Annotated in this window: 46 protein-coding genes; 27 read left to right on the top strand and 19 right to left on the bottom strand. The window is 60.4% G+C overall.

Annotated elements, in window-relative coordinates; genetic code table 11:
• Window positions 1–95: 95 nt before the first annotated feature.
• The 3 genes from grxD to AC1MDC_RS11775 form a co-directional block, all read right to left on the bottom strand.
• Window positions 96–437, bottom strand: a complete 342-nt coding sequence (gene grxD / locus AC1MDC_RS11785; RefSeq protein ID WP_085701711.1) for a Grx4 family monothiol glutaredoxin — start codon at window positions 435–437, stop codon at window positions 96–98.
• A gap of 97 nt (window positions 438–534) precedes the next feature.
• Window positions 535–2,640, bottom strand: coding sequence for a molybdopterin oxidoreductase family protein (locus tag AC1MDC_RS11780; protein WP_085699682.1), 2,106 nt, complete (start codon window positions 2,638–2,640; stop codon window positions 535–537).
• 129 nt (window positions 2,641–2,769) lie between these two features.
• Window positions 2,770–3,060: a hypothetical protein gene (locus AC1MDC_RS11775; RefSeq protein ID WP_007953190.1), complete on the bottom strand. Its 291-nt coding sequence runs from the start codon at window positions 3,058–3,060 to the stop codon at window positions 2,770–2,772.
• Between the two features lie 406 nt (window positions 3,061–3,466).
• On the opposite strand from AC1MDC_RS11775, the gene argF reads away from it, so the two are divergent.
• Both argF and AC1MDC_RS11765 read left to right on the top strand, forming a co-directional pair.
• A complete protein-coding gene (argF, locus tag AC1MDC_RS11770) occupies window positions 3,467–4,387 on the top strand; it encodes an ornithine carbamoyltransferase (RefSeq protein WP_085699684.1) in 921 nt (306 codons plus the stop codon).
• Window positions 4,384–5,493 (top strand): ABC transporter ATP-binding protein, encoded by a 1,110-nt coding sequence (locus tag AC1MDC_RS11765; RefSeq protein WP_085699686.1) that lies wholly within the window; start codon window positions 4,384–4,386, stop codon window positions 5,491–5,493. Before argF ends, AC1MDC_RS11765 begins: the two co-directional genes overlap by 4 nt.
• Window positions 5,494–5,542: 49 nt before the next feature.
• On the opposite strand, the gene AC1MDC_RS11760 is transcribed toward AC1MDC_RS11765, so the two are convergent.
• Complete coding sequence (locus AC1MDC_RS11760) at window positions 5,543–6,325, bottom strand: PhzF family phenazine biosynthesis protein (protein WP_085699688.1); 783 nt, start codon at window positions 6,323–6,325, stop codon at window positions 5,543–5,545.
• 89 nt (window positions 6,326–6,414) lie between these two features.
• Entirely contained in the window at window positions 6,415–6,885 is a 471-nt protein-coding gene (gene ybaK, locus AC1MDC_RS11755; protein WP_227233407.1) for a Cys-tRNA(Pro) deacylase, read from the bottom strand.
• A gap of 360 nt (window positions 6,886–7,245) precedes the next feature.
• Here ybaK and AC1MDC_RS11750 point away from each other — a divergent pair, with 360 nt between their 5' ends.
• The 4 genes from AC1MDC_RS11750 to glpD all read left to right on the top strand — a co-directional run bounded on the left by AC1MDC_RS11750 (window position 7,246) and on the right by glpD (window position 12,387).
• The gene (locus tag AC1MDC_RS11750) at window positions 7,246–8,097 is read left to right on the top strand and encodes an MIP/aquaporin family protein (protein WP_007953183.1); all 852 of its coding nucleotides are present in this window, start codon (window positions 7,246–7,248) and stop codon (window positions 8,095–8,097) included.
• Window positions 8,098–8,175: 78 nt separating this feature from the next.
• Entirely contained in the window at window positions 8,176–9,678 is a 1,503-nt protein-coding gene (glpK, locus tag AC1MDC_RS11745; protein WP_085699692.1) for a glycerol kinase GlpK, read from the top strand.
• Between the two features lie 95 nt (window positions 9,679–9,773).
• Window positions 9,774–10,529, top strand: coding sequence for a DeoR/GlpR family transcriptional regulator (locus tag AC1MDC_RS11740; protein WP_007953179.1), 756 nt, complete (start codon window positions 9,774–9,776; stop codon window positions 10,527–10,529).
• A 319-nt stretch (window positions 10,530–10,848) separates the two neighbouring features.
• Entirely contained in the window at window positions 10,849–12,387 is a 1,539-nt protein-coding gene (glpD, locus tag AC1MDC_RS11735) for a glycerol-3-phosphate dehydrogenase (protein ID WP_480393038.1), read from the top strand.
• 55 nt (window positions 12,388–12,442) lie between these two features.
• Here glpD and AC1MDC_RS11730 read toward each other — a convergent pair whose 3' ends face one another.
• The gene (locus AC1MDC_RS11730; protein ID WP_085699898.1) at window positions 12,443–13,330 is read right to left on the bottom strand and encodes a LysR family transcriptional regulator; all 888 of its coding nucleotides are present in this window, start codon (window positions 13,328–13,330) and stop codon (window positions 12,443–12,445) included.
• 106 nt (window positions 13,331–13,436) lie between these two features.
• On the opposite strand from AC1MDC_RS11730, the gene AC1MDC_RS11725 reads away from it, so the two are divergent.
• The 15 genes from AC1MDC_RS11725 (at window position 13,437) to AC1MDC_RS11655 (ending at window position 29,529) form a co-directional block, all read left to right on the top strand.
• Window positions 13,437–14,804 (top strand): MFS transporter, encoded by a 1,368-nt coding sequence (locus tag AC1MDC_RS11725; RefSeq protein ID WP_085701714.1) that lies wholly within the window; start codon window positions 13,437–13,439, stop codon window positions 14,802–14,804.
• Window positions 14,785–15,201, top strand: coding sequence for a DUF4440 domain-containing protein (locus tag AC1MDC_RS11720; RefSeq protein WP_085701715.1), 417 nt, complete (start codon window positions 14,785–14,787; stop codon window positions 15,199–15,201). Before AC1MDC_RS11725 ends, AC1MDC_RS11720 begins: the two co-directional genes overlap by 20 nt.
• Window positions 15,198–16,130, top strand: a complete 933-nt coding sequence (locus tag AC1MDC_RS11715; protein ID WP_480393037.1) for a PDR/VanB family oxidoreductase — start codon at window positions 15,198–15,200, stop codon at window positions 16,128–16,130. Before AC1MDC_RS11720 ends, AC1MDC_RS11715 begins: the two co-directional genes overlap by 4 nt.
• A gap of 41 nt (window positions 16,131–16,171) precedes the next feature.
• Window positions 16,172–17,446, top strand: coding sequence for an aromatic ring-hydroxylating dioxygenase subunit alpha (locus tag AC1MDC_RS11710; protein ID WP_234205900.1), 1,275 nt, complete (start codon window positions 16,172–16,174; stop codon window positions 17,444–17,446).
• Window positions 17,427–17,909: an aromatic-ring-hydroxylating dioxygenase subunit beta gene (locus AC1MDC_RS11705; protein WP_085699704.1), complete on the top strand. Its 483-nt coding sequence runs from the start codon at window positions 17,427–17,429 to the stop codon at window positions 17,907–17,909. Before AC1MDC_RS11710 ends, AC1MDC_RS11705 begins: the two co-directional genes overlap by 20 nt.
• Window positions 17,910–17,937: 28 nt before the next feature.
• The gene (locus tag AC1MDC_RS11700; RefSeq protein ID WP_480393036.1) at window positions 17,938–19,638 is read left to right on the top strand and encodes an NAD(P)/FAD-dependent oxidoreductase; all 1,701 of its coding nucleotides are present in this window, start codon (window positions 17,938–17,940) and stop codon (window positions 19,636–19,638) included.
• A gap of 31 nt (window positions 19,639–19,669) precedes the next feature.
• Window positions 19,670–21,007 (top strand): amidase family protein, encoded by a 1,338-nt coding sequence (locus AC1MDC_RS11695; protein WP_266201016.1) that lies wholly within the window; start codon window positions 19,670–19,672, stop codon window positions 21,005–21,007.
• 68 nt (window positions 21,008–21,075) lie between these two features.
• A complete protein-coding gene (gene mtr / locus AC1MDC_RS11690; RefSeq protein WP_480393035.1) occupies window positions 21,076–22,344 on the top strand; it encodes a tryptophan permease in 1,269 nt (422 codons plus the stop codon).
• A 263-nt stretch (window positions 22,345–22,607) separates the two neighbouring features.
• Window positions 22,608–23,534: a glutamate/aspartate ABC transporter substrate-binding protein gene (locus AC1MDC_RS11685; protein ID WP_085699710.1), complete on the top strand. Its 927-nt coding sequence runs from the start codon at window positions 22,608–22,610 to the stop codon at window positions 23,532–23,534.
• A gap of 192 nt (window positions 23,535–23,726) precedes the next feature.
• A complete protein-coding gene (locus AC1MDC_RS11680; RefSeq protein ID WP_085684522.1) occupies window positions 23,727–24,473 on the top strand; it encodes an amino acid ABC transporter permease in 747 nt (248 codons plus the stop codon).
• Window positions 24,473–25,144 carry an amino acid ABC transporter permease gene (locus AC1MDC_RS11675; RefSeq protein WP_085699712.1) on the top strand — a complete coding sequence of 224 codons (672 nt, stop codon included), beginning with the start codon at window positions 24,473–24,475 and terminating at the stop codon, window positions 25,142–25,144. Before AC1MDC_RS11680 ends, AC1MDC_RS11675 begins: the two co-directional genes overlap by 1 nt.
• Entirely contained in the window at window positions 25,141–25,875 is a 735-nt protein-coding gene (locus tag AC1MDC_RS11670) for an amino acid ABC transporter ATP-binding protein (RefSeq protein ID WP_007927141.1), read from the top strand. The genes AC1MDC_RS11675 and AC1MDC_RS11670 overlap by 4 nt, the downstream gene beginning before the upstream one ends.
• A 65-nt stretch (window positions 25,876–25,940) precedes the next feature.
• Window positions 25,941–27,854, top strand: coding sequence for a two-component sensor histidine kinase AauS (gene aauS, locus AC1MDC_RS11665; protein WP_085699716.1), 1,914 nt, complete (start codon window positions 25,941–25,943; stop codon window positions 27,852–27,854).
• Window positions 27,851–29,179: a two-component response regulator AauR gene (aauR, locus tag AC1MDC_RS11660; RefSeq protein WP_085699718.1), complete on the top strand. Its 1,329-nt coding sequence runs from the start codon at window positions 27,851–27,853 to the stop codon at window positions 29,177–29,179. Before aauS ends, aauR begins: the two co-directional genes overlap by 4 nt.
• 20 nt (window positions 29,180–29,199) lie before the next feature.
• Window positions 29,200–29,529, top strand: a complete 330-nt coding sequence (locus tag AC1MDC_RS11655; RefSeq protein ID WP_480393047.1) for a GlpM family protein — start codon at window positions 29,200–29,202, stop codon at window positions 29,527–29,529.
• A 1-nt stretch (window position 29,530) separates the two neighbouring features.
• Here AC1MDC_RS11655 and AC1MDC_RS11650 read toward each other — a convergent pair whose 3' ends face one another.
• Together AC1MDC_RS11650 and metE are read right to left on the bottom strand one after the other, a co-directional pair.
• Complete coding sequence (locus AC1MDC_RS11650; RefSeq protein WP_085699721.1) at window positions 29,531–30,565, bottom strand: alpha/beta fold hydrolase; 1,035 nt, start codon at window positions 30,563–30,565, stop codon at window positions 29,531–29,533.
• A gap of 129 nt (window positions 30,566–30,694) precedes the next feature.
• Entirely contained in the window at window positions 30,695–33,007 is a 2,313-nt protein-coding gene (metE, locus tag AC1MDC_RS11645; protein WP_480393034.1) for a 5-methyltetrahydropteroyltriglutamate--homocysteine S-methyltransferase, read from the bottom strand.
• 111 nt (window positions 33,008–33,118) lie between these two features.
• On the opposite strand from metE, the gene metR reads away from it, so the two are divergent.
• Both metR and AC1MDC_RS11635 read left to right on the top strand, forming a co-directional pair.
• Window positions 33,119–34,036 (top strand): transcriptional regulator MetR, encoded by a 918-nt coding sequence (gene metR, locus AC1MDC_RS11640; protein ID WP_085699725.1) that lies wholly within the window; start codon window positions 33,119–33,121, stop codon window positions 34,034–34,036.
• Between the two features lie 229 nt (window positions 34,037–34,265).
• Window positions 34,266–34,748: a hypothetical protein gene (locus tag AC1MDC_RS11635; protein ID WP_139832616.1), complete on the top strand. Its 483-nt coding sequence runs from the start codon at window positions 34,266–34,268 to the stop codon at window positions 34,746–34,748.
• 361 nt (window positions 34,749–35,109) lie between these two features.
• Here AC1MDC_RS11635 and AC1MDC_RS11630 read toward each other — a convergent pair whose 3' ends face one another.
• The 5 genes from AC1MDC_RS11630 to AC1MDC_RS11610 all read right to left on the bottom strand — a co-directional run bounded on the left by AC1MDC_RS11630 (window position 35,110) and on the right by AC1MDC_RS11610 (window position 39,106).
• Complete coding sequence (locus AC1MDC_RS11630) at window positions 35,110–35,610, bottom strand: GNAT family N-acetyltransferase (protein WP_085699727.1); 501 nt, start codon at window positions 35,608–35,610, stop codon at window positions 35,110–35,112.
• A 2-nt stretch (window positions 35,611–35,612) separates the two neighbouring features.
• On the bottom strand, window positions 35,613–36,251 hold the full coding sequence (locus AC1MDC_RS11625) for a LysE family translocator (RefSeq protein WP_085699729.1): 639 nt from the start codon (window positions 36,249–36,251) through the stop codon (window positions 35,613–35,615).
• 23 nt (window positions 36,252–36,274) lie between these two features.
• Window positions 36,275–36,700 (bottom strand): NUDIX hydrolase, encoded by a 426-nt coding sequence (locus AC1MDC_RS11620; RefSeq protein ID WP_085699731.1) that lies wholly within the window; start codon window positions 36,698–36,700, stop codon window positions 36,275–36,277.
• Window positions 36,701–36,775: 75 nt separating this feature from the next.
• The gene (locus tag AC1MDC_RS11615) at window positions 36,776–38,101 is read right to left on the bottom strand and encodes an APC family permease (RefSeq protein ID WP_480393033.1); all 1,326 of its coding nucleotides are present in this window, start codon (window positions 38,099–38,101) and stop codon (window positions 36,776–36,778) included.
• A gap of 189 nt (window positions 38,102–38,290) precedes the next feature.
• Window positions 38,291–39,106 (bottom strand): carbon-nitrogen hydrolase family protein, encoded by an 816-nt coding sequence (locus AC1MDC_RS11610; protein WP_085699737.1) that lies wholly within the window; start codon window positions 39,104–39,106, stop codon window positions 38,291–38,293.
• Window positions 39,107–39,231: 125 nt separating this feature from the next.
• On the opposite strand from AC1MDC_RS11610, the gene AC1MDC_RS11605 reads away from it, so the two are divergent.
• Both AC1MDC_RS11605 and AC1MDC_RS11600 read left to right on the top strand, forming a co-directional pair.
• Window positions 39,232–40,032 (top strand): helix-turn-helix transcriptional regulator, encoded by an 801-nt coding sequence (locus AC1MDC_RS11605; RefSeq protein WP_085701729.1) that lies wholly within the window; start codon window positions 39,232–39,234, stop codon window positions 40,030–40,032.
• A gap of 156 nt (window positions 40,033–40,188) precedes the next feature.
• A complete protein-coding gene (locus tag AC1MDC_RS11600) occupies window positions 40,189–41,808 on the top strand; it encodes an FMN-binding glutamate synthase family protein (RefSeq protein WP_085699741.1) in 1,620 nt (539 codons plus the stop codon).
• Between the two features lie 32 nt (window positions 41,809–41,840).
• On the opposite strand, the gene AC1MDC_RS11595 is transcribed toward AC1MDC_RS11600, so the two are convergent.
• From AC1MDC_RS11595 to AC1MDC_RS11580, 4 genes are all read right to left on the bottom strand, one after another.
• Entirely contained in the window at window positions 41,841–43,355 is a 1,515-nt protein-coding gene (locus AC1MDC_RS11595; protein ID WP_480393032.1) for a glycosyltransferase family 39 protein, read from the bottom strand.
• A complete protein-coding gene (locus tag AC1MDC_RS11590; protein WP_326491537.1) occupies window positions 43,352–43,750 on the bottom strand; it encodes a GtrA family protein in 399 nt (132 codons plus the stop codon). The genes AC1MDC_RS11595 and AC1MDC_RS11590 overlap by 4 nt, the downstream gene beginning before the upstream one ends.
• Window positions 43,751–43,834: 84 nt before the next feature.
• Complete coding sequence (locus tag AC1MDC_RS11585) at window positions 43,835–45,340, bottom strand: glucosyltransferase domain-containing protein (RefSeq protein ID WP_480393031.1); 1,506 nt, start codon at window positions 45,338–45,340, stop codon at window positions 43,835–43,837.
• 169 nt (window positions 45,341–45,509) lie between these two features.
• Window positions 45,510–46,931 carry an amino acid permease gene (locus AC1MDC_RS11580; RefSeq protein WP_234205909.1) on the bottom strand — a complete coding sequence of 474 codons (1,422 nt, stop codon included), beginning with the start codon at window positions 46,929–46,931 and terminating at the stop codon, window positions 45,510–45,512.
• Window positions 46,932–47,430: 499 nt separating this feature from the next.
• On the opposite strand from AC1MDC_RS11580, the gene AC1MDC_RS11575 reads away from it, so the two are divergent.
• Both AC1MDC_RS11575 and AC1MDC_RS11570 read left to right on the top strand, forming a co-directional pair.
• Window positions 47,431–50,574: a transglycosylase domain-containing protein gene (locus AC1MDC_RS11575; RefSeq protein ID WP_227233429.1), complete on the top strand. Its 3,144-nt coding sequence runs from the start codon at window positions 47,431–47,433 to the stop codon at window positions 50,572–50,574.
• Window positions 50,575–50,724: 150 nt separating this feature from the next.
• The gene (locus tag AC1MDC_RS11570) at window positions 50,725–55,749 is read left to right on the top strand and encodes an NEL-type E3 ubiquitin ligase domain-containing protein (protein WP_480393030.1); all 5,025 of its coding nucleotides are present in this window, start codon (window positions 50,725–50,727) and stop codon (window positions 55,747–55,749) included.
• 51 nt (window positions 55,750–55,800) lie between these two features.
• On the opposite strand, the gene AC1MDC_RS11565 is transcribed toward AC1MDC_RS11570, so the two are convergent.
• Window positions 55,801–57,054 carry a hypothetical protein gene (locus AC1MDC_RS11565; RefSeq protein WP_480393029.1) on the bottom strand — a complete coding sequence of 418 codons (1,254 nt, stop codon included), beginning with the start codon at window positions 57,052–57,054 and terminating at the stop codon, window positions 55,801–55,803.
• Window positions 57,055–57,098: 44 nt separating this feature from the next.
• Window positions 57,099–57,602 (bottom strand): CS1 type fimbrial major subunit, encoded by a 504-nt coding sequence (locus AC1MDC_RS11560; RefSeq protein WP_480393028.1) that lies wholly within the window; start codon window positions 57,600–57,602, stop codon window positions 57,099–57,101.
• Window positions 57,603–57,671: the final 69 nt, after the last annotated feature.

Below are 57,671 nucleotides of genomic sequence, written 5' to 3'. Positions count from 1 at the left end.
CAAACTCGAGACACTAAAAAGCCCCGCTCTCTTTCCAGAGGCGGGGCTTTTTATCGCCCGGATTTCAGACTCGCTGAAATCCGGGCAGAAACCAATCAGGCTTCGGACTTGGCCGCAGCAGCCTTGGCGGATGCTTCCTTGATCAGGGTCTGCAGCTCACCATTGGCGAACATTTCAGCCATGATGTCGCTGCCGCCCACCAGTTCACCGCCGACCCACAGTTGCGGGAAAGTCGGCCAGTTGGCGTACTTCGGCAGGTTGGCGCGGATTTCCGGGTTCTGCAGGATGTCGACGTAGGCGAACTTCTCGCCACAGCCCATTACAGCCTGCGCAGCTTTCGCGGAGAAGCCACACTGCGGGGCATTCGGCGAGCCTTTCATGTAAAGCAGAATGGTGTTGTTGGCAATCTGCTCTTTAATCGTTTCGATGATATCCATGGAGCACCTCGGCTGAACTTTCCGACTCATGGGTCGGCACGGTGGCGCATTGTAACGGAATCCCGAGCGCGCTGCTCGGTCTCCCCGACAGACATGCTCAAGCCGCTGCCACCGTCACCGGCACGCCATTGAGCGCTGCGTTGCCCGACAGCTCGTCGAGCTGACACTCATCGGTCAGGTCATTGGCGCTGGAGCCCGGCTGACCGCTGGCAATCGCCATCTGTACACCCGGCCGGGCATGGCCCCATCCATGCGGCAGGCTGACCACGCCCTTCATCATGTCGGCACTGCCCAGCACTTCGACTTCGATCTGGCCGACCCGTGAACTCACGCGCACGAGCTGACCGTCACTTAGCCCGCGACTGGCGAGATCGTCCGGGTTCATCAGCAGCTGATGACGCGGCTTGCCCTTCACCAGTCGATGATAATTGTGCATCCACGAATTGTTGCTGCGCACATGACGGCGGCCGATCATCAACAGCTCATCGGCGGCGGGTGCCTGCAACGCGGCGAAGCGCGCCAAGTCGGCGAGGATTTCCGGTGGAGCCGCCTGAATCCGTTGATTGGCAGTCTTCAACCGCGCAGTCAGGTTGGGTTTGAGCGCTCCCAGGTCGACACCGTGCGGATGATCGAACAGCGTCGCAAGCGACAATTTTTGCTCGGATGCATCGCCATACAAGCCCATGCGTAACCCCATGTCGATCATCTTCGCCGGCGGCATCGTCGGTTTCAGCTCCTTGCCGGTCTTCGCGGCAAAGGCCTTGGCCAGGCCGACGAAGATCTCCCAGTCATGCAGCGCACCTTCGGGTTTGGCGAGGATCGCCCGGTTGAACCGGGTAACGTTGCGCACCGCGAACAGGTTGAAAGTGGTGTCGTAGTGATCGTTCTCCAGCGCCGAGGTGGACGGCAGGATCAGGTCGGCATAGCGCGTGGTTTCGTTGATGTACAGATCGACGCTGACCATGAACTCCAGCCCGTCCAGCGCCTGCTCCAGTTGCCGGCCGTTGGGCGTCGACAGGACCGGATTGCCGGCCACGGTGATCAGCGCGCGGATCTGCCCCTCGCCTTCGGTGAGCATTTCTTCGGCCAGTGCCGAGACTGGCAGCTCGCCGCCATATTCAGGGCGCCCGGACACGCGGCTCTGCCATTTATTGAAGTGCCCGCCCGAGGTCGAGGCCACCAGATCCACCGCCGGCTCCGTGCACAGTGCACCGCCAACGCGGTCGAGATTGCCGGTGACCAGATTGATCAACTGCACGACCCAATGGCACAGCGTGCCGAAGGCCTGAGTGGAAACACCCATCCGGCCGTAGCAAACGGCGCTTGGCGCAGCGGCGAAGTCCCGGGCCAATTGGCGGATCTGTTCGGCGGGCACCGCGCACAACGGGCTCATGGCTTCGGCGGTGAAACCCGCCACCGCCGCGCGAAGCTCATCCAGACCGTCCACCGGCAAATGACTTTCAGACGTCAGGCCTTCACTGAACAGCGTATTGAGCACACCAAACAACAACGCCGCATCGCCCCCCGGACGCACGAACAAATGCTGATCGGCCATCGCCGCCGTCTCGCTGCGTCGTGGATCGACCACTACCACTTTGCCGCCCCGGGCCTGAATCGCCTTCAGACGCTTCTCGACATCCGGCACGGTCATGATGCTGCCGTTGGACGCCAACGGGTTGCCGCCCAGGATCAGCATGAAGTCCGTGTGATCGATATCCGGGATCGGCAACAGCAAGCCGTGGCCATACATCAGGTAGCTGGTCAGGTGATGGGGCAGTTGATCGACCGACGTCGCCGAATAGCGGTTGCGGGTTTTCAACAGGCCGAGGAAGTAATTGCTGTGGGTCATCAACCCATAGTTGTGGACGCTGGGGTTGCCCTGATACACGGCGACTGCGTTCTGCCCATGACGCTCCTGAATCGCCGAGAGTTTTTCGGCGACCAGCTCGAATGCTTCGTCCCACGCGATGGGCAGCCATTCGCTGCCGACCCGGCGCATGGGCTGACGCAGGCGATCCGGATCATTCTGGATATCTTGCAGCGCGACGGCCTTGGGGCAGATGTGCCCGCGACTGAACGTGTCCTGAGCATCGCCCTTGATCGAGGTGATCTGCACCTGGCCGTCGGTTTCGGTGGTCTCGATGGTCAAGCCGCAGATGGCTTCGCACAAGTGGCAGGCACGGTGATGGAGAGTCTTGGTCATGGCCAGTCTCTGTCTTGTTCTGGGCAGGCAATCACGCCCGCGGGAACAAAACTATGGCCCGCGACCCGGTGCAGCGCCAGCGACGTTTGTCTTGTGAATCGGCGGCCATCAGGGCCGCCGATGGACACGTCAGTTCGCCGGAAGCTGAGGCGGCGCGGCCAGCTGGATTTCCTGGATGGTCTCGATCTGCTCGTGGGCGACGTGGACGCCGGTGAGCTCGCCGATCAGTCGCCAATGCTCGTCGAGCCCGGCGCTGATGGTCGCCATGCGGTCGATCATCTGTCGGCTGGCGGCCTTGACCACGTCGTCATCGCTGCGCAGCAGTTCGAAGGACATCGAGGTCATCGACGCGGTGAGGTGGGTCAATGAGCGTGCCGTGTGGCCCAGCAGTTCCATTAACAGTTTTTCTTTCGATTCCATGCGGAGGCTTCCTGCGTCGCTCGTGATTTATTTATAACCCAGCACTTTGCTTTAGCAAATGTTTCAACCTGCGCATCCGACCAAGCGAACCGCCGGCTCACCGGTCGCAAACCGACCAGAGCTGTGCCATCCCCGCCGCGCCTGATTGCCAAGCCCGGTGGGGCCAGTGTACAAATGCCTCGTTGCCCTCTCGAAAACTGACCGGAAATCACAGTGTTCGCACTGTTTGCACCCCGACGCGTTTCTGCAAAAACCGTAGCCTATTGGAAAAACGCGACATTTAGTGTCAATATCGCGCCTTCCCCTATTTCGTCGCCCCCGTGCGGCTTACGCCGCAGGTCTCGCCCGTTGTTCCGATAAACAAGGCTTTGAGCATCTGCGGTTTGTAGCAAAAAGGTAGTCAATGATGAGCGCAAGGCACTTTCTCTCCCTGATGGATTGCACGCCCGAAGAGCTGGTCAGCGTGATCCGTCGAGGCGTTGAGCTCAAGGACCTGCGTAACCGCGGCGTACTGTTCGAGCCTCTGAAAAACCGCGTCCTGGGGATGATCTTCGAGAAATCTTCGACCCGCACCCGGATCTCTTTCGAGGCCGGCATGATCCAGCTCGGCGGCCAGGCGATCTTTCTGTCGCCGCGCGACACCCAGCTGGGCCGTGGCGAGCCGATTGGCGATTGCGCCATCGTCATGTCGAGCATGCTCGACGCGGTGATGATCCGGACCTTTGCCCACAGCACCCTGACCGAATTCGCTGCCAACTCCCGCGTGCCGGTGATCAACGGCCTGTCCGATGACCTGCACCCGTGCCAGTTGCTGGCCGACATGCAAACCTTTCTCGAGCACCGCGGCTCGATCCAGGGCAAGACCGTGGCCTGGATCGGCGACGGCAACAACATGTGCAACAGCTATATAGAAGCGGCCATCCAGTTCGACTTCCAGCTGCGCGTGGCCTGCCCGGAAGGCTACGAGCCGAATCCTGAATTCGTGGCCAAGGCCGGTGACCGCGTGACCATCGTCCGCGACCCGCAAGAGGCCGTGCGCGGCGCGCATCTGGTGAGTACCGACGTCTGGACCTCCATGGGTCAGGAAGAGGAAACCGCCCAGCGCCTCAAACTGTTCGCGCCATACCAGGTCACCCGTGCCCTGCTCGACCTGGCGGCCGAGGACGTGTTATTCCTGCACTGCCTTCCCGCTCACCGCGGTGAAGAAATCAGTCTCGACCTGCTTGATGACCCGCGCTCCGTCGCCTGGGATCAGGCAGAAAACCGTCTCCACGCACAGAAGGCCCTGCTCGAGTTCCTCGTCGAACCGGCATATCACCACGCATGAGTCATGAATTACTGCTGAACCTGCGCAACCTCGCTTGCGGCTATCAAGATCAACGTGTGGTGCAGAACCTCAATCTGCACCTCAACGCCGGCGACATCGGCTGCCTGCTCGGCTCGTCCGGTTGCGGCAAGACCACCACCCTGCGCGCGATTGCCGGTTTCGAACCGGTGCACGAAGGGGAAATCTCTCTCGGCGGTGAAGTGATCTCCAGCGCCGGTTTCACCCTCGCCCCGGAAAAACGCCGGATCGGCATGGTGTTCCAGGACTACGCGCTGTTCCCGCACCTGAGTGTCGCGGACAACATCGCCTTCGGCATCCGCAAGCACCCGAACAAGGAGCGTGTCACCGAAGAGCTGCTGGAACTGGTCAATCTGAAGAACCTCGGCAAACGCTTCCCTCACGAGTTGTCCGGCGGCCAGCAACAACGTGTCGCCCTCGCCCGCGCTTTGGCGCCGGAGCCACAACTGCTGTTGCTCGACGAGCCATTCTCCAACCTCGATGGCGAGTTGCGTCGCAAGCTGAGCCATGAAGTGCGCGACATCCTCAAGGCCCGTGGCACCAGCGCGATTCTGGTGACGCACGACCAGGAAGAAGCCTTCGCCGTCAGCGATCACGTCGGCGTGTTCAAGGAAGGCCGGCTGGAGCAGTGGGACACGCCCTACAACCTCTATCACGAACCGGCGACGCCGTTTGTGGCCAGCTTCATCGGTCAGGGCTACTTCATTCGCGGCCAGCTCGGCAGCCCGGAATCGGTGCAGACCGAACTCGGCGAACTGCGCGGCAATCGCGCCTACACCTGGCCGGTCGGTGGGGCGGTGGATGTGCTGCTGCGTCCGGATGACATCGTTTACGCGCCGGACAGTGGCTTGAAAGCGCGGATCGTCGGCAAGACGTTCCTCGGCGCTTCGACCCTGTATCGCCTGCAACTGCCGACCGGCGCACAGCTGGAATCGATCTTCCCGAGCCATGCCGACCATCAGGTTGGTGCGGATGTCGGGATTCGGGTGGCAGCGGAACATCTGGTGCTGTTCCAGGCGTCGGGCAGCACGGCCGCTCAAATTCCGGCGACAGAGAACGGCGTCCGCCGTTACAGCGCCGCACGCTGATCTGCACGCAAACAATGAGGGAGCCTGATGGCTCCCTGGTTTTTTGGCTTCAGCCCAGCATCAATGTGCCGCTGGCCACCAGCGTCGCATTCCCGCCGATCTTCACTCGCTCGCCTTCCAGCCGACAAAACAACTCGCCGCCCCGCGCCGAACGCTGGCACGCGGTCAGGCTGGATTTGCCCAGACGTTTCGACCAGTAGGGGATCAGGCTGCAATGGGTCGAACCGGTCACCGGGTCTTCATTGATGCCTATGGCCGGGGCGAAATAGCGTGAGACGAAGTCATGCTGATTGCCCGGGGCGGTGACGATGGCACCCAACCACGGCAATTTGGCGAGGGCGACCATGTCCGGCTGGCAATCAAGCACCGCCTGCTCGGACTCCAACACTACAAACAGCTCGTTGGAACTCAGAACATCCACTGCCTGGACATTCAGCGCCCGCTCGATCTCCACGGTGACGCCTTTCTCCACCGCTTCGATGGCCGGAAAATCCAGCCATAGCGTGCCGCCTTCGCGACTGACGCTCAATGGCCCTGACTTGCAGGTGAAGTCCAGACGCTCGGCCGTTTCCTTATAAATCTCGAACAGCACATAGGCGCTGGCCAGGGTCGCATGACCACACAACGGCACCTCGGTGGTCGGTGTGAACCAGCGGATATGCCACGCCTGTGCTTCGCGCACCAGAAACGCGGTCTCCGCCAGATTGTGCTCGGCGGCGATCTTTTGCATCAGTTCGTCCGCGAGCCACGCGTCGAGGCGATAGACCATTGCCGGATTGCCGCTGAACGGCCGGTCACTGAACGCATCGACCTGATGAAACTCGAGCTGCATAACCTTCTCCCTGTGTCAGTCGAACGAGCATGCAGCGCCGGCCGGATCAGCGCCAGTGACAGTGCCGGCCAATTTTCTTCATACAGACGTCAAGGGCGACCGATGTCGGCAAATTTCGCCTGGGTGTGTTCTGCCAAGACTGCCGGCGCCAGCTCTACTTCCAGCCCGCGCCGACCGGCGCTGACGTAGATGGTCGCAAAAGGCTGGGCCGAGTTATCGATGAAAGTACGCAGGCGTTTTTTCTGCCCCAGCGGACTGATGCCGCCCAACAAGTAACCGGTTGAACGTTGCGCGGCAGCCGGCTCGGCCATCTCGACTTTTTTCACTCCGGCGGCGTGGGCAAGCCCCTTGAGGTCGAGACTTCCGACGACCGGTACCACGGCCACCAGCAACTCACCCTTCTCACTGGCCGCCAACAGCGTCTTGAACACCTGCGCCGGATCGAGCCCCAGCTTTTCCGCGGCCTCCAGGCCATACGACGCGGCCTTCGGGTCATGTTCGTAACTGTGCACGCGATGTTCGGCACGAACTTTTTTCAACAAGTCCAACGCAGGGGTCATGGCAGCTCCGGGCTCGGCAGTGGCAAAAAATCCTGCGGCGAATTTTAGGCCATCGTTGTGCAAAAGGCTCTACCACACGCCACGTTTCCCGGAGTTTGCAGGCTGATAACAGCCGCGCAGACCGGGTGACCTGCAGGATCATTCACATGACTGATAGTTTATTTGTGACTGATGGTTCACTTTCGACCTTTGACAGGTTTGTTTCTTGTCTATATTTTTTCGAATCTGAATAATGCAAGAATTATCGTCATCGCAGCACCCAGCAGTAAACCGGGAACAGGATGGGGATCCTGCCTCGGCGAAAATCGCGCCTTGCCCTTTCGGCAACGCGCCAGACAACAACAAAAACCGAGGTTTTCAATGACAACTGCGTTACAGCAACCTTCGCTCTCGAGCCAGTGTCTGGCCGAGTTTCTGGGCACTGCACTCCTGATCTTTTTCGGTACGGGTTGTGTCGCCGCGCTCAAGGTCGCAGGCGCCAGCTTCGGTCTGTGGGAAATCAGCATCATCTGGGGCGTCGGCGTCAGCATGGCGATTTACCTCACCGCCGGCGTTTCCGGCGCGCACCTGAACCCTGCCGTCAGTATTGCCCTGAGCATTTTTGCCGACTTCGAAAAGCGCAAACTGCCGTTCTACATTCTGGCCCAGGTCGCCGGCGCCTTTTGCGGTGCGCTGCTGGTTTATACGCTGTACAGCAACCTGTTCTTCGATTTCGAACAAACTCACCATATGGTTCGCGGCACTGAAGCCAGCCTCGAACTGGCGTCGGTGTTCTCCACCTTCCCGAACCCGGCGCTGTCGACTGCCCAGGCGTTTCTGGTCGAGGTGATCATCACCGCGATCCTGATGGGCGTGATCATGTCCCTGACCGACGACAACAACGGCCTGCCGAAAGGCCCGCTGGCGCCGCTGCTGATCGGTCTGCTGATTGCCGTGATCGGCAGCTCGATGGGCCCGCTGACCGGTTTCGCGATGAATCCGGCCCGGGACTTCGGTCCTAAACTGATGACTTTCTTCGCCGGCTGGGGTGAAATTTCCTTCACTGGCGCACGTGAAATCCCGTACTTCCTGATTCCGATTTTTGCACCGATTGTCGGTGCCTGCCTCGGCGCTGCCGGGTATCGCGGGCTGATTGCCCGTCACCTGACCGGCGCCACACCTGCTACAAAGGATGCAGAACCGGCCATTGACGGCAAACCAAGAACTTCTTGAAACAGTCGGCGCGGGCTCCTGCCCTTATAGAGCCCGCGCCACGGCCCACTCTCCCTTATTTCGTCCAAGGCAATCGACATGACCGACATTCAGAACAAGAACTACATCATTGCCCTCGATCAGGGTACGACCAGCTCCCGCGCGATCATTTTCGACCGCGACGCGAACGTGGTCTGCACCGCACAACGCGAATTCGCCCAGCATTACCCGCAAGCCGGCTGGGTCGAACACGACCCGATGGAAATCTTCGCCACCCAGAGCGCGGTGATGGTCGAAGCCCTGGCCCAGGCCGGTCTGCACCATGACCAGGTCGCCGCCATCGGCATCACCAACCAGCGTGAAACCACCGTGGTCTGGGACAAGACCACCGGCCGCCCGGTGTACAACGCGATCGTCTGGCAATGCCGCCGCAGCACCGAGATCTGCCAGCAGCTCAAGCGCGACGGTCATGAAGATTACATCCGCGACACCACTGGCCTGGTCACCGATCCGTACTTCTCCGGCACCAAGCTGAAGTGGATCCTCGACAACGTCGAAGGCAGCCGCGAGCGCGCGCGCAACGGCGAATTGCTGTTCGGCACTGTCGACAGCTGGCTGATCTGGAAATTTACCGGCGGCAAGGTCCACGTCACCGACTACACCAACGCCTCGCGCACCATGCTCTTCAACATCCACACGCTGGAGTGGGACGCGAAGATGCTGGAAATCCTCGACATCCCGCGCGAGATGCTGCCGGAAGTCAAAGCGTCGTCGGAAATCTACGGCCGCACCAAAAGCGGCATCGCCATCGGCGGTATCGCCGGCGACCAGCAGGCTGCGCTGTTCGGCCAGATGTGCGTCGAGCCGGGCCAGGCGAAAAACACCTACGGCACCGGTTGCTTCCTGCTGATGAACACCGGCGACAAAGCCGTGAAATCCCGGCACGGCATGCTCACCACCATCGCTTGCGGCCCGCGCGGCGAAGTGGCTTACGCCCTGGAAGGCGCGGTGTTCAACGGCGGTTCGACCGTACAGTGGCTGCGCGATGAACTGAAAATCGTCAACGACGCCCTCGACACCGAATACTTCGCCAATAAAGTGAAGGACAGCAACGGCGTCTATCTGGTGCCGGCCTTCACCGGCCTCGGCGCTCCCTATTGGGACCCGTATGCCCGTGGCGCCCTGTTCGGCCTGACCCGTGGCGTACGTGTGGATCACATCATCCGCGCCGCACTGGAGTCGATCGCCTACCAGACCCGCGACGTTCTCGACGCCATGCAACAGGACTCCGGCGAACGCCTCAAGGCCCTGCGCGTGGATGGCGGTGCAGTGGCGAACAACTTCCTCATGCAGTTCCAGGCCGACATCCTCGGCACTCAGGTCGAGCGTCCGAAAATGCGCGAAACCACGGCGCTGGGCGCAGCTTATCTGGCCGGTCTGGCGTGCGGTTTCTGGGGCAGCCTGGAAGAACTGCGCGGCAAGGCAGTGATCGAGCGCGAGTTCGAACCAAGCCTGGACGAAGCGGCAAAAGAGAAGCTCTACAAAGGCTGGAAAAAAGCCGTCAGCCGTACCCGCGACTGGGAACGTGAGGACGCTGAATAAGCCAGTCTGAGGACTGGTAACGGCATGTAACTGGTCGGGAGCGGATTCCTGCGGCATCATGGGCAAATTTTGCACGGCAGCCCAAAGGAAGCCCCATGAATCTGCCTCCCCGTCAGCAGCAAATCCTCGAACTGGTCCGCGAACGCGGCTATGTGAGCATCGAGGAAATGGCCACGCTGTTCGTTGTTACCCCGCAAACCATCCGCCGCGATATCAATCAACTGGCGGAAGCCAATCTGCTGCGCCGCTACCATGGCGGCGCCGCCTATGATTCCAGCGTCGAAAACACCGCCTATGCGATGCGCGCCGATCAGATGCGCGATGAAAAGCAACGCATCGGTGAAGCCATCGCCGCGCAAATTCCCGATCACGCCTCGCTGTTCATCAACATCGGCACCACCACCGAATCCATCGCCCGCGCCCTGCTCAATCACAGTCATCTGAAAATCATCACCAACAACCTGCACGTCGCTTCGATGCTCAGCGCCAAGGATGATTTCGATGTGCTGCTGACTGGCGGCAATGTCCGTCGCGATGGCGGCGTGGTCGGTCAGGCGAGTGTGGATTTCATCAATCAGTTCAAGGTCGACTTCGCGCTGGTGGGCATCAGCGGTATCGATGAGGACGGCAGCCTGCTCGACTTCGATTACCAGGAAGTGCGGGTGTCCCAGGCGATCATCGCCAATGCCCGACAGGTGATCCTGGCGGCGGACTCCAGCAAGTTCGGCCGTAACGCGATGATCCGCCTCGGCCCGATCAGCCTGATCGATTGCCTGGTCACCGACCAGCAACCGGTGCCGGCCCTGGCGCAACTGCTGAGTCAGCACAAGATTCGTCTGGAAGTCGTTTAACCCCCCTTTGTTTCTCGTTCCCACGCTCTGCGTGGGAATGCAGCCCGGGACGCTCCGCGTCCCATTCAGAAGATGACGCAGAGCGTCAATGTATGCGTTCCCACGCGGACGGTTCGACGCCTCGACATGGGAACGATCACTCCTGCTCCGGCGCCTCATGCGCATCTAATGTTCGAAAATTTTCTTTTAACCGTCCTTCGATGAGTTTTTTCAATCGAAGTCGACTGGCTGCGCGCGTCCTTATGGGCTACCATTTTCGCAAATGAACATTTATGTTCGATTTCCAAGACAGAAAATCAAAAGAGCCCGAGGCCAGCCGATGTCCACCTCTACCTTGCGTACGCCCCCCATCTCCGAGATCTACGACCTCGCCGTCATCGGCGGCGGGATCAATGGCGTGGGGATCGCAGCGGATGCCGCCGGTCGCGGTCTTTCGGTGTTCCTTTGCGAAAAGGACGATCTGGCCAGCCACACCTCGTCGGCCAGCAGCAAGCTGATCCACGGTGGACTGCGCTATCTCGAACATTATGAATTCCGTCTGGTGCGCGAAGCCCTGGCCGAACGCGAAGTGCTGCTGGCCAAGGCCCCGCACATCGTCAAGCCAATGCGTTTCGTCCTGCCGCACCGCCCGCATCTGCGTCCGGCGTGGATGATCCGCGCAGGTCTGTTCCTGTATGACCACCTCGGCAAGCGCGAAAAACTCGCAGGCTCCAAAAGCCTGAAGTTCGGTGCCGACAGCGCGCTGAAAAGCGAAATCAGCAAAGGCTTCGAATACTCCGACTGCTGGGTCGACGACGCCCGCCTCGTGGTTCTGAACGCGATGGCCGCCCGTGAAAAAGGTGCGCACATTCACACCCAGACCCGTTGCGTCAGCGCTCGTCGCGCCAAGGGCCTGTGGCACCTGAACCTGGAACGCGCCGACGGCAGCCTGTTTTCGATCACTGCCAGAGCGCTGGTGAACGCCGCCGGCCCATGGGTCGCCAAGTTCATCCGTGACGACCTGAAGATGGAATCGCCGTACGGCATCCGTCTGATCCAGGGCAGCCACATCATCGTGCCGAAGCTGTACGAAGGCGATCACGCGCACATCCTGCAAAACGAAGATCAGCGCATCGTTTTCACCATTCCGTACCTGAACAACCTGACCCTGATCGGCACCACCGACCGCGAGTACACCGGGGATCCGGCAAAAGTGGCAATCACCGACGGCGAAACCGATTACCTGCTCAAAGTGGTCAACGCCCACTTCAAGAAGCAGATCAGCCGTGACGACATCCTGCACACCTACTCGGGCGTGCGTCCGTTGTGCAACGACGAATCCGACAACCCGTCCGCCGTGACCCGCGACTACACCCTCGCGCTGTCCGGCAGCACCGAAGAAGCGCCGCTGCTGTCGGTGTTTGGCGGCAAGCTGACCACCTATCGCAAACTCGCCGAGTCGGCGATGGCGCAGTTGATGCCGTACTTCACCCAGATGCGCCCGAGCTGGACGGCCACCGCCACCCTGCCGGGTGGTGAAGACATGACCACGCCACAGGCCCTGAGCGCGCTGATCCGCGACAGGTTCGACTGGGTTCCGACCGAAATCGCCCGCCGCTGGGCCACCACCTACGGCAGCCGTACCTGGCGCATGCTCGAAGGCGTGGACAATCTGGCCGACATGGGAGAACACATCGGCGGCGGTCTCTACACCCGTGAAGTCGATTACCTGTGCGCCGAAGAGTGGGCCACCACCGCTCACGACATTCTGTGGCGCCGCAGCAAGCTGGGCCTGTTCACCACCCCGGCCGAACAGGAAAAACTGGCGGCCTACCTGAACCAGGTCGAGCAGAACCGCAACAAGATCGAAGCAGCCTGATCTTCAAGCCGCTCAAACGAAAGCCCCTGAATCGCGAGATTCAGGGGCTTTCGCGTTACTGCGCCAGATGCAGCAGGAGGAAATCGATGAACGCCCGGGATTTGTGCGGCAGATGCGCGGTGTTGGGGAAGACGACGTTGATCGACTGCGATGGCAACGCATAGGCCGGCAACAGGCGAATCAGTCGTCCGCTGGCGATATCATCCTCGACCACCCAGCCCGGCAGCACCGAGACGCCGAGCGACGACAAGGTCATCGAACGAATCGCCGTCGAGGAATTGGATTCGAAATGGCTGATGCCATTGACCTCCACCGCCCGCCCCTGATCATCGCGCAAAACCCATTGCGTAGGCGCCTGCAGATTGCTGTTGGCAATCCATGGCACACCGTTCAGATCCTGCGGCAATGCCACCGGATGACGTTCGAGAAATGCCGGAGTCGCCACCAGCACGATCTGATAATCCGCCAGCTTGCGACTCTTGAAGGCCGAATCCGCCAGATTGCCAAGACGCACTACCAGATCCAGTTTTTCCGCCACCAGATCATTCAACGACGAGTTGAAGTTGTAGCTCAGGCGGATTTCCGGATAACGCTCGTTGAACAATGGAATCAACGGAAGAATGAACTTCTCGCCGTACTCGCTGGTTGAACTAATTCGTAACTTTCCGGAAACCCGGTTATTACCCTTGAGCACATTATCAAAGGCATTATCGATATCCGCGACAATGCCCTTGAACTCCTCATAGAAGTCCTGACCTATTTCAGTCAGCGATATGTTTCGGGTATTGCGGATCAGCAGTGTCGCCGAAAGAACTTCTTCCAGCGCCTTGACATGCAGGCTGGCCATGGCTTTGCTGATACTCAGATAGTTCGCGGCCTTGGTGTAAGAGCCAAAGTCGACCACGGCGAGAAATGTCTGAACCCGATTCAGATGAGCATGCATGGCGGTAGCGTTCACTGTTTAATTCCTTCAAACATTGTTTCAAGGATAGTCGTATCGACACTCCAAGTCCATCGCCCCTATGCTTTGCGACAAAGAGGAAACAACAATGAACTATCGCTACAAGATCGCGCTGATCTTTCTGATCGGCTTTTTTATTGACTGCATAAACATATTCATGTCTGCCGTGGCATTGCCAAGTATCTCGGCAACATTGCAAGTAAGCAGTTCTTCGGTGGCCTGGGTGGCCAATGCCTACATTCTCGGTCTGACGCTGATCATTCCTGTCAGCACCTGGCTGGCCGGGCGCTTCGGCAGCCGCGAGATTCTCACCGCCTCGATGCTGGTGTTTACCGGGGCCGTGTGGATGTGCGGCCTGGCCGACAGCTTCCATGAGCTGGTGATCTGGCGATTCGTCCAGGGCATCGGCGGCGGTTTGCTGATTCCGGTGGGCCAGGCGTTGACCTTCAACCTGTTCCAGGGTGAGCAACGGGCGAAAATCTCCACGCTGGTGATGGCCGTGGCCCTGATCGCCCCGGCGATTTCGCCGACCGTCGGTGGCATCATCGTCGACAACAGTTCGTGGCGCTGGGTGTTTTACAGCAACATTCCGTTTTCGCTGATTGCCGCAGGACTATCGTGGTTCTGGATCCGCGAAGCCCGCCCCACCAGCCTGCCACGCCCGGACGTCCTCGGTCTGCTATTGGTCAGCGCCGCCCTGGGCAGCCTGCTGATGGGCATGTCGCTGTACGGCGGCGACTATCCTGCCATCGAAGCCATCGCCTGTGTCGCGGCAGGCCTGATGTTCGTGGCGCTGTACCTGCTGCACTACCGTCGCAAAGGCGACGCGATCATTGACCTGAGTCTGCTCAAGAGCAAAAAACTCAGCACCTCGATCTTCATCTATTACGCGATTCCCGGCGTGTTCACCGGGGTCAACCTGATGAGCATCTTCTTTCTACAGAACACCCTGCACTTCAGCGCACGCCTGACCGGCATGTTCATGATCCTCTACGCCATCGGCGCATTCATCGCGATGCTGATCTGCGGCCGGGTCTACAACAGAATCGGCGCCCGACGCCTGTTCATCCTCGGCATGCTGCTGCACAGCGCCGGCATCGCCACCCTGATGCTGGTGGATGCACCGACCGATATCGGGGTGATCGTGATCGCCTACAGCCTGATGGGCATCGGCGGCGGAATCGGCGCCAACACCGCGCAAACCACCTCGCTAATGGACTTCAAGGGCGGCGAGACCCACAAGGCCAGCGTGATCTGGAACATCAACCGACAGATGTCGTTCAGCGTCGGCGCGGCCCTGTTTCTGATGATCTACAACCTGCTGCTCAAACAATTCGACTCGACCCCGGCCTATCACGCCACGTTCGCGATTGCCGCGCTGGTCGGACTGTTCCCGCTGTTTCAAATGAGTCAACTGAACCCTCCAAAGGAATGCCATGAACAACAACCCGGTTGAACAAGCACGCCACAGCATCCACCACGTGCATGAGCTGATTCATCGTGTTTTCACCAATGCCGACGGTGCCGGCGAATCCGCCATCGCGCCGCTGATGGATGTCTTCAGCGAAGACTTCAGCATGGTCACCACCTCGGCCGCCGTCGTCGGCCGAGCGCAGGTCGAGCAACTGTTCAAAGGTGCGGTCGGTGCCCGACCCGGCCTTGAGATCGACATCAGCGACCTGCACACGATCTGGCACGAAGGCCCGACCGTCGCCCTGCGCTACAAGGAAACCCATCGCCAGAACCAGCGCGAGAGCTCGCGCATTTCCGTGGCGATCCTGCGCGTGCATCAGCACAGCACCCGCTGGCTGTACCTGCACGAAACGCCGCTGCCCCAGGAAAACCCGGCATGAATTACACCGTTACCCATTGCCGGATGCTGTCGGCATCGATCAAGGAAATCACCGTCAGCGGCGCACCCGCCGCCACGGAGTCGGCCCACGCCGGGGCGCACTTCAAATGGCTGATAGCGCCTTCGGGCGAATGGCGCCATTACTCAACCGTAGAGCTGGGCGACAGCGCCGAAGGCCAATTCACCTTCGCCATCCGTCTCAGTGACGAATCCGCCAGCAGCCACTACCTGCGCTCATTGGTGGCCGGTGATCGGGTGCAGCTCGAAGGCCCGTTCAACACCTTCAACTACCCGCTCGACACCCGGACCGGCCGCGACATCGCCATCGCAGGCGGCATCGGCATCACTCCGTTGACCGGCATCCTGCGCCATCTGACAGCGCTGAAGCGTTCGGCACACCTGCATTACTTTGCCCGCAGCGCTGACGATGCTGCCTATGCCGAAGAGCTGCGCGCACTGCTGCAGGAACGGATGAGCCTGCACCTGTCCGGTGAACGCCCGGCGATTCATCAGGTGCTCGCCGACCTTAGCCCCGCAGACCGGCTCTACGTCTGCGGCCCGGCAGCGATGCTCAACGACATCCTGAGCCATGCCGAATCCGCCGGACTGGCCCGTGATCGCATCCATCTGGAGGTGTTCAACGTTGCCAGGGACGAAGGTGCCCAAGGCTTCACGGTCGAGGCGGCGGATTCCGGCGTGAACATCGAGGTCGGCCCCGACCAGAGCTTGCTCGAAGCCCTGGAAGCCGCCGGCCTCGACCCGATCTCCGACTGTCGTCGCGGCGAGTGCGGTGTCTGCGCGCTGGACGTGCTGGAAGGCGACGTCGAGCACCGGGATTTCATCATGAGCGAACAAGAAGCAGCCTGCAGCGCACGGATCTACCCTTGCGTTTCCCGGGCGAAAAGCCAGCGCCTGAAGCTGGCGATCTGAAGAGGACTCCCCCGTTGGACAACTATTTCAATGGCAGAGAAGTGCACAAATCTCTGTTCCTTGATCAACAACTGTTCGAACAGGAGCAGCAGCGTGTCTTTGCCGCCAGCTGGTGCTATCTGGGCCACGACAGCCTGATCCCCGAGACCGGCGACTATTTCACCGCGACCCTCGCCGGCCGACCGCTGGCAATGGTGCGTCAGAAGAACGGTGACATCGTGGTGCTGCACAACCGCTGCCCGCACAAAGGTGTGAAAGTGCTGGCCGAAGCGCGTGGCAATGTGGGTCGCTTCATGCGTTGCCCCTATCACGCCTGGACGTTCAAGACCGACGGCGAGCTGCTGAGCATCCCGGTGAAAAAGGAATACGACGACTGCGACCTGAGCAGTTGCTCGGCCCACAAGGGTATGCAACCCGTCGCGGCGGTGCACAACTATCGCGGCTTCGTGTTCGTGCGCCTGAGTGAAACCGGTATGGGTTTCGACGAGTTTTTCGGCGAGTCGCTGTCGACACTGGACAACATGGTCATGCGTTCTCCGCAAGGTCAGCTGCGTGTGGTCGGTCAACCGCTGCTGCACAGGCATCGCTGCAACTGGAAGATGGTGGTCGACAACCAGACCGACACCTGCCACCCGATGATTGCCCACGAATCCTCGGCGGGCGAAGCCATCCGCCTGTGGAAGGAAACCGACGACCAGAGCCAGCCTGCACCGATGGCCGTGGAGTTGTTCTCGCCGTTCATGGGCTCGTACGAATTCTTCGCCGGCATGGGCATCCGCGTCTGGCCTAACGGCCACGGACACACCGGGGTCAGCAACTCGATCCACAAGGCCTACACGAGCATTCCCGGTTATTGGGAACTGATGGTGGAAAGCTACGGCGAAGACCAGGCCCGGGCCATTCTCGACGACACCCGTCACAACACCGTGTATTTCCCCAACCTGATGGTCAAGGGCCCGATCCAGACCCTGCGGGTGATCCGCCCGGTGAGTGCACAGGAAACCATCGTCGAATCGTGGATCTTCGAACTGCAAGGCGCCCCGGTGCAGTTGCTGGAGCGGACCGTGCAGTACAACAACCTGATCAACTCGCCGTGCTCGATGGTCGCCCATGACGACGTGGAGATGTACGAGCGGGCCACGGAAGGTCTGCACAGCGACGCCAACGAATGGGTCAACGTCGCCCGCCTGTTCGAACCGGGCGAAACCCACGACCAGACGCGCGTGGTGTCCGGCACCAGTGAACTGGCGATGCGCAACTTCTACGACACCTGGCAAAACCTGATGCGGAACGACCATGCACCACGATCAAACTGAACGGGCCATCGAGCGTTTGCTCGAGACCGAAATGCACCTGCTCGACCAACAGGATTTTGAAGCCTGGCAACAATTGCTGAGCGACGACTACACCTACTGGATTCCGATGACCCGCGAACAGCGCAGCCCGCTGCACGAATCCTCGCTGGTGTATGAAGACCGCTTCCTGACCACCCTGCGCATCAACCGTCTGGCCAATGCCCGCAACTTTTCCCAGCAGCCGAAAAGCCGCTGCCTGCACATTGCCCAGCGACCACGGATCACGATTGAAGAGCCAACGTACAGCGCCGTCGCCAGCAGCAACCTGCTGTATTGCGAAGCCCGTGGCGACCGCGAATGGCATTACCCGGCCACCGTCGAACATCGTCTGATCAACCTCGACGGCGAGTGGAAAATCCAGGGCAAGAAAATTCTCTTGCTCAATCCCGACCGCGCGCTCGAAAGCCTGCAGCTCATCATCTGACCGACCGAGAATGACCCCTGTGAACTCCATGAACAATCCTGCCAGCCAGGCTACCGCGTGCCTGTCTTTCCCCTATGTCGACCTGCTTTACGATTACGGTCAGTTCCTGCGCAACGCCGACCAGGCCATCGGCAGCCTGCCGGCGCACACTGCGCAAAAACACATCGGCATCGTCGGCGCCGGTCTGACCGGACTGGTGGCGGCCTATGAACTGTTGCGTGCCGGTGCCCGTCGCGTGACCCTGTTCGAGGCCGAAGAAAGCCATATTGGCGGTCGCTTGCTGACCCAGTGCTTCGATGCAGAACAACCGCAGTTCATCGCGGAAATGGGCGCCATGCGCTTTCCGCCGAGCGAGGTCGGACTGTTCCACTACCTCGACAAATTCGGCATCCAGACCACCGAAGCCTTTCCCGATCCGGGGGTGGTCGATACCGAACTGCATTACCGTGGCGAGCCCCACCACTGGCCGGCGATGCAGCCGCCGCCGGCGTTGTTCAGTACCGTGCACCAGGGCTGGAATGCCTTTCTGCGCGAAGGCGCCGAGCTGGACGACGGCACCTGCCTTGCCCCGCCGCTGCTGCTGACCGACTTGCTCAAGCAGCACAACTTCAGTGAAGTTCAGCCGGAGTGGCAACGCTATCTGGATTGCTTCGGCGACAGCTCGTTCTACTCGGCCATGGTGCGCATCTTCACCAGCCAGAAACCGCCGGGCGGCAAGGTCTGGCGCAAACCGGAAGACTTCCACCTGTTCGGCTCGCTGGGCATCGGTTCCGGGGGTTTCCAGTCAGTCTATCGCGCCTCGTTCACCGAAATCCTGCGGCTGGTGGTCAATGCGCTGGAGGTCAATCAGCGACTGGTGCCGAACGGTATTTCTTCGCTGGCAGAACTGATCGCCGACACCCGCTTCAACGGCATGCAACTGCGCGACATGATTTGCCGCACGCGCATCGAATCGATCAACAAGGGCGCCGACGGGCAAATCCTGCTGGCCGGCAGCAACGGCGAAACCTATGCCTGCGACCGGGTGATCACCACCACTACGACCCGCGCCTTGCAGGTCAATCTCAAGCTGACGCAGAACCAGGCATTCGTGAACCGTGACGTGGCCCGTGCGATCAACGAAACCCACATGGTCGGCTCGTCCAAGCTGTTCATCCTGACCAAAGACAAGTTCTGGCTCAAACACGGCCTGGCGCAGAACATCCAGACCGACACCCTGGTCAAGGGCGTGTACTGCCTGGATTACGCCCCGCAGGATCCAGACTCCTGGGGCGTGGTGCTGATCAGTTACACCTGGGAAGACGACTCGCACAAGATGGTCTCCATGACCGACAAAGTGCAGCGCTGCCTGCGGCTGGTGGATGAGCTGGCGATGAGCGCGCCGGAATTTGCCCGCCACCTGATTCCGCTCGACGGCGATTATCAGCGCTACGTGCTCGAATACGACTGGCTGACCGACAAGCACGCCCTCGGCGCCTTCAAACTGAACTTCCCCGGCGATGACATCTATTCCGAGCGGCTGTTCTATCAGTTCCGCACCGCCCTCGACCCGCGCCAGGACACCGGTCTTTATCTGGCGGGCTGCGGCGCATCGTTCACCGGCGGCTGGGCCGAAGGCTCGATCCAGACGGCCCTGAACGCAGCGTGTTCGGTCATCAGCAGCCTGGGTGGCGACCTGATCGACGGCAATCCGCTCGACGGTCTGGTCCCGCAATACCGCTACTGCTGATGGCGCCCTCCTCTTTTCGCCGAGACCTTCCATGTACAGTCAGTTTTCCATCGAACAGCTCGTCAACGGATTGCGCCGTGGCGAGCTCTGCCTCGACACCTGGCAGCAAGCCCTGCGCGAGCGCCACAAAAAAGCGCAGCATCTGAACAGTTTCATCACCCTCGATCCGACGGCGCTGGGCTACGCCCCGGATGCCGATCGCCTGGCGCCGCTGTACGGGCTGCCGGTGTCCTTCAAGGACAACATCAATGTGCGCGGCATGCCGACCACCGCCGGCACGCCCGGCCTGGCCGATTACCGGCCGCAGAACGATGCCGGCATCGTGGCGCGCTTCAAGCAATTGGGCGCGCGCGTGGTGGGCAAGAACAACATGCACGAACTGTCGTTCGGCGTGACCTCGGCCAACCACAGCCACGGCAGGGTCATCAACCCGGCGAACGAACGTCACAGCGCCGGGGGCAGCAGCGGTGGCTGTGCCGCCGCCGTCGCCGCCGGGCTGGTGCCGTGCGCGGTGGGCACCGACACCGGCGGTTCGGTGCGCATTCCGGCGGCCTTCTGTGGGATCGTCGGCCTGCGCCCGACCACTGGCGAGTATCCGGCCGACGGCATTGTCCCGGTCTCGCAGACCAAGGACACCCCGGGCCTGCTGACACGCACGGTGGAAGACTGTCGGTTCGTCCACGGCCACCTCAGCGGCCAGCACATCGCGCCGCTGCCCGAGGATCGTCCGCTGCGCATCGGCCTGCCCGAACGCTTTCTCTGGGCCGATCTGGACGACAACGTCAGCCGTGACTGCCGCGTCGCCATCGATGCACTCGCCAGCAACGGTGTGGAGATCGTACCGATCGACGACGCGGTGATCGGTGAGATCAACGAATACATCCAGTTCCCGCTGCCGATCTATGAATTCTTCATTGATTTCCCACGCTTCCTGATGAAGGAAGGCCGTGGCGGGGATTTTCTCGACGTCCTGGCGCAAATCGCAGACCCCGGCATCAAGAAAATCCTCACCACACAACTGGAAAGCCCGGCAATTTCCTACACCGATTATGTGCAGGCATTGATGAGCAAAGTCCGGCTGGAGCAGGAGTACCGGCAACTGTTCGAGCATCACCGACTGGACTTGATGGCCTACCCGACGGTCAGTTGCAGCGCGCCACTGCTGACTGATTGCGCGGATGAAAGCCATTTCGAGCGGTTCGTGCGCAATACCGACCCGGCCAGCAACCTGGCAGCGCCGAGCATCACCGTGCCGGTAGCGGCCTCGGGTGCTCTGCCGGTGGGCCTGTCGTTCGATGCACTGCCGGGACAGGACCGTTTCCTGTTGCAGGCCGTGAGCCGGCTGTCAGCACTGTTGAACATCCGATGAGCGCCGCTCGCTCCGAGAGGGGCGAGCTGGATCGAATTCTTCATAACAATATCGATGCAGGCCCTGCCATGCGTGCCACCTCACTCGATTCACCCGCTTCATCCTCCGTCCTCGAACGGCCGCCCTCGATCCTGGGCGGCGCCATGATCATCGGCGGCACCATCGTCGGCGCGGGAATGTTTTCCCTGCCGGTCATCATGTCCGGGCTGTGGTTCTACGGTTCGGTCGCGGTGCTGGTGTTTGCCTGGTTCTGCACCCTGCATTCGGGCCTGATGATTCTCGAGGCCAACCTCAACTACCACGAAGGGGCGAGTTTCTCGACCATCACCCGTGATCTGCTGGGGCATGCCTGGAGCCGGATCAACGGTCTGAGTATCGTCTTCGTGCTCTATACCCTGACCTACGCCTACATTTCCGCCAGTGGTTCAGTGATCCATCACACCGTGCAATCCATGGGCATCTCGCTGTCGCCGCGCCTCGGCGGGCTGGGATTCACCGTACTGGTGGCGTTCATCGTCTGGCTCAGCACCTCGGCGGTGAGCCGGATGACCACTGTGGTGTTTGGCGCGAAGATTCTGGCGTTTTTCCTGACCTTCGGCGGTCTGCTCGGCCATGTACAACCGGCCACGCTGCTCGACCTCAACGGCGGCGACAGCCGTTACTGGCCCTACCTGCTGGTGACCCTGCCCTTCTGCCTGACCTCGTTCGGTTTCCACGGCAATGTGCCGAGCCTGATGAAGCATTTCGGCAAGGACCCTCGGCGAATCCGCGCCTGCCTGCTGGGCGGGACGCTGATCGCGCTGGGCCTGTATCTGGTGTGGATGCTGTGCAGCATGGGCAATATTCCCCGCGAAGCCTTCAAGGACATCGCCCGGCGCGGCGGCAACATTGATGTGCTGATCAGCGCTCTCGGTTCGCGCCTGGACAGCGCCCATGTCGACCTGTTGCTGACCTTCTTCTCCAACTTCGCCGTGGCCTGCTCGTTTCTCGGCGTGACCCTGGGCCTGTTCGATTATCTGGCCGACGTGCTCGGCTTCGACGATCAGCCCATGGGCCGCCTGCGAACGGCTGCCGCCACCTTTCTGCCACCGATGATCTGCGGGTTCCTCTGGCCGGAAGGCTTCATTCATGCCATCGGGTTTGCCGGGCTGGCCGCCACGCTCTGGGCCGTGATCACCCCGGCGTTGCTGGCCCGGGCCTCGCGCACTCGCTTTGGCAGCCCGCATTACCGGGTCTGGGGCGGCACGCCCATGATCGCACTGGTGTTGTTTTTCGGGGTGATCTGCGCGGTCTCGCACCTGCTGTTCACCCTGGACCTGCTACCCGTCTGGCGCTGAACCATCGGCATTCGGTTTTCCGAACGCGACCTGTCGGTCGGTTCGGATTACCGGATCAGAAAGGCTGAAAAACGCCATCACAAAACTTTAATCACCAGCAAAATCAACCAGTTAACCTGTCGCAACTGGTCTGGCACGACTCATGCTCTACACTCCTTCGACGAATGCCTGTTGCGCCAACACAACAGGAGCCGTCAGGCATTCGAAGTACAAAGGGCCCGCTCAACCGGCTCCATAAAAAAAACAATGTCGAGGAAAATTTGATGCGCATCGTTCCCCATATCCTGGGCGCAGCCATTGCTGCCGCTCTGATCAGCACACCAGTTTTCGCTGCCGAGCTCACCGGCACCCTTAAGAAAATCAACGACTCGGGCACCATCACCCTCGGGCATCGTGACAGCTCCATTCCCTTCTCCTACATCGCCGATGCTTCGGGTAAACCCGTGGGCTACTCCCACGACATTCAGGTCGCTATCGTCGAAGCCCTGAAAAAAGACCTGAACAAGCCTGACCTGAACACCAAGTACAACCTGGTCACCTCGCAAACCCGTATTCCTCTGGTGCAGAACGGCACCGTGGACATCGAGTGCGGCTCCACCACCAACAACGCCGAACGCGCCCAGCAAGTCGACTTCACCGTCAACATCTTCGAAATCGGCACCCGCCTGCTGGTCAAGAAAGACAAGGAAGGCAAGCCGTCCTACGCTGACTTCGCCGACCTGAAAGGCAAGAACGTCGTGACCACCGCCGGCACCACGTCCGAGCGCATCATCAAGGCGATGAACGCCGACAAGCAGATGGGCATGAACGTCATCTCCGCCAAGGACCACGGCGAATCCTTCCAGATGCTGGAGAGCGGCCGCGCCGTCGCCTTCATGATGGACGACGCCCTGCTGGCCGGCGAAGAAGCCAAGGCCAAGAAGCCGGACGATTGGGTCATCACCGGTACTCCACAGTCCTTTGAAGCCTACGCGTGCATGGTTCGCAAAGACGATCCGGCCTTCAAGAAGGCCGTAGACGACGCCATCGTCGCGCTCTACAAGTCCGGCGAGATCAACAAGATCTACAGCAAATGGTTCGAAAGCCCGATCCCGCCGAAGGGTCTGAACCTGAACTTCCCGATGAGCGAAAAGGTTAAAGAGCTGATCGCCAACCCGAGCGACAAGCCTGCACCAGACGTAAAAATCTGACGCTGATCTAACCTTGTCACCTGAGGGAGCCCATCCTTCCTCGGGTGACAGTTAATACCTGCTGGTTTCAACTGGAACACTCGACCTGGTGGTTTTCGAGCCGATCGCGTGTGCCTGACGTTCAACGTCAGACGGGAAAGGATCTTCCCCAGGCGGGCACTTGTACATCGATCGAATCGAGGGGAGACCCTAATGAATTACAACTGGGACTGGGGCGTGTTCTTCAAGTCCACCGGCGTGGGCAGCGAGACCTATCTCGACTGGTTCATCTCCGGCCTGGGCTGGACCATCGCCATCGCCATCGTGGCCTGGATCATTGCCCTGTTGCTGGGCTCGCTGCTGGGCATCATGCGCACCGTGCCGAACCGCATCGTGGCGGGCATCGCGACCTGCTACGTCGAACTGTTCCGTAACGTGCCGCTGCTGGTTCAGCTGTTCATCTGGTACTTCCTGGTGCCCGACATGCTGCCGCAGAACCTGCAGGACTGGTACAAGCAGGACCTGAACCCGACCACCTCGGCCTACCTGAGCGTTGTCGTCTGCCTGGGCCTGTTCACCGCCGCCCGGGTCTGCGAACAGGTTCGCACCGGTATCCAGGCGCTGCCGCGTGGCCAGGAATCCGCCGCCCGCGCGATGGGTTTCAAGCTGCCGCAGATCTACTGGAACGTGCTGCTGCCCCAGGCCTACCGGATCATCATTCCGCCGCTCACCTCGGAATTCCTGAACGTGTTCAAGAACTCCTCCGTGGCCTCGCTGATCGGTCTGATGGAGCTTCTGGCGCAAACCAAACAGACCGCCGAGTTCTCGGCCAACCTGTTTGAAGCCTTCACCCTGGCGACCCTGATCTACTTCACCCTGAACATGAGCCTGATGCTGCTGATGCGCATGGTCGAGAAGAAAGTCGCCGTGCCCGGCCTGATCTCCGTAGGGGGTAAATAATGGAATTCGATTTCAGTGGCATCGTTCCGGCCATCCCCGGCCTGTGGAACGGCATGCTGATGACCCTCAAGCTGATGGCGCTGGGCGTGATCGGCGGGATCATCCTCGGCACCCTCCTCGCGCTGATGCGTCTGTCCCACAGCAAACTGCTGTCGAGCATCGCCGGCGCCTACGTCAACTATTTCCGCTCGATCCCGCTGCTGCTGGTGATCACCTGGTTCTACCTGGCAGTGCCGTTCGTGCTGCGCTGGATCACCGGCGAAGACACCCCGATCGGCGCGTTCACCTCGTGCATCGTGGCGTTCATGATGTTCGAAGCGGCGTATTTCTGCGAAATCGTCCGGGCCGGCGTGCAGTCGATTCCCAAGGGCCAGATGGGTGCCGCCCAGGCACTGGGCATGACCTACGGCCAGATGATGCGCCTGATCATCCTGCCCCAGGCGTTCCGCAAGATGACCCCGCTGCTGCTGCAGCAGAGCATCATCCTGTTCCAGGACACCTCGCTGGTCTACACCGTGGGCCTGGTGGACTTCCTCAACGCCTCGCGCGCCAGTGGCGACATCATTGGCCGCTCGAATGAGTTCCTGATCTTCGCAGGTCTCGTGTACTTCACCATCAGCTTTGCCGCCTCGCAGCTGGTCAAGCGTCTGCAAAAAAGGTTCGCCGTATGATCTCTATCAAGAACATCAACAAGTGGTATGGGGACTTCCAGGTGCTGACCGATTGCAGCACCGAGGTCAAAAAGGGTGAAGTGATCGTGGTTTGCGGCCCGTCCGGTTCGGGCAAATCGACCCTGATCAAGTGCGTCAACGCGCTGGAGCCGTTCCAGAAAGGCGACATCGTGGTCGACGGCACGTCGATTGCGGATCCGAAGACCAACCTGCCGAAACTGCGCTCGCGCGTCGGCATGGTGTTCCAGCATTTCGAACTGTTCCCACACCTGACCATCACCGAAAACCTGACCATCGCGCAGATCAAGGTGCTGGGCCGCAGCAAGGAAGAAGCGACCAAGAAAGGCCTGCAACTGCTTGAGCGCGTCGGCCTGTCGGCTCACGCCCACAAGCACCCCGGCCAACTGTCCGGCGGTCAGCAACAGCGTGTGGCGATCGCCCGTGCACTGGCGATGGACCCGATCGTCATGCTGTTCGACGAGCCGACCTCGGCGCTGGACCCGGAAATGGTCAACGAAGTGCTCGACGTGATGGTGCAGCTGGCCCACGAAGGCATGACCATGATGTGCGTGACCCACGAAATGGGCTTCGCCCGCAAAGTGGCCGACCGCGTGATCTTCATGGACGCCGGCAAGATCATCGAAGACTGCCCGAAAGAGGAGTTCTTCGGCGACATCAATGCTCGCTCCGAACGCGCGCAGCATTTCCTCGAGAAAATCCTGCAGCACTAAAAAACTGCCGGATTCCCCGACAGCAACTGTCGGGGAATCCGGGTGGTTGACCCAAGGCATCTGTGATGAAATGCGACCCCACTCTCTATCGCGCCACGCCGCCATCACTTGCCGTGAAACCCCGTCTGATCCGCCACCTGTTCCTGCCGCCGCTGGTCATCGCCCTGATGATCGGACTGGGCTACATCGGCTTCTGGACCAGTGAACACTTCGGCATTCGCAGCCTCGGCGAAAACGGCCAGCGCCAGCTGGAACTGCATGCCCGCGCGGTCGAAAGCGAGATCAGCAAATACACCTACCTGCCCAGCCTGCTGGAACTCGAATCGAGCGTTTCGCAGTTGCTCGGCGACCCGACCCCGGAACACCGGCAAACGGTCAACGATTACCTTGAAGGCCTGAACCGGCGCAGCCGCAGTCGGGCCATCTACGTCATGGACACCACCGGTCGCGTCATGGCCACCAGCAACTGGCGCGACGTCGACAGCTACCTCGGTGAAGACCTGTCGTTCCGCGCCTACTTCCAGAATGCCATCCGCGGCCAGCCCGGACGTTTCTACGGGATCGGCAGCACCAACGGCGAACCCGGCTATTACCTGGCCCACGGCCTCGAAGAACACGGCAAGATCATCGGCGTCGCGGTGGTCAAGGTGCGCCTGGAAGCCATGGAAGAACGCTGGCAGCGAGCGCGCCTGGAAGCATTCGTCAGCGATGAAAACGGCATCATCATTCTGTCCAGCGACCCGGCGCGGCGCCTGAAATCGGTAATTGCGCTGAGCGACGAGACCAAGGAAAAACTCGCCCGCAGCCTGCAGTACTACTGGTTCCCGCTGAACGAGCTGCAACCGCTGGCCCGGGAAACCCTGTCCGAAGGCGTGGAAAAACTCACCTTCCCGGCCAACAGCGAAGTGCCGAGCCAACAGGACCGCCATGAAGAAAACATCAGCTATCTGGCGCAAACCCGGCCGCTGAGCGACACCCCGTGGAATTTCACTCTGCTCACCCCGTTGCAGGACCTGCGGCGCGAGGCGATCAATCAAGGGATTCTGGTGGCCGTGGCATTTGCCTTGGTGGCGTTCCTGCTGATCGCCTGGAACGAACGGCGCAAGGTCATCGCCACCCGCCTCGCCGCCCGCGAAGCCTTGCAGGAAGCCAACAATCAGCTGGAGCGTCGGATTACCGAACGCACCGCCGACCTGCGCGCCAGCAACGACCGGCTCAAGAGTCAGATCCGCGAACGGCGTCAGGCCGAAGAAACCTTGCGCCGCGCCCAGGACGAACTGGTGCAGGCCGGCAAACTCGCGGCCATCGGCCAGATGTCGACCAGCATCGCCCACGAACTGAACCAGCCGCTGGCGGCGATGCGCACGCTGTCGGGCAACACCATTCGCTTCCTTGAGCGCGGCCAGCTGGATGTCGCGAGCACCAACCTTAAGACCATCAACGACCTGATCGACCGCATGGGCCGGATCACCGCCAGCCTGCGCTCCTTCGCCCGACGCGGCGACGACAAGGGCCGCGCCAGCCTCGGCAAAGCGGTGGATGCCGCGCTGCAAGTGCTCGGCGCCCGTGTCGAAAAAGCCGCCCTGCAACAGCATCGCCAGTTCGACGATGTGCAGGTGCAGATCGACCAGACACGACTGGAACAGATTCTGGTCAACCTGATCGGCAACGCCCTTGACGCCATGCAGGCGCAACCGCTGCCGGAACTGTGGCTGGAAGGCGAAGAATTCAACGGCAAATATCGCCTGCGGGTACGCGACAACGGTCACGGCATCGACGCCGAAGCGCGCAAGCATCTGTTCGAACCGTTCTTCACCACCAAACCCGGCGAACAGGGTCTGGGCCTCGGCCTGACCCTGTCGGCCAGCCTCGCCGCGGCCACCGGCGGGCATCTGGGTGTCGAACACCCGGCCAGCGGTGGCACCACCTTCGTCCTCAGTTTACCGTTGGTAAGCCCTACTCCTGCCGAGCCAATATGAACAACGACCTTAGTGTGCTGATCGTCGAAGACGATCCCCATGTGCTGCTCGGCTGCCAGCAGGCACTGACCCTCGAAGACATTCCCTGCATCGGCGTGGGCAGTGCCGAAGAGGCGCTGGAGCAGGTCGGCGACAACTTCGCCGGCATCGTCATCAGCGACATTCGCCTGCCGGGCATCGACGGCCTGGAACTGCTGACCCGCCTCAAGCAACGTGATCGCAGCCTGCCGGTGGTGCTGATCACCGGGCATGGCGACATCTCCATGGCCGTCGGCGCGATGCAGAAAGGCGCCTACGATTTCATGGAAAAACCGTTCTCCCCCGAGCGTCTGGTCGATGTGGCCCGTCGCGCGCTGGAGCAACGCAGCCTGAATCGCGAAGTCTCGTCCCTGCGCCGGCAACTGGCCGAACGCGATTCCCTTGAAGGTCGGATCATCGGCCGTTCGCCGGCCATGCAGAACCTGCGGGAGCTGATCGCCAATGTCGCCGACACCTCGGCCAACGTGCTGATCGAAGGGGAAACCGGTACCGGCAAGGAACTGGTCGCCCGTTGCCTGCACGACTTCAGCCGCCGCCACACCAAACAGTTCGTGGCGCTGAACTGCGGCGGTCTGCCGGAAAACCTGTTCGAAAGCGAAATATTCGGCCACGAAGCCAACGCCTTCACCGGCGCCGGCAAGCGGCGGATCGGCAAGATCGAACACGCCGATGGCGGCACGCTATTCCTCGATGAAGTCGAAAGCATGCCACTGCCGTTGCAGATCAAACTGCTGCGGGTGTTACAGGAGCGCACCCTTGAACGCCTCGGCTCGAACCAGAGTGTGGCGGTGGATTGCCGGGTGATTGCGGCCACCAAGTCCGACCTCGACGAATCGAGCAAGGTCGGTGAATTCCGCAGCGACTTGTACTACCGCCTCAACGTGGTGACGCTGGAACTGCCGCCTCTGCGCGAACGCCGCGAAGACATCCTGCAACTGTTCGAACACTTCACCCAGCAATCGGCCCTGCGCTTCGACCGCGCACTGCCGGAGCTGGACAACCAGACGCTGTCGAGCCTGATGAGCCACGACTGGCCGGGCAACGTGCGCGAACTGCGCAACGTCGCCGAGCGTTTTGCCCTCGGTCTGCCGGCGTTCAAGAAAACCGGCGCGGGCAGTACAGGCCAAGGCCTGGCGTTCGCCGAAGCGGTGGAAGCGTTCGAACGCAACCTGCTCAGTGACGCCCTGCAACGCAGCGGCGGCAACCTGACCCAGGCCAGCCTGGAACTGGGGATGGCCAAGACCACGCTGTTCGACAAAGTGAAAAAGTACGGCCTGAGCCATTAAGCGAGAACGACGTGGATCTGATTTTCAAGGCAATGCTCGGCGCGGCAGTGGTGGTGATCCTCGCCATGCTGGCCAAGACCAAAAACTACTACATCGCCGGGCTGGTGCCGCTGTTCCCGACCTTCGCCCTGATCGCCCACTACATCGTCGGCAAGGGCCGTTCGATCGACGACCTGAAGACCACCATCGTCTTCGGTATGTGGTCGATCATCCCGTACTTCGTGTATCTGGCGACGCTGTACGTGATGGTCGACCGCATGCGCCTCGAAGCTTCGCTGGCGGTCGCGGCGGTGGCGTGGCTGATGGCGGCGACGGTGCTGGTGTCGGTGTGGGTACGGCTTCAGGCCTGAGTCAAAGCAGGTTGTGCTCCGCCACCGGTTCGATCTGCGCCCAGTGCGACGTGTCTTCGCGATGCTCGCGCAGATACGGCAACACCGCCGCCAGCAACGGCTCCTTGAACGCTTCCTGAAAGCGGTGCGCCAGCCCCGGAATCAAGCGCAACTGACTGCCGCGAATGTGCGCCGCCAGATGCACGCCGTGCATCACCGGCAGCAGCGGATCCGCCGTGCCATGCACCACCAGCGTCGGGACCCGCAGTTGATTGAGCAACGCCACCCGGCTCGGTTCGGCGAGGATCGCCATGATCTGGCGCTTCACGCCTTCAGGGTTGAACGCCCGGTCATAGGACAGCGCCGCCTGATGCAGCAACGCCTGGCGATCATCACTGACTGAAGGGCTGCCCAGCGCCGCCAGCAGATCCGCCTGTTGCTCCAGTGCGATCTGGCGATTGGGAGCACCACGTCGAGCCAGCAATTGCACCAGTGCCGCGCTCGGCGCCGGCAGCCCTTCGGCACCGGAGCTGGTCATGATCAGCGTCAGGCTCTCGACCCGTTGCGGTGCCATCGCCGCCATGTGCTGGGCGATCATCCCGCCCATGCTCGCGCCGAGCACATGGAATTGCTCGACGTGCAACGCGTCCATCAGCCCCAGCGCATCGTCGGCCATGTCGGTCAGGCTGTAAGGCGCCGCCACCGGCAACCCGAGTTTGTAGCGCAGCACTTCAAAGGTCAGGTTGGCGTCGGCCGGCGCCTGGCGCCAGGTCGAAAGACCGACATCGCGGTTGTCATAACGGATCACCCGAAAGCCCTGCTGACACAGCGCAACCACCACTTCATCCGGCCAGTGGATCAACTGCCCGCCCAGCCCCATCACCAGCAGCAGCGCCGGATCCGACCCACGGCCGATGCTCTGGTACGCCAGGCTCACCTGCTCCAGATCGACCCGCTCGGTCGGTACATTGACGTCGCAACGCGACGCCGCAGAAGACGCCGGAACGAAAAAAACCGCGGCCAACAACGCCGCGATTGCAAAAATTCCCTTGAACATGAAAAACACCGAAACGCAGAACCCCAGTAGAGCGCGAGTCTGATGAAGTTTGTTCAAGCGCGCTGCCACAGTTCGATGACAGTTTGATGAAGAGTGCCGAGCGGTCGCCACTCTTCATTCGGTGTTGCGTTACGCCAACTGACTGCGCAACTGTCGCGCCGCCGCGACCATGTTGACCAGCGCCGCTTCGGTCTCGGGCCAGGCGCGGGTCTTCAGGCCGCAATCGGGGTTGACCCACAACCGCGCTGCCGGAATCCGTTTCACGGCCTTGCTCATCAGCTTGACCATTTCCGCTGTGTCCGGCACTCGCGGCGAGTGGATGTCATAGACGCCCGGGCCGATGTCGTTCGGGTAGTCGAACGCTTCAAAGGCCTCAAGCAATTCCATGTCCGAGCGCGAGGTTTCGATGGTGATCACATCGGCGTCCATGTCGGCAATCGCCTTGATCACGTCGTTGAATTCGCTGTAGCACATGTGGGTGTGAATCTGGGTTTCGTCCTTCACGCCCGAGGCGGTCAGACGGAACGCTTCCACCGCCCAGTCGAGGTATTCCTGCCACTGTGCGCGGCGCAGCGGCAAGCCTTCGCGGAACGCGGCTTCGTCGATCTGCACGATCCTGATCCCGGCGTTTTCCAGATCCACCACCTCGTCACGCAGGGCCAGCGCCAGTTGTTGCGCCTGGACCTTGCGCGACACATCTTCGCGGGGGAACGACCACATCAGCATGGTCACAGGGCCGGTCAGCATGCCTTTCATGACCTTGTCGGTCAGGCTCTGGGCGTAGGTGATCCAGTCCACGGTCATGGGGTTCGGACGGGACAGATCGCCATAAATCACCGCTGGTTTGACGCAACGGGAGCCGTAGCTCTGGACCCAGCCGAAACGGGTGATCAGATAGCCGTCCAGTTGCTCGGCAAAGTACTCGACCATGTCATTGCGCTCGGCCTCACCGTGCACCAGCACATCGAGGCCCAGACGTTCCTGCACCTGCACCGCGTGGCGGATTTCGCTGCGCATCGCATCGTGGTAATCGTTGGCCGACAGTTTGCCCTGCTTGAACGCCTGACGGGCCAGACGAATCGACCCGGTCTGCGGGAACGAACCGATGGTGGTGGTCGGGAACGCCGGCAATTTCAGACGCGCCTGTTGCGCGGCGATGCGTTTGGCGAACGGCGAATGACGCTGGCTGTCGCTGGCGTTGATCGCTTCGATCCGCGCCTGCACGGCGGCTTTATGAATACGCGGCGAGCGGGCGCGACGCTCTTGAATCGCGCGGCTTTCGGCCAGCGCGCTTTGCACTTTCGGCGCTTGCGGATCGTTCAGCGCATCACGTAACACAGAGATTTCGCTGCACTTCTGCACGGCGAATGCCAGCCAGCTTTTCAGTTCCGGGTCGAGCTTGTCTTCGCGCTCGACATCCACCGGGCTGTGCAGCAACGAGCAGGAACTGCTGACCCACAGGTTGTCGCCAAAGCGCTCCTGCGCCGGTTGCAACTGCGCCAGTGCCTGCTCCAGTTCGCAGCGCCAGACGTTGCGGCCGTTGACCAGGCCTACCGAAAGAATCTTGTAGGTCGGCAGGCGATCCAGCACCTGACCGAGCTGATCCGGCGCCCGCACGGCGTCGATGTGCAAGCCCTGCACCGGCAAGCCGACGGCCAGGCCGAGGTTGTCTTGCAGGCCACTGAAATAGGTCGCCACCAGTTTCTTCAGCGGCGAGTACTGAAGGATGTGATAGGCGCGTTCGAAGGCACTTTTCCAGGCTTGCGGCAGGTCGAGGGTGAGGATCGGTTCGTCGATCTGCACCCACTCCACGCCCTGTGTGGCGAGACGGCCGAGGATGTCGTTGTACACCGGCAACAGGCGCTCGAGCAGGTCGAGCTTGTCGAAGTCGTTGCCTTTGACCTTGCCCAGCCACAGATAAGTCAGCGGGCCGATGATCACCGGTTTGACGTTGTGACCGAGGGCCTTGGCTTCTTCGACTTCATCAAACAGCTGTTCCCAGCTCAGCTTGAACTGCTGGTCTGCGCTGAACTCCGGGACCAGGTAGTGGTAGTTGGTGTCGAACCACTTGGTCAGTTCTTGTGCGTATTGGGTCTTGCCGTGCTCAGCACCGCAACAGGACGCCGTGGCGCCACGGGCCATGGCGAACAGCGTGTCGAGGGTCGGCAGCCCGCGCTCGTCGCGCACACCGTCGAAGCGCTCAGGGATCACACCGAAGGTCAGCGAGTGGGTCAGCACCTGGTCGTACCAGGCAAAGTCGCCGACCGGCAGCAGGTCGATGCCGGCGTCTTTCTGCAATTGCCAGTGCCTGGCGCGCAGTTCACGGCCGACCTGATTCAGGGACGCCTGATCGAGATCGCCTTTCCAATAGGCTTCGAGGGCTTTTTTCAGTTCGCGGTCGGCGCCAATGCGCGGGAAACCCAGAGTGTGAGCCACGGCCATGTCGAATGTTCTCCATTGCGTAAAAGATGGCGCCATTGTCGACAGCCAGGGCAACATGAGACAAACTCAACCTTTTCGTGTTGATCACAAATTTTACTCATGGAGCCTGCGGTGCTTGAGATCCGTCACCTGAAAACCCTGCACGCCCTGCGCGAAGCCGACAGCCTGGTGGATGCGGCCGATCGCCTGCACCTGACCCAGTCGGCGCTGTCCCACCAGTTCAAGGAACTGGAAGAGCGCATGGGCATGCCGCTGTTCGTGCGCAAGACCAAACCCGTACGCTTCACCAGCGCCGGCCTGCGCCTGCTGCAACTGGCCGACGCGACCCTGCCGCTGCTGCGCGCCGCCGAACGCGACATCGGGCGTCTGGCCGGGGGCACCGCCGGGCGTCTGCACATGGCCATCGAATGTCACAGCTGCTTCCAGTGGCTGATGCCGACCATCGATCAGTTCCGCGATGCCTGGCCGGAAGTCGAACTCGACCTCGCTTCGGGTTTCTCCTTTGCCCCGCTGCCGGCGCTGGCTCGTGGCGATCTGGATCTGGTGGTGACGTCCGACCCGCTGGAAATCGCCGGCATCACCTACGTGCCGCTGTTCACCTACGAAGCCATGCTCGCAGTCGCCAACCAGCACGCATTGGCGAGCAAACCGTACATCGTCCCCGAAGATCTGCTGAGCGAAACCCTGATCACTTATCCGGTGGAACGGGATCGTCTCGATATCTTCACTCGCTTCCTCGAACCGGCCGACATCGAACCGGCGCAGGTGCGCACCTCAGAGCTGACGGTGATGATGATGCAACTGGTGGCCAGCGGCCGTGGTGTGTGCGGCATGCCGCACTGGGCACTGCATGAATACAGCTCGCGGGGCTACGTGAAGGGTAAGCGGCTGGGCGAGAAAGGCTTGTTTGCAACGCTGTACGCGGCGATCCGCGCCGACATGCTGGACGCGCCGTATATGCGCGATTTCCTGCTGACGGCCAAGGACACCTCGTTCTCGACGCTGGATGGGGTCAGCGCGGTTCGTTGAGGCTGGCGGTTGGCACGAAAAGCGCGCACCACATATGGATCTTGTCGAAGTAGTCCTCACCGACCCGAACCGCCGATTTATGTCCTACGTCAGCAGACGTTGCGCAAGCCTTGACCACTCGTCTGGACTGTCAAAGTTGACAGGTGCGCAACTTTCTACCGACGGCGCTCAATGGTGCATGCCTGCTGCCATTCCGGTAAGGGGCTGAGCCTGCAAAGGAGCGCTACCAATGAATACCAATGAAGTACTGAGTGAAGACTTTGGAAATGAAAGAGTCTTATTTCAACCCGATATTACATATACGATCCCCAGCGGAGAAATAACACTTTTGCCTCACAGTTTACCCCTGAATAGCGGAATTCTAAGTGCAACTTGGGCTCACTCTCCCGGAAAAAACGAAGAGAGCTCATTATGCGTAGAAAATGGAGGAGTGAAATATACATTTAACTCTACTTACTCTTACGTGAGTTTTTGGTTCGCGATAAGCAGGGGAGGCACTGGTCGCCCGTATGATTCTTATTCGATAAGATTTTATGATGCACAGGAAACGCTACTCCACACTACCATTGCGCAGGCACAGGAGTCGATTTCCTATCATCCGATATCATTTTCCGGGAAGGGAATAAAAAGCGTGCAAATTCAACTTGGAGATGAGGATGTCGGTGGATATCAAATAACTACCGCAGCTGATTTTTTTCAATTCAGAGTTTAGGAGATGCAGGACGCGGGAACGCGTTAATTAACCAGCTCCGGCAGGAAAAAGGGACCGTCAAGGTTAACCTCCCCACAGCCCGCAGCAATGCGGGTGAAATAAGTGGGGGGCATTAATTACCTGCCAGGTCATCAAAGCCAGGCAACTCATCAGGGCGGTTGAGTACCTGTCGAAAGTTCTCCATGGCTTGGTGGGGGGGGCGAGTATTGGCAGGCCATGCAGTTCGCGTTGGGAAATTCCGATTCCTCTACAGGAAAACGTGAACATGTGGTCTTCCGTCAGACCGTGACTATGCGCAATAAAGGCCGCTTCGCAGCCCCGCAGGAGCAAGTTCCCTCGCCACGAAAGTCCGACCAGGACTTCAGCGAGATTCACACCACATATGGATCTTGTCGAAATATTCCTCACCGACCCGCACCGCCATCGGCTCCAGACCAAACTGGATGAAACCGCAGCGCTGGTACAGTTTGAATGCGGCTTCATTGCCGGCGGTGACGGTCAGTTGAATGACTTTCAGTGCCGGATGCTGCTGCGCTTCCTCCAGCACGGCCTCCATCAATTTCAGTCCCAGCCCGCGTTGACGAAACCCGGCCGACACATACATGCCGAACACCGTTGCCTTATGCCGGGCCTTCTCCCGAGGCTCGAACGCCAGGCCGACAATGCCCGCCAGCCGACTGCCTTCGAACGCGCCAAACACCGCGTCGAGCTTGCTGGTCAGCCGTGATTCCCACCAGCTCAGCGGCATCACTGCGCGCTCGCGCACACTGGAAGTGAACGCTTGCGGATGCCGGTCATAGGCTTCCAGCATCAATTCGCGATAGGCCAACGCATGACTGGCGTCGAGCCGTTCGATCCACATGTTCAGGCGGCCTTGCGTTGTTCAAGCATCAGCCGCACGGCCAGTGCGCCCAGCACAAAGCCCATGAAATAACGCTGCACCGCCAGCCAGGTCGGGTTGTTGACGAACCACGACGCGATACCGGCCGCCGACAGGGCGATCAACAGGTTGACGCTGAAACTGACGCTGATCTGGGTCAGGCCGAGAATGATGCTCTGGCTGAACACCGAGCCGTGCTCCGGCGTGATGAACTGCGGAAACACCGAGAGGTAGAACACCGCGATTTTCGGGTTCAGCGCGCTGGTGAGAAACCCCATGGTGATGAGTTTGCGCGACGAGTCCGCCGGCAATGCCTGCACCTCGAATGGCGAGCGGGCGCCGGGTTTCACTGCCTGCCAGGCCAGCCACAACAGGTACAGCGCGCCGGCCCACTTCAACACCTCATAAGCCATCGGGACCGCGAGAAACACCGCCGTCAAACCGGCTGCCGCCGCGAACATATGCACGAAGAACCCGGCCACCACGCCCACCAGCGACGTGACCCCGGCCTTGCGGCCCTGACAGATCGAACGGGAGATCAGGTAGATCATGTTCGGCCCCGGCGTCAGTACCATCAGCAGCGCGGCGGCGGCAAAAATCAGCAGGTCTTGAAGCGGGATCATGACGAAGTCCTTTGCACGAATGATCAGGCGATCGCGGTCAGCGAGGCTCGATAAAACGGCAGGATCAGGTCACGTGTCAATGGGGCGAGAACGACATTGCCGTCGGTGGCCGGGTCGATCCAGATCACCTCTTCGATCTCGGCGGCCGGAGACACCCTGGCGTCGATGGTCAGCTGAAAGATCTCGGCCTGCACGACGAATCCCGGCTCGTTGGCGGCGGGTGCCGAGAACTGGCCGAGAAAACTCGCCTGCGCCGGATCGATCAGCAGTCCCAGTTCTTCTTCCAGCTCACGGGCCAGCGCATGCACCGGCAGCTCATGGGCTTCGATTTTGCCGCCGGGCTGCATGAACGCCGTGGTGTCGCGCTTGCGCACCAGCAGGGTCTGGCCGTCGGAGTTGAGCAGCAGCGCGGCAGCGATGCGGATCGTGGAACTGTTTGCGGTCGACATGAACGAAAAGCCTATGACTCAAAAACGGCAAGGATCACACGCTTGCCGCTCGTGAGGCAAAGGCTCGACCGCACGTCAGGCCGCTTCCTGGAAATCCATTTCCGGCGGCTGACGACGGAACCCGCCGGTCAGCACCGCCAGATACACCACACCAATCGCCAGCCAGCTCAGGCCCAGATACAGCGCCAGGTGATCGAGGCTGACCATCAGCCACAAGTCCGCCGCCAGGCCGATGAACGGGAAGACCAGGAACAGCATCAGCTCGCGCAGGCCTTTTTTCTCGCCGCCGATCCAGTAGTGAAAAATCACCGACAGATTGACCAGGCTGAACGCCAGGAACGCGCCGAAGTTGATGAACGAAGTCGAGGTGGTCACGTCGAGCTTCAGCGCCAGCAAAGCCACCACCGCACACAGCAGGATGCTGTTGACCGGCGTACCGAAGCGCTCGTGCAAGGTGCCGAAAAACGACTTGGGCAGCACACCGTCACGGCCCATCGCAAACAACAGCCGCGAACCGCTGGCCTGCGCCGACAGGCCTGAGGCGAACTGACCGACGATCAGGCCGATCAGGAAGATCGACACGAACAGGTCGCCACCGATATTGCGCGCAATTTCGTAGGCCGCCGAGTCGACGCTGTCGAACTGGAACGATGGATGGGCGATCTGCACGAAGTACGACACGCCGACGAAAATCAGCCCGCCGATCAGGGTGATCAACATGATTGCCCGAGGAATGGTGCGGCGTGGATCACGGGTTTCTTCGGTGAGGGTGCTGACCGCGTCGAAACCGAGAAACGAATAGCAGGCGATGGCGGCCCCGCTCATGATCAGCGGCATCTGCATGTCGCCATTGAAGAACGGTTTGATTGACCACAGCGGCGTGCTGGCATCGCCACCGACGTAGTGCACGCACAGCGCGACAAAGGCGATCAGCACCAGGAACTGCACCAGCATCAGCAAGGCGTTGATGCCGTTGGCCAGTTTCAGGCCGATGATGTTGATCGCGCTGGTGATGCCGATGAACGCCAGCACCCAGATCCACTGCGGGATCGACGGGAAGGCCGACGCGAGGTATGCGGCGCCGATCAGCCAGATCGCCATCGGCAGAAACAGATAATCGAGCAGCACCGCCCACCCGGCGATGAAGCCGAGTTTCGGGCTGATGGCCTTGCGCACGTAGCTGTAGGCCGAGCCCGCCACCGGGAACGCGGCGGCCATGCGGCCATAACTCATGGCGGTGAAAAACATCGCCACCAGCGCCGCCAGATACGCGGCGGGCACCATGCCGGCGGTGGACTGGGCGAGGATGCCGAACGTACCGAGGACAATGATCGGCGTCATGTAGGCGATGCCGAACAGCACCACCGACCCCAGCGAAAGGGTGCGTTGCAAACGAGCCATGGGCGACTTACTCCGGATTTTATTGGATTTATGGCAGAGGCCGAGTTCGGCGAATGTTTCAGGTGTTGCTGATCGTTCCCACGCTCCGCGTGGGAATGCAGCCCGGGACGCTCTGCGTCCCAAGAGCGGACGCAGAGCGTCCATGGAGGCATTCCCACGCAGAGCGTGGGAACGATCGGGTACAACGGGTCAAGGGATCAGCAGCTCTCGTACTCCCGAGGCGTGCTCGACCACCTCCCCCGGCAACTTCAACCGCTGATCATCCAGATAGCGATAATCCTTGCGCGCCAGCGCCAACTGGTCGAAATCCAGCTCAACGCTGAACCGCCCCTCCTCACGCCCGGCCTCGAACAGCACCGTTCCCAGCGGATCCACCAGCGCACTGCCGCCGGCAAACATCAACCCGTCATCCCCGGCTTCCACGCGGTTGACCATCAACGCAAACGCCTGGTTTTCCTGAGCCCGGGCCATGATCGCAGTGCGGTGGGTCGGGCCGTACGGGTCCATGTTGCCGTTGGTCACGATCAACATCTGCGCCCCCAGTTGCGCCAGGGCGCGGGCCGATTCCGGGAACTCGATGTCGTAACAGATCAGCAGACCGACCCGCACACCGTTCCACAAACACGTTGCATATCGATCACCCGCTTCGAACACACCACGATCCGACGCCCAGAGGTGGGTCTTGCGGTATTTCAGGGCGATACCTTCGGGGGTGATCAGCAGCGTGGTGTTGTAGAAGCGGCCGTCATCGTTCTCGGCCATGCCGATCACCACCGCCAGGTTGCGTTCACGGGCGGCGGCCTGCACGGCGCTGACGGTCGGGCCGTCGACCGGTTCGGCGACCTGCGCCACGGTGTCAGCGGTCGGGAAGCCCATCAGGTGGGTCTCGGGGAACACGATCAATTGCGTGTCGGTGGCGCAGGCCGCAATCGCGGCGAGGGCGCGTTCGAGGTTGTACGCCGTGTCTTTGTCACGGCCCGCCAGTTGGGCGAGTTCGACTTTCATGGGGAGTCCTTGTGATGAGCGCCGGGGGCGGAAAGATTGCCCGGCGGCTGTCTGTGGGCCAGTATGCTTCGCATTCGACCGGCCAGGGAATTACGCGGCCGGGGTAACCCGATAGGGGTAGAGGCATGACTGTTTCGTTTGACGACATCACCTGGCACCGCGCCGTCGGGCAGTTGATCGACGCCCTCGACAAGCCGAATTTCTGGGCGCAGCTGGTACGCCTGCTCGACCAGTACGTCACGTTCGATAGCTGGGTGGCGCTGCTGTTCAGCGCCGACCGTCACCCGCAGGTGTTCGCCGAATGCCCCGGTGCCGACGGCAGTCCCGACCAGCTGTTTCAGGATTATCTGCGCGGGTTGTACCTGCTCGATCCGTTCTACATCGCCTGCCGCGAGCAATCACGTACCGGGTTGTATCGCCTGTCGGAGGTTGCGCCGGAGCACTTCGAACTGACCGAGTATTACCAGCGATACTTTCGTCTGAATGTGGTGGCCGACGAAATACAGTTCAATTGCCAGCTCGAAGGCGACCGCACGCTGTGCCTGTCACTGGGCAGCCAGCAGCGCTTCACCGGCGAGCAGATTGCCCTGCTGTCGCTGATCCAGCCGTGGGTGCTCGGCCTGTTGCGCCAGCGCCTGCCTTATGAAATCAACGAAACCGTGGCCCTCGCCCCGGCGCCTGCGCAACCGGACTGGCGGGTGCAGCTCGAAGCGTCGGTGCAGCAACTCAAGGGCGCGCAGCTGACCGCCCGGGAGCTGGACGTCGGGCGCCTGATGCTCAGCGGTTGCTCCAGTAAAGAAATCGCCCGTAAGCTGGAAATCTCTGTTGAAACCGTGAAAGTCCATAAGAAACACATGTACAGCAAGCTGGGGATCAAATCCCAGTCGGAGCTGTTTTCGATCTTTCTGCAGGCGCAGAACGCCTGATACAGCGCTGTGAGCTTTTCTGTGGGAGCGAGCTTGCTCGCGAAAGGGCCGCCATAACCGACTTATGCGTTGACTGGCCCACCGCTATCGCGAGCAAGCTCGCTCCCACAGGGATCTGCGGCGCTGAACAATCCAAGTCCGAACCAAGGAAACCGTATGAGCCTGTCACTCCTGAGCCGCTACGCCTTCTTTGCCGTCTGCGTGATTTTCACCCTCGCCAGCCTGCCCTTTCTCGAACACGACTGGCTGTGGCCGATCACCGCCGTCACCGGCGTATTGAGCCTGATCGGTCTGTTCGACCTGATGCAGAGCCCGCACGCGGTGCGCCGCAATTACCCGATCCTGGGCAACATCCGTTATCTGGTCGAGGGGATTCGCCCGGAAATCCGCCAGTACCTGCTGGAATCCGACAGCGACGCCCTGCCCTTCTCTCGCGCCCAGCGTTCGCTGGTGTATTCGCGAGCGAAGAATGAAACCGCCGACAAGCCGTTCGGCACCCTGATCGACGTCTACCAATCCGGCTTCGAATTCATCGGTCATTCGATGCGCCCGGCACCGTTGAGCGACCCGAGCAGCTTTCGCGTCACCGTCGGTGGCCCGCAGTGCACCCAGCCTTACTCGGCATCGGTGTTCAACATCTCGGCCATGAGTTTTGGCTCCCTCAGCGCCAACGCGATCCGCGCGCTGAACCAAGGCGCCAAACTCGGCAACTTCGCTCACGACACCGGCGAAGGCAGCATCAGCCCCTATCACCGCGAACACGGCGGCGACCTGACCTGGGAACTGGGCAGCGGCTATTTCGGCTGCCGCACCAGCGACGGCCGTTTCGACCCGGAACGCTTCGCCGCCCAGGCGCAGACCCCGCAGGTGCGGATGATCGAAATCAAGATGAGCCAGGGCGCCAAACCGGGCCACGGCGGAATTCTGCCCAAGCACAAAGTGACCCAGGAAATCGCCGACACCCGCGGCATCCTGATGGGCGAAGACTGCATCTCGCCGTCGCGCCACAGCGCGTTTTCCACGCCGATCGAGATGATGCATTTCATCCAGCAGCTGCGTGAACTGTCCGGCGGCAAACCGGTGGGCTTCAAATTCTGCCTCGGTCATCCGTGGGAGTTCATGGGCATCGCCAAGGCCATGCTGGAAACCGGCATCCTGCCAGACTTCATCGTGGTCGACGGCAAGGAAGGCGGCACCGGCGCCGCACCGGTGGAGTTCACCGACCACATCGGCGTGCCGATGCGCGAAGGCCTGTTGTTCGTGCACAACACCCTGGTGGGGCTGAATCTGCGCGACAAGATCAAGCTCGGCGCCAGCGGCAAGATCGTCAGCGCCTTCGACATCGCCAGCGTGCTCGCCATCGGCGCCGACTGGGCCAACTCGGCGCGCGGCTTCATGTTCGCCATCGGCTGCATCCAGTCGCAAAGCTGCCACACCAACAAATGTCCGACCGGCGTCGCCACCCAGGACACCCTGCGCCAGCGTGCGCTGGTGGTGCCGGACAAGGCCCAGCGGGTCTACAACTTCCACCGCAATACGTTGAAGGCGCTGGCGGAAATGCTCGCCGCCGCCGGCCTCGATCATCCGTCGCAACTCTCGGCCAAGCATTTGGTGCGGCGCATGTCGGCGACTGAAATCAAACTGTTCTCGCAGCTGCATGTGTTCCTGAAACCGGGGGAACTGCTCACCGGAGAGGTGAACGGCGAGTTCTATTCGCGGATGTGGCAGATGGCGCGGGCGGACAGTTTTGAACCGCAGGAAGTCGTAGCTGCTTGAATGATTCAGGGCCTGTCAACGCCGGCAGGCCCTCACTTGTGAACAAACAAGCGGGCTTCGATATCACCTCCGTCAAGGCTCCGAATCTTGATCCATTGGTTCGAGAACAAAGAGAGATCTTTGGCATTCGATTTGTGCGCGACCCACCACACTCGTTTTGCATCCAGCGCCCTTATCGAATCATCATCAATCAGCATTGATTGTTGCGGTGCCGGGATCAGCGCCCATCCCGAACGATCCGGATATCCGGAAAGCCGTACACTTGTCATCCCTACAAAAATCTTTGGTGATATGCCCGTTTTGTTGTAGTTCGCGAACGGCAAATACCAATACAGATTGTCAAACACGATCTCGTCGCCTGAACGGCTCTGGGCATTCAAGGCAATCGCCAGTGCCTCCATCCCTGCACTGTTGTTTCGACGCCTGGAGAGGTCTGCCATTCCCTGAAGTTCGCCCAGTAGAAACGCTGCCATGAGCAGCAAGGCAAGTGTCCGTCGACGATGCCACCACTTATCAATAGCCACCGCAACGATCAATGGAATCGCGATAGCTGCAAAGTAAAAGTAGCGGAGGATAAACGCTGGTTTCACCAGGGAAATCGCTAGCAAAAACAGCAATGGAATAAAGAAATATCCCACCAAAAGCCAGGCATACCGTCGTGAGTCACGATGTTGCATCAGTACGGTAAACGCGCAGGCGATGATAAAAACAGACGGCCAGACTCGCCACCATGTCGCCCAGCTTACTGACTCGCTCGTACCGGTTATTTGCCATATGAGGGTAAATACCGATTGCCAGGTGAGCGGCGCTATCCAGCCGAAATCCGGTCGGCTGAGCAGTTGATCAGTCAGTACAGGCAGCCAGGGCACATACAGTAGAACGATCATGCCGTTAGCCAGAATCCAGGCACGCCCCCCAATTGCCTTGTCTTGAAGTTCGGAGCACGTTTTCCACCAGAAAAGCCAATGAATGGCTACGCACAGGAACGCAAAGTAATGCGTATAGAACGCAGCAACCATCAATAAAACATAGGAAATCGCAAACCGTTTTTTTTCGGGTGCCCGTGTCCAACACACCAGAGCCATCGTTGCGCCAATCAGCCAAAACCCCAGCAGGGTATACATTCGGGCCTCCTGACTGTAGCCGGCGGATAACGGCAGCAACGCCAGCAGCAACGCAGCAATCCAGGTGGCCCGGCGCGTGGAAATCAGGCTCATCAACCTGACACACAACAACAGCGTTCCCACATCCGCCAGCGCACTCATCGCCCGGGCCGGCAGTGCTCCCTCCCCCCACAACATCACCCAGTAATGCAGCAGCACGTAATACAGTGGAGGATGAACATCCAGCGCAGTCAGTGCCAAAATGCGCGCTGGCGTTTCGCGTGCGAGCAACAGACTGTAGGCCTCGTCATACCAGATACTCGGCACATCGATGGCGTAAAACCGCACGATCAGGGCGAGGAATACAACCGCCAGAAGGGCCAGTCTGTCGATCCTCAAGGAAGTGAACCCCGCGGAGGCCGCAACGCTCGCAAGGCTTTTCATGTCTGACGCCGCCGAAACAGCACAAACCGGAAAAAGCAGTACCCCAGCAACAGATTCAACAGCGAAAACACGGACACCGTCGCCAGTCCCGGCAAATTCCGCGCATCACCGAACTCACCTGTGCCATAACTCAAAACGCCCATCACGCTCATGAAGCCCAGATAGGCCAGCACTGACGTTCCAGTCTCGAATGTGTAGAGCGCGTTCATGTAAAACGAGAAGGCGGCGGCGATACAAAACGCGGCGAAGTTACTTGCCGACTGAGTCGCCTGAACGGCGCTGGTCAACACGAAAAAAATCTGCCAGTGAATCAACATGCCGCCGAGGCCGATGGCCGTTTGTGCGGAAAACCCTTTCCACAAGATTCTCATCGCCAATCCTTGCTGTCGCGGCAACCGTCGAGTGCTTCAAGCTAGGGCAGAGCGTGAGCAGGGTCTACTGTCAGAAATTACAGGAGGGGGGTGGTTTCAGACCGACGGTCACCATTGCAGCAAGCGGCCATGGGGCGGCTCCTTCATGACGATGAAACCGTAATCACCGATCAGATAGATGCGGTAATAGAGTCGATCAACCAAGGCTGGAAACCCCTGATAGCCGACGCGGGTGGCGTTGCGCCGCTCGCGCTCGGCAACCACGTTGGTGATGCCGGTGGACGGCAGGTTTTCCGCGAGCATGAAGTAGTCGATATTCAGCAGATAGCGCAGTACCGGTAACTGTTTGAATGTGCCCGTCGCACTTGCCAGCCAGCGATCGGAGTAAGTGACCGACATATAAATCCGTTTGGCGTCGCGCAGTTCGCGATGGGAAGAAATGTCGTGACTGAGGCTGTAGAGAGCACTGTTGGCGAAGGTCTTTTCCATCGTCAGTACTCGCCCGTAAGCGAAGGACAGCGACAACGTGGCCACAAGCGGAATCGCCAACAACAGGGGCAGCCGCGAGTGCAGCGACGTCAATCCGGTACAGGCCAGATAGAACAGCAACATCAGCAGCACGCCGAACCCCATCAGGGTACGCGCACCTTCATTGAAGTCGCGAAACAGCAGCGTCATCCCCGGTACCAGCAGCACAACCAGCGGCAATGTCAGCAGGCAACTGAAGCTCAGGAGCAACCCCTTGGCGCGCGACATGTTGCGCTCACGAATCTGCCGCCCCAACTGCACACCCCCGAACACGGCACACAGCACCAGCCCGACAAACACCACCGTGTAGCCGCCGTGAAACAACAGCGCGACCTTCTCCATCACCCGACCGATATTGATGCCGATCTGCAGCAGCGGATCAGCGCTCGCGTCAAGCAATTGCGTGCGTGCCGAGTCCGTGAACGGATAAGCCGTGACGCTGTAAATCATCACGGCCAGCAACAGTTGCGCCAGCCGCCAGCCTGACCGGCACCAGAGTTCACCCCACGGCACTCGCCGATGAACATTGCGCAGCAATTCCACGCAGCACAACCCGAGAAACACATTCAGGCTGATCTGATACAACCCGATCGCCAGCGCCAGCAACACCGACGGCACCAGCCAGCGCTGAATGCGTGAAGCGCCGCCAAACGTGATCGCGTAGATCACCGCGACCAGACTCAGCGCCATGCCGGCCCCGTCGTATTGATAGGACAGGTTCTGCAACAGGAACGGGTTGTACCAGAGCGGCAACGGCACCAGACAACAGGCCAGCGTCGGTTCGGGGAAATAGTGGAAGGTCAGCCGGGTCAGCGCGAACGACATGGCCACCGTGGCGAGCAACAGCGGCAACGGGAAAATGTTCGGCGCAGCGCCAGTGAAAGTCAGCGCTTGATAAAACCAGTCCATGAACAACCGCCCCTGCCGCGCCCAGGCATTGCCGGCAGCGAGGGTGCGCCAGTTGTCGTCGATGTAGGGAAAGTCGACGAGGATCAGCGGCAGGATGTACAGCATCGTGGCGAGCAGAAAGAACAACACGACCTGACGGCGGCCGAGTTCTCGTACGAGAAAATCGCTGATCCTCATACCTGCGCCTCTGTTCACGGCTGCGCTGGAAACGACGTAGATAAACCTTCGAACATGACTCTGAATCAGAAGTCGTTTTTTGCGGCGCTTTCAGACCAGCGGCATCACTTCGTCCCATGAAAAAGCCCCGGACTTTCGACCGGGGCTTTCAGGTTTCAGCGACAACGAATTACGAAGCCGAACGCATCGCGCCCTGTACCGAATCCTTTGGTTGCAACTTGAACACATAGAACAGAACGGTCAGCAGGACCAGGAACGCCGGGCCTACATACAGCGCCACGCGAGTGTCCGGGAAATACGCCATCAGGCCGACCACCAGCACCAGGAACGCCAGCGCCAGATACGAGCTGACCGGGAACAGCCACATCTTGTACTTGAGACCTGCACGTTCGCTGGCGCTCAGGCCTTTGCGGAATTTCAACTGGGCCAGCAGGATCATCACCCAGGTCCAGATCGCGCCGAAGGTAGCAATCGAAGTCACCCAGACGAAGACCTTTTCCGGCACCAGATAATTCAGCAGCACGCCCAGCAGCAGGGCGAAGATCGACAGCAGCAATGCCCGACGCGGTACGCCGTTGCCCGAGGTGCGAGCGAAGCCGGCCGGCGCCTGGCCGTTCTGCGCCAGGCTGTAGAGCATGCGCCCGGTGCTGAAGATGCCGCCGTTGCACGACGACAGCGCGGCGGTGATCACCACGAAGTTGATGATGCCGGCGGCAGTCTTGATGCCCAGACGTTCAAAGGTCATCACGAACGGACTGCCCTGGGTGCCGATTTCGTTCCACGGATAGATCGACAGAATCACGAACAGTGCGCCGACGTAGAACAGCAGGATGCGCCAGAACACCGAGCCGATCGCATTCGGGATGGTCTTGTGCGGGTTCTTCGCTTCGCCGGCGGTCAGGCCGATCATTTCCACACCGAGGTAGGCGAACATCACCATTTGCAGGGACATCAACACGCCCGTCACGCCGTTGGGCATGAAGCCGCCGTGGGCCCACAGATTGGAAATCCCCAGTGCCACACCGTCGTTGCCGAAGCCGAAAGCGATGATGCCGATGCCGCCGAGCACCATGGCGATGATGGTGACGATCTTGATCAGGGCGAACCAGAACTCGAATTCACCGAAGGCCTTCACCGCGATCAGGTTGATCGAACCCATGCTGACCAGTGCCGCCAGCGCCCAGATCCAGCGCGGCACATCGGGGAACCAGATGCCCATGTACACCGCCACCGCCGTGATTTCGGCGACGCAGGTCACCAGCCACAGGAACCAGTAGTTCCAGCCGGTCAGAAAGCCCGCCAGCGGACCGAGATAATCCTGTGCATAACGGCTGAAAGAACCGGCGACCGGGTTGTGCACGGCCATTTCGCCGAGGGCGCGCATGATCACCAGGATCGCCAGACCGCCGATGATGTAAGACAGCATGATCGCCGGGCCGGCCATTTCGATGGCCTTGGCCGAACCGAGAAACAGGCCGACACCGATGCAGGCGCCGAGCGCCATCAGGCGAATATGCCGTTCACCGAGTTCGCGTTTGAGCGGGCCGCCTTGAGCGGTTTCGCCATGGGGCGGGTGATTGCCGACTGGCATGGGGGACTTCCTCGTCTTGTTATTGGATGTGACCACCGAGTGTTCAAGCGTCGGCCGATAAGCCTGCGCCTGGGTCAAAACCGGCCCTGCTTCGTGGGCAGGACCGTCCCGCAGAAGCAACCTGCGGGATCAGCGGGGCGTGCAGTATAAAAAGCTTGCGACAGGTTTTTTCACTCTATAAGGCATCTGATTCAGACGTAAACCTCGTCAAATACGCGGCTTACGAGACAAATCGTCCTGCATTTTGAGGATTATTCACCGCGCAAATGGGCGCCGAGTATTGCACAGCAATGGTGCAGCGTCATGCCGCGACCAAAGTCGCATCGACCTCAAGACCTCTCTGTTCCGGCCCTTTCAGGCTTGCAATCACTTGCCGGAGGGTGGCAGCCGGATTTGCAGATTTGTTCAGGGTGCCCTCTTCACAATTTTTTCACCCACGCCAACCACCGACTAAGCTTCAGACAAGTCCGATCAATCTGCGTGAATGGATCAATCGACTATGGGCGCTTTGTGGCAAACCGATTCGAGTGAAAAAGTGGTTCCGACTGAACGTGTGGATGAAGCGCCTGTCCCTGAAAAACCCCGTCGTAACCGGCATGGGTGGAAGGCTTTCTGGCTCCTGTTGGTGATCATCGCGATTGTCGTGGGTCTGGCTGCGATGAAGGAAATGCGCACCTCGCGATTTCAGTCCCGCGAGCTCAGCCAGTACGCCGCCAAACTCAAGTACGAATTGCAACCGGGCCCCAGCGACGCCATCCGCTATCCGGGCAACGGGCCGTTCGACCTGCGTCTGGGCTACAGCTCGCTGGACGAGTTCCTGCCACGGCTGATCAAGCGCAACTACGTGATCACCGAACAGACGCGTTTCTCCCCGGCCCTGCTCAACTACACCGACAAGGGCCTGTTCGTGCCCTATTCCGAAAAGATCCAGGCCGGGTTGTCGATCACCGATTGCCGCGCCGCGCCGCTGTATCAGTACAACTACCCCCAGCAGCTGTATTCGAGTTTCGACACAATCCCGCCCGTGGTAGTCAACAGCCTGTTGTTCATCGAAAACCGCTTTCTGCTCGACCCAAAGCAACCCTTGGCCAACCCGGCGGTGGACTGGCCGCGCTTCGGCATGGCCGCGTGGTCGCAAGTCGCCAAGTTGCTGCACTTGCCGGGGCAGTCGGCCGGTGGCAGTACCCTGGCGACGCAACTTGAGAAATATCGTCACTCGCCCGATGGCCTGACGGTGTCCGGCGCGGAGAAGATCCGCCAGATGATTTCCGCCAGCGTGCGCGCCTACCAGGGCGGCCCGGACACCTTGCAGGCGCGGCAGAACATCATTCGTGATTACCTCAACAGCGTGCCGCTGTCGGCGGTGCCGGGGCATGGCGAAGTACACGGCATGGCCGAGGGCCTGCGGGTCTGGTATGGCGCCGATTTCAACGAGGCCAACCGCAAACTCTCGAGCACTGAAACCGATCCGAAGAGCATGGCGGACAAGGGCCTGGCCCTGCGCGAAATGCTGTCGCTGATGATCGCCCAGCGCCGTCCTTCGCATTACCTGACCAAGGGCCGCGAAGAGCTGGTCGAACTGACCAACAGCCACTTGCGCGTGCTCAAGCAGAACGGTGTGATCGACGCCACTCTCGCCGATGCGGCGCTGGCCAGCACCATCAGCTACCGTGACTGGCAGACCCAGCCGACCATTCAGCCGATCGAAACCAACAAAGGCATCAGCGTCGCCCGCAGCCGGTTGGCGTCGATGCTCAACCGTCCGCTGTACGACCTCGACCGTCTAGACCTGTCCGCTACCAGCACCTTGCAAGGCGAGCTGCAGACCCAGGCCACCGCCTACCTGAAACGACTGGCCGACCCGGCCTACGCCACCGAAGTCGGTCTGATGGGTGAACGCCTGCTGACGCCCACCAGCACCACACAGGTGCGTTACAGCTTCACCCTGTTCGAGCTGACCCCGGACGGCTCGCGCGTGCGGGTGCAGACCGACAGCACCGATCAGCCGTTCGACATCAACGAGGGCAGCAAGCTGGAACTGGGCTCCACCGCCAAGATGCGCGTGCTGACAACCTACCTGCAAATCATCGCGGAGCTGCATGACAAATACGGCGCCATGACCGGGCCGGAACTGAAAAAAATCGACGTGCCGGATCAGGATCGCCTGAGCCGGTGGGTGATCGACTACCTGATCCAGAACAAGGATCACGATCTGTCGAAGCTGCTCGGCGCCGCCCTCGACCGCAAATACTCGGCCAGCCCCGGTGAAGCGTTTTTCACCGGTGGCGGGCTGCATGTGTTCCATAACTTTCGCAAGGAAGACAACGGCCGCATGCCGACCTTGCGCGATGCCCTGCGCGAGTCGATCAACCTGCCGTTCATTCGCCTGATGCGCGATCTGGTGCGCTACACCACCTACTCCGGCCCCAACAACAGCGCCGAACTGCTCAAGGACGACCGCGACCCGCGCCGTCAGGAATACCTCGCCTCGTTCGCCGACCGCGAAGGCACCTCGTTCCTGCTCAAGTTCTGGAAGAAGTACAAGAACAAGGACACCCAGGCCCGCCTCGACACCTTCCTCGACAGCATGCGCCCGACGCCGATCCGCATGGCCGCCGTGCACCGTTACCTGCTGCCCGAAGCCAGCCAGGAAGACTTCAATACTTTTGTCCGCTCGCACCTCAAGGGCGTCAAAATCACCGAAAAACTCACCGACGAACGCCTCGAACGGCTTTACCTGGCCTACGGTCCCGGTACCTATGACCTGCCGGACCAGGGCTTCATCGCCAAGGTCCACCCGCTGGACCTGTGGCTGATCGGCTACCTGCTCAACCACCCGGACGCGACCTGGAGCCAGATCGTCAAGGCCAGTCAGTTCGAGCGTCAGGAAGTCTACAGCTGGCTGTTCAAGAGCAAGCACAAAGGCGCCCGCGACAGTCGGATCCGCACCATGCTGGAAATCGAGGCGTTCCTCGAGATCCATCAGCGCTGGCAGAAAGTCGGCTATCCGTTCGATCACCTGGTGCCGTCACTGGCCACCGCCATCGGCAGCTCCGGCGACCGCCCCGCTGCGCTGGCCGAGCTGATCGGCACCATCCTCAATGACGGCGTGCGCATGCCGACCCTGCGCATCGACAGCCTGCACTTTGCCGCCGGCACGCCTTACGAAACGAAACTGGTCAACGACCCTCATGTCGGTAAACGGGTGATGCCGTCCGAAGTCGCCACGGCAATGCGTGAAGCGTTGTCGCAAGTGGTGGACTCGGGAACGGCCAAACGTGTTTCCGGCAGTTTCAAACTGAACGATGGAACACCGCTGACCATGGGCGGAAAAACCGGTACAGGCGACAACCGAATCGAGGCCATCGGTTCCGGCGGGCGCATTCTGAGTTCCAAGTCGATCAACCGCACCGCGACCTTCGTGTTCTACATCGGCGATCACCATTTCGGCACGCTCACGGCGTTCGTTCCAGGGCGGTCGGCGGAGAGCTTCAAATTCACCTCGGCCCTGCCGGTGCAGGTGCTCAAGGGCATGGCGCCGATCCTGATGCCGTATCTGCAACCCGGCAGCGACTCGCAATGTCGGCCGTCGCCCGTTTCTCAGGTAGCACTGGCGAACCTGCCATCGCTTAACACCGAATGAAGTTGCGGGGGCAATAACTATTTGTTTTATGCATTCCAATATTCAATCGTTCCCCTGTCTGGCTCGCACTCGAGAAACAAACTTTTGAACTAATCCTCCGCATACTTGAACGTTAGGCTCAACATTCCTGACTTATTCAAGGCTGCACCCATGACTGCAAAAACCGAATACAAAGGGCAACATTACGAATTAATCAAATCGCGGATCGATCCGGTTTTTACCGATATGAAACCGCATCACGGCGAAGTATTGAAAAATATAAAACCGCGTCGTGAATACTGGATGCAGCCGCGACTGGCCAGCGTCCATCGCAGTGCCTGGGCAGCCCGCAACGCTGCCGACAAGGCACTGGCCCGACTGAAAGATATTCACGCGTTTGCCGAACCGTTATTGAGGACACGCTTGCGGGAGAAAACCGGCATCGACGTCGATATCAGGAATACATTTCTGATTCTGTATCGCGAAAGCAGATCGCCTTGGTACGTCAGAAATATTTTGAGTGGTTCAACCTCAAGAAAAATTTCATTGCTCGAAGCTGCCCTGAACAACTTCGCCTATAACGAAACTTACGCATCGAATTCCGCGTTCGTCCTCAAAATGCAACTTGTAAACGATCAGTACGACATTTCCCCACTGGATCGACTGATGACCGTGGCCCAATTCCAGACGCTGTGTCGCGAACTGGATATCGGCAGGCTTTATCAGGCACATCTTCAGGAAATGCTGTTGAACGACGACCCGGTAGCGCGCAGTTACGTAAAGACGCAGGTCGTGCAAAGCCAGAAGGCCGCGCTGCGGGTGGCCGCACGCGTGGCGCTGGCAAAGAAAGACATCGACCGTGAAGGTGTGCAGCTGATCCGTGCCCTGCTCGACGGTCGGGTGGCACTCAGGCTCGGCCAGCAGCGGATGCAGGCTTGCGAGCTGACCATCATGGATCTGAAGATGACCGGCATCCTGATTCTGCGCCCCGACCCCGGGTATCCGCTGTCCTCGTCGCGGATCATCGCCTACGTTCCGCACGACCCGGAACATCCGTTGAAAGAATACGCCACCCACCTCGACTTTCTGACCGAGCTGACTCGCCAGTTGCAGAAGAACGACACACTGCCCTCCACCGGAGGCAGCTACTGGCAGTTCTTCAGCCAATTCGTCGATCACAAGGACCGCGGGTATTTCTTTGCCGATCTCAAGCAGCGTCTGCTGCATGTGAAATGGTATCCACACAAACGTGGAGACTCACGTCCTTCCTGGCGCGAAACACCGGTCAGCCATCCCAACCTGCAATACGGTGCGATACCGTTCAGCGGTGCCTTGTGGGAATCGCTCTATCAGCGCCAGCTCGACAAAATCCTCAACGATGCGCGCAACATCGCCGTGCCTACCGCCGATGCGGACAAGAATGCTCGCGCAGACTGGTGGGCGAACGCTTTCGCAATTGTCCAGGACATCCTGAACGTGGCGGTGATGGTGGCTGCACCCTTTGTGCCTGTCGTCGGTCTGGCAATGCTCGGCTACACCGCCTGGCAATTGACCAATGAAGTCATCGAGGGGGCGGTGGATCTGGCACTGGGTCATTGGGAAGAGGCTGCGGAACATGTGGTGGGAGTGGTCAACGACGTCCTGCAACTGGCGGCGTTCGCCAGTGGTGCGGTGGTCGCCAGGCCGTTTCTGCTGAAGTTTTCGCCGCTGATTGAAAACATGAAAGCCGTACGCTCGTTCGATGGCAGCACACGGTTGTGGCACCCGGACCTCCAACCGTACGAGCTGTCGCAACCGGCCTTGCCGGAGGGCGCCAGACCGGATGCCCTGGGTCTGCACCAACATGCCGGCAAGACCATTCTGCCGCTGGAGGGCAGGCACTATTCAGTCAGGTTCGACCGCGAAAGCGGCCAATACCGTGTCGAGCACCCTTCCCGACCGCAGGCTTACTCCCCGCGGCTGCAGCACAACGGTGCGGGGGCCTGGACTCACGAAGCAGAGACCCCGCATGACTGGGATGGCCCGCAACTGATGCGACGTCTGGGGCACTCGGTCGACGTTTACAGTGATGTCGAACTGGAAAGGATACGTCGCATCAGTGGCACGCCGATCGACGCGTTGCGCCGGATGCATGTGGAAAACAGCCCGCCACCGCCCCTGCTCGAGGACACGCTGAACCGCACCCGTATCCGCGAGGAAACAAAAGGGCTCGGCGAGCGCATTCGCAGCGCAGAGCCCCTTCCCCCGGATTCGCACTGGTTTGACCGAATGATCACCGACATGCCTGGCTGGCCAGCCGACAAGGCCGTCAAAGTCTGGCAAAACAATGATCTGACCGGCGCTTACCGGCAATACGGCAACCCCCTTGCGTTTGATCATCAGACGCTGTCCATCGGACTTGACGACGTATTGGACAACCGCTTGCCCGAGCGAGTGGTGGAGTTCCTCGATGACGCCGACATGCAGTCACTGCTGGGCGGGGACTATCCCAAAGCCCGGCGGGCACAGGTCTTGCGCAATCGATTGGCCGACGCCGTGCAAACCCGCGAAAGCGAAATTTTCGACTACCAGTACCGCTTGAGAAACCAGGCCACCGATGCCGGGGCCCAGTTGATCCAGCGCCATTTCCCTCCCTTGTCGGCACGAATCGCCGAATCGCTGACAAACGAGGCGACAGCCGCCGAGCACAACATCATGAGCGAGCAGCAACACATCCCTTTGCGCCTGAAAAGTCAGGCCCGGGAAACCGCGTTCGAGGTACTCGCCACCCGGGCCAACGAGGGATTGCATGATCCGGCATGGCTGGTGCCGGATACCGAACGTCTCACGCTCGGCGCGCTGAGGATCTACACCGACACGTTCTCAGACTTGCGCATAGAGGTTCGCGAAGGCACGCATGACGGCCGGTTGCGAAGCAGCGCCGGCCCGGACGATGCCACAACAGTGCGCAGATTGATCCGGGATGAACACGGTCGTTATGAGGTACGCGACGGTGAGAACAACAAACTGCACGACGCTGCTGACTTCTATGATTCCATACTGGCCGCCCTGCCCGAAGGCAAACGCCGTGCACTGGGCTATCGCACGGGCCAGGGGCAATCGTTCAGACAATGGGTGATGCTCTGCACCGAAACGCCAGCCGAACGCAGGACAATCCTGGCACGCTCCCCGATCCGTCCTGTTATCCCGCTGGAAACCGAGCTGCTGTTGCGCGGACCGAGGCTGTCCAAGGCGCCGCTGACCGTGGAAGAAAAAGTCGGAAATCTCTATCCGCACTTCAGCGAAACAGAAGTGGCGACGTTCGCCCGGTCATTGCAGGCCACCGGCGATGCCCACTGGAAAATCGCGCGGCTTGAAAGTGAACTCACGACGCTGAAGCAAACACTCGACTCTTGGGCATTCAGGTTCCGGAGCCAGGGTGCCCCCGTGGACTTCGAGAACATGGGCGTCCCGCAAACCTGGTGGGAGTATCAACACAAAGGCGGACGCTTCCTTGCAGAGCGTCTGGTGGAGTGCTTCGAACGCAGGTCCGAGGTGTTCCAGGAACGCAGCATCAGCCTTGAGAGCGGCTACGCGCTGGACTTGTCGAAAGAGATGCTGCCCCATGACCTCCAGCAATGGTGGGGGCAATTACCGGACGGCCTCAAACCCTGGCTCGATCAGATCACGACACTGAATCTGGACGGCCAGAGTTTTTCTTTAACGGCCGACGGCCTGCTGAAGGATTTCCCTCAACTGCGTCAATTGAGTGCCAGACACTGCAACCTCAGGACCCTGCCCGCCGGCATCGACCGGATGCAGCGTCTGGAAACCCTGCGTCTGAACAACAACCTGTTGCAGCTGACGCCTGCCAATACTCAGCTTTTGAACACGCTGACGCGCCTGGAAACCCTGAGACTGGACAACAACCCAATCAGCATGCCCCTGTCGGTCGGGCGCATGCCGAGGTTGCGAATCCTGAGTCTGATCAATACACAGATCGACAGCTGGCCGCTGGGCCTGTTCGATGTTCCCCGCCCCCGAGGGTTCTTTCTTGATCTGGGCAACAACCCGCTCAGGTACATTCCCGAAGTGCGGCCCGGCTCCGATGAGGCTTACCTGATCGCCCGCACGCGTGTTCGTCTGGAACAAATGGCCAGCCAGGCACGCTCCACTTACGAAAGCTATCGCAGGTCCGTGGGTCTGCGTCCGTCACACACTTACGCCACCGTTGCTGAAGACTTGCTGGAGCAATGGCCGACTTCCATGGACACCGAAGTGGCTGATGAAACGCCCGGCATCGGGGCGCTTCGTCCGGAAGCGTGGCATGACCTGGCGAGTGAACCCGGCTCCGACGGCTTCTTCCAGGTGCTGCAGGGTCTGACCCGTTCTGCCGATTACGAACTGGGTGGAGAGACACTGAATCAGTTGACCGAGCGTGTCTGGCGAATGATCGACGCCATGAACATCGATACCCGGCTGCGCGAAGAACTGTTCCTGATGTCGACTGACCCCGAAGGTTGCGAAGACGCCGGCGCCCAGTTGTTCAACAGCATGGGAATACGCGTGCTGGAATCGGAAGCACGCACTTATTCCAGTTCTCCCGATGAGCTTGAACGGCGACTGGTGACACTGGCCAAAGGTGCTGCGCGCCTCAGGCAAGTCAACGAGATTGCCCGGGCCGATATCGCGGCCCGCCAGGGCACAGCTGACGATGTGGAAGTCCACCTGGCCTATGAAACCGGTCTGGCCAGACGCCTTGAACTGCCCTGGCAATCCGAGGCCATGAAATTCCGTGCGATCGCCGGGGTCACCGACGAAACCATCGATGCGGCCGGCGACAGGATTCTCGATGCTGAGGCCGATGGCGGTCTGGTCGACCAGATGCTCGACCAATTTTTCTGGGATCGTTATTTGCGTGAAACCTGGTCGGGAGAAATCGAAGCCAACGCGCGCGTGTACCAGGAACAGGTCGACCTGCTGATCGATTTGCAGGAAGCCCAGGAACGCTGGAGCGAAGGAAAGGATCGCTCCCCCGAGCTCAGACGCACCCTCAGTGAATTGGCTCAGCGCCTGTCGATCCCGGAGGATCTGCTCTTCACAGAGGAAAAAACCAGTCAGATGACCTTTGACGATTGGCTTGAAAGCATCGGTCGGCAGGAAAAGGCACTGAAACAACGGCTGACCCGCGAGGCCATGGCTCGCGCGGGGATCTGAGCCGCTGCGCACCCCTTAAGGCAACCGGTCAGGTTGCCTTAAGGGGTGGGCTCAGACTTCCGAATCCCAGATCACTGTGACATTGCCGGCGTAACGCCGGGCCTGGCCGGGCTGCAGCATCTGCTCGACATAGTCCTTGGGTATTTCGAAATGCAGCGTGCCCGGCGCCCGGTCCAGAAACCGGCCCGGCTGAAATCCCGGGACACTCGGACTTGCCGACAACGGCCGATGCCGCACCGGCTGGCCCGCACTGTCAGTGATGCTGTCGGGCAGGCTGACGCTGACGAACACCTGCGCCTGTGTGCTGCCTCCCGCCGAGTCCTGCAACCCGCAAGACTGCGCGCCGCCGTGCTGGCACTCAAGGAACATCTTGAAGCGCGAGGAGGACGAAATGTTGAACGTCTGGTCGCGAAACAACCGTGCCGGTTTTCGCCCCTGTTGCAACCAGGCCTGCCAGCCCCCCTCGGGCACCAGCACGACCTTGTTGCCGCCGGGAGGAATATCGACTTTCAGAACGTGCTGGACATCCAGCACGAACCGGAAAGTCACGGCCGACGCATCCGGCAGCAGATTGTCACCGGTGTTGATGTCCATGCCTGGCCCGACACCGTAGGCCAACTGACCGGTGTACAGGCCGGCAGACATCTTCAACGGATCCGGCATGTGCAATTCGTAGCCCACGTCCAGATAGCCATAGGACATCCAGGGAATCATGAACGCGGCCCGTTTGGCGCAGATACCTTCGGCCGGCGTCTTCCAGAAGAACTGGAAAAAATCCGGGCCGTGAGACGGCATCGCCCCGGGCCGGCAAGGCAGCGGCGCGACACCCCAACTGGTGCCCCACAGCTTGTAGTGCGCCTGCTGATCATCGGTCTCGCCCGTCAGGTTGGCCGCCGTGTCGCTGAGCACATACTGCGAACCGAACCCGCCGATGCGCATGTCCACTGTCGCGGTCTCGCCGGTAAAGACATTGGTGACCATCAGGCTGCGCCACTGCGCCGGCATGTTGAACATCGCGCCGTTGCGCTCGGACGAGCCCGGCTCCAGCGCCTGCACTGAAGCGAATCGCAACGGCAGCCGGACGCCCGATAACGGTTTGCAATCGTTGGGATAGGTGGCGCAGTAACCGCTCTGCGGCGTCTGGTTGATGAAGCTGTTGGTCTGCGGATTGGCGGGATCCGGTACATAGACCGCCCTGATTTCCTGGGTCACCGCGTGCGTTGATGAGCAGATCAACCAGCCGTAGAGACCCGCCTGCCACTTTGCCTTGCCAAATCTGTTGAATGTTCGCAACCCTGAAACCATTACCAGCTCCTTGCTCAGCAAACGGTCTTTTGTTGGTTCAACGATCAACCCGTCGGGGCTGCCACATTGAAGATGATGTTGACGGTGCCGTAGTAATCACCCGGCGTATAACCGTTGGCAGGCCCCCGCGGCTCGATCTCCAGCTGCACCCTCTTGCCCGCGACGGCCTCCTCGCGCGACACGACCTGAACCGGAACCGGGTGATGGCTCAACTCCGTACCGTTGAAGTTGATGCGCAGACTGATGTCATCCCGTGAATCCAGGCCGCTGGAGAGAAAGGGAAAGCTTTCGAGGCGGGCTTCGATGGCACTGCTGTCAGTGCGCACATCGAAGTTCTTGCGCAAGCCGCCAAGGGTCGAAGTGGCGATGTCCCAGGGCAGCGTCTGTTGATGGTGTATCCAGTCCGTTTCGCTCGGTATCACATAAAATTCCAGGGTTGGAATATCCACCGAGACTTCAAAAATGTGCTTTTCCTGTGCTGCGACGGCTTCACCGGCCATCGGCGTCAAAACGCCAACGCACACGGCGATCACCACTTGCTTGATCATGTCGCTTTCCTTTGCATCGATAGAAAATCCGCCTCCCTGGCGGCTGCCCAGCCCGGCAATGATCGCGAT

Source organism: Pseudomonas sp. 1 (assembly GCF_056626735.1).
Note: the sequence above shows the minus strand (reverse complement) of the source record. Positions and strands in the feature narration are given on the sequence as shown.

Coding starts and splice junctions, on each gene's coding strand:
- AC1MDC_RS11700 (WP_480393036.1), top strand. CDS start 17,938: ATGAACAATCCTGCCAGCCAGGCTACCGCGTGCCTGTCTTTCCCCTAT.
- ybaK (WP_227233407.1), bottom strand. CDS start 6,885: ATGACCCCTGCGTTGGACTTGTTGAAAAAAGTTCGTGCCGAACATCGC.
- mtr (WP_480393035.1), top strand. CDS start 21,076: ATGCGTGCCACCTCACTCGATTCACCCGCTTCATCCTCCGTCCTCGAA.
- AC1MDC_RS11730 (WP_085699898.1), bottom strand. CDS start 13,330: ATGCATGCTCATCTGAATCGGGTTCAGACATTTCTCGCCGTGGTCGAC.
- AC1MDC_RS11580 (WP_234205909.1), bottom strand. CDS start 46,931: ATGCCAGTCGGCAATCACCCGCCCCATGGCGAAACCGCTCAAGGCGGC.
- AC1MDC_RS11575 (WP_227233429.1), top strand. CDS start 47,431: ATGGGCGCTTTGTGGCAAACCGATTCGAGTGAAAAAGTGGTTCCGACT.
- aauR (WP_085699718.1), top strand. CDS start 27,851: ATGAACAACGACCTTAGTGTGCTGATCGTCGAAGACGATCCCCATGTG.
- AC1MDC_RS11610 (WP_085699737.1), bottom strand. CDS start 39,106: ATGAAAGTCGAACTCGCCCAACTGGCGGGCCGTGACAAAGACACGGCG.
- AC1MDC_RS11715 (WP_480393037.1), top strand. CDS start 15,198: ATGAATTACACCGTTACCCATTGCCGGATGCTGTCGGCATCGATCAAG.
- AC1MDC_RS11605 (WP_085701729.1), top strand. CDS start 39,232: ATGACTGTTTCGTTTGACGACATCACCTGGCACCGCGCCGTCGGGCAG.
- AC1MDC_RS11705 (WP_085699704.1), top strand. CDS start 17,427: ATGCACCACGATCAAACTGAACGGGCCATCGAGCGTTTGCTCGAGACC.
- AC1MDC_RS11720 (WP_085701715.1), top strand. CDS start 14,785: ATGAACAACAACCCGGTTGAACAAGCACGCCACAGCATCCACCACGTG.
- AC1MDC_RS11775 (WP_007953190.1), bottom strand. CDS start 3,060: ATGGAATCGAAAGAAAAACTGTTAATGGAACTGCTGGGCCACACGGCA.
- AC1MDC_RS11760 (WP_085699688.1), bottom strand. CDS start 6,325: ATGCAGCTCGAGTTTCATCAGGTCGATGCGTTCAGTGACCGGCCGTTC.
- AC1MDC_RS11630 (WP_085699727.1), bottom strand. CDS start 35,610: ATGTGGATCGAACGGCTCGACGCCAGTCATGCGTTGGCCTATCGCGAA.
- AC1MDC_RS11615 (WP_480393033.1), bottom strand. CDS start 38,101: ATGGCTCGTTTGCAACGCACCCTTTCGCTGGGGTCGGTGGTGCTGTTC.
- AC1MDC_RS11675 (WP_085699712.1), top strand. CDS start 24,473: ATGGAATTCGATTTCAGTGGCATCGTTCCGGCCATCCCCGGCCTGTGG.
- aauS (WP_085699716.1), top strand. CDS start 25,941: ATGAAATGCGACCCCACTCTCTATCGCGCCACGCCGCCATCACTTGCC.
- glpD (WP_480393038.1), top strand. CDS start 10,849: ATGTCCACCTCTACCTTGCGTACGCCCCCCATCTCCGAGATCTACGAC.
- AC1MDC_RS11725 (WP_085701714.1), top strand. CDS start 13,437: ATGAACTATCGCTACAAGATCGCGCTGATCTTTCTGATCGGCTTTTTT.
- argF (WP_085699684.1), top strand. CDS start 3,467: ATGAGCGCAAGGCACTTTCTCTCCCTGATGGATTGCACGCCCGAAGAG.
- AC1MDC_RS11680 (WP_085684522.1), top strand. CDS start 23,727: ATGAATTACAACTGGGACTGGGGCGTGTTCTTCAAGTCCACCGGCGTG.
- AC1MDC_RS11625 (WP_085699729.1), bottom strand. CDS start 36,251: ATGATCCCGCTTCAAGACCTGCTGATTTTTGCCGCCGCCGCGCTGCTG.
- AC1MDC_RS11765 (WP_085699686.1), top strand. CDS start 4,384: ATGAGTCATGAATTACTGCTGAACCTGCGCAACCTCGCTTGCGGCTAT.
- AC1MDC_RS11600 (WP_085699741.1), top strand. CDS start 40,189: ATGAGCCTGTCACTCCTGAGCCGCTACGCCTTCTTTGCCGTCTGCGTG.
- AC1MDC_RS11695 (WP_266201016.1), top strand. CDS start 19,670: ATGTACAGTCAGTTTTCCATCGAACAGCTCGTCAACGGATTGCGCCGT.
- AC1MDC_RS11570 (WP_480393030.1), top strand. CDS start 50,725: ATGACTGCAAAAACCGAATACAAAGGGCAACATTACGAATTAATCAAA.
- grxD (WP_085701711.1), bottom strand. CDS start 437: ATGGATATCATCGAAACGATTAAAGAGCAGATTGCCAACAACACCATT.
- AC1MDC_RS11650 (WP_085699721.1), bottom strand. CDS start 30,565: ATGTTCAAGGGAATTTTTGCAATCGCGGCGTTGTTGGCCGCGGTTTTT.
- metE (WP_480393034.1), bottom strand. CDS start 33,007: ATGGCCGTGGCTCACACTCTGGGTTTCCCGCGCATTGGCGCCGACCGC.
- AC1MDC_RS11620 (WP_085699731.1), bottom strand. CDS start 36,700: ATGTCGACCGCAAACAGTTCCACGATCCGCATCGCTGCCGCGCTGCTG.
- AC1MDC_RS11670 (WP_007927141.1), top strand. CDS start 25,141: ATGATCTCTATCAAGAACATCAACAAGTGGTATGGGGACTTCCAGGTG.
- glpK (WP_085699692.1), top strand. CDS start 8,176: ATGACCGACATTCAGAACAAGAACTACATCATTGCCCTCGATCAGGGT.
- AC1MDC_RS11740 (WP_007953179.1), top strand. CDS start 9,774: ATGAATCTGCCTCCCCGTCAGCAGCAAATCCTCGAACTGGTCCGCGAA.
- AC1MDC_RS11780 (WP_085699682.1), bottom strand. CDS start 2,640: ATGACCAAGACTCTCCATCACCGTGCCTGCCACTTGTGCGAAGCCATC.
- AC1MDC_RS11635 (WP_139832616.1), top strand. CDS start 34,266: ATGAATACCAATGAAGTACTGAGTGAAGACTTTGGAAATGAAAGAGTC.
- AC1MDC_RS11595 (WP_480393032.1), bottom strand. CDS start 43,355: ATGAAAAGCCTTGCGAGCGTTGCGGCCTCCGCGGGGTTCACTTCCTTG.
- AC1MDC_RS11560 (WP_480393028.1), bottom strand. CDS start 57,602: ATGATCAAGCAAGTGGTGATCGCCGTGTGCGTTGGCGTTTTGACGCCG.
- AC1MDC_RS11565 (WP_480393029.1), bottom strand. CDS start 57,054: ATGGTTTCAGGGTTGCGAACATTCAACAGATTTGGCAAGGCAAAGTGG.
- AC1MDC_RS11585 (WP_480393031.1), bottom strand. CDS start 45,340: ATGAGGATCAGCGATTTTCTCGTACGAGAACTCGGCCGCCGTCAGGTC.
- AC1MDC_RS11750 (WP_007953183.1), top strand. CDS start 7,246: ATGACAACTGCGTTACAGCAACCTTCGCTCTCGAGCCAGTGTCTGGCC.
- AC1MDC_RS11685 (WP_085699710.1), top strand. CDS start 22,608: ATGCGCATCGTTCCCCATATCCTGGGCGCAGCCATTGCTGCCGCTCTG.